We start from the raw sequence: 56337 nt of genomic DNA on the forward strand, positions 1-56337 counted from the left end.
CGGGTGCCCTCGGCATGTCCCGCATCCAGACCCTCACCAGGGTGATCCTGCCGCAAGCCATGCGCGTCATCATTCCGCCCACGGGCAACGAGTTCATCGGCATGCTCAAGATGACCTCGTTGGTCAGCGTCCTGGCTGTCCCTGAGCTCCTGTACTCCGCCCAGATCATCTACTCGAAGAACCTGCAGGTTGTCCCTCTGCTCTTGGTGGCCAGCATCTGGTACATCGTTGTCACCACGGTGTTCACGGTAGGCCAAGGCTACGTGGAACGGCACTTCGCGCGGGGAACGTCCCGTTCGGTCCCGCCGACCGCCGCCGAGCGGTTGCGGAAATTCTTCAGGGTTCACTCCACGCAAGGCACAGGAAAGGGCGGCAAGTCATGACCATCGACACAACGGAAAGCGGGAAGGCGCCGGAGGCGCTTCCGCTGGTGCGCGCGGAAGGCGTGCGCAAGAGTTTCGGCGACAACGAGGTCCTCAAGGGAATCGATCTCCACGTCCAAAGCGGCGAAGTGGTCTGCTTGATCGGTGCCTCCGGCTCAGGGAAGAGTACCTTCCTGCGGTGCGTGAACCACCTCGAGAAGATCGACGGCGGCCTGCTGTGGGTTGGAGACAGGGCCGTGGGCTACCGGATCAAGGGGGACAAGCTCCACGAGCAGTCCCACAACGAAATCTGCGCCGACCGCACCGATATCGGGATGGTCTTCCAGCACTTCAACCTTTTCCCGCACATGACTGTGCTGGAGAACCTGATGGAAGCCCCGCTCAGGGTGCTCAAGCAGCGCAAGGCGGATGTCCGCCGTCGGGCATTGGATTTGTTGGAGAAGGTAGGCCTTTCGGAGAAGGCGGATGCGTATCCGCGGCACCTGTCGGGCGGGCAGCAACAGCGGGTGGCGATCGCCCGGGCGCTGTGCATGCAGCCGAAGCTGATGCTGTTTGACGAGCCGACGTCGGCGCTGGACCCGGAACTGGTGGGCGAAGTCCTCAGGGTGATGAAGGACCTGGCCCGGACGGGAATGACCATGATTGTCGTGACGCATGAAATGGGCTTCGCCCGCGACGTGGCGGATCGAGTGGTGTTCATGCACGGTGGCCGGATCATTGAGGAAGGTCCCGCCGAAGAGGTCATTGGCAACCCCCGGCATGAACGGACCCGGGCGTTTTTGTCCGCGGTTCTGTAGTCGTTGATAGTGCGCTCTCGGAAGTGATTGACAGAATGCGTTAGTGGCGACTAACGTATTAAACATGCTCGACCCACTGGAAGTTGCCGCGGAGCCGAACAGGCGGCGCCTGTTGCACCTGCTTGCGGCGGGCGAGCGCACCGTGACGGAGCTGGCTGGCGAATTCACGGTGAGCAGATCCGCCGTCTCGCAGCATTTGTTGCTGCTGGAGCAGGTAGGCCTCGTTGCGGCCCGCAAAGAGGGACGCAACCGCTACTACCGCTTGGATAACGATGGCATGAGAGAACTCCGGATGCTTTTTGAGCAGTTCTGGACCGCGGAGCTGGACATGCTCCTCGCTGACGCACAAAACTTCACCACCGACCGCCTTCAAACAACAGAGGAATCACCATGATTTACGACAAGACCGTTCTTCTTCCCCTCAACGTCGACCAGGCGTTCGAACTCATTACGCAGCCCGCACGCCTCCGCCGCTGGCAGACCGTTGCCGCCCGCGTCGACCTGAAGGTGGGCGGCGAATACCGCTGGACCATCACCCCGGGTCACCACGCTGCCGGAACCTTCACCGAAATCGAGCCCGGCAAGCGCGTCGTCTTCACCTGGGCCTGGGAGCAGCCCGAGGCCCCGGCGGACAACGTCTCCACCGTAGCCATCACCCTTGAGCCGGCCGACGGCGGGACCACAGTACGTCTGGTGCACGAGGGACTGCCGACGGCCGAAGCCCTTGCAGGCCACTCCGAGGGCTGGAACCACTACCTCGACCGTCTCCTCGCCGAGGCCTCCACGGGCGACGCAGGTGCCGACGAATGGGCAGCTGCACCTGCCGACCTCAACGAGCTCACCTCCGCGGACGCCACGCTCGCCATCGTGCAGCGCGTACTGGCGCACGTGACCGAGGCCGACGCGCAGACCCAGACTCCGTGCGCCGATTTCAACGTGTCCCAGTTGCTTGACCACCTTGCCGGCTCAATTGCCAACATCGCCAAGGCCCTGGGCGCCGAAGTAGCCGACGACGCCGGAAAGTCGCCTGAGGTGCGCATCGCCGACCTCGCCCAGCCCACTCTGGAGGCTCTCTACCGCCGCGGCCTCGAAGGCACCATCGACATGGGCTTCGCCGAATTGCCGGCGACGATGGTCGCCTCGATCCTCAATCTCGAGTTCCTCGTCCACGCTTGGGACTTCTCCAAGGCCCTGGGCCTCGAAGTGTCGGTTGCGGATGAGCTCACCGACTACGTCGAGGTCCTCGCGCAGAACACCATCAGCGAGCAGGTCCGCGCGAGCGGCAGCTTCGCTCCGGCCCAGCAAGTCGCAGAGACGGCATCCAGCCTGGAGCGCCTAGTCGCTTTCACGGGCCGGACTGTTCACGCATAAGGGTTCCGACGCCGCTCTTCCGGGGTCCGTCCGCGCTGGCTGTTGTCAGTGTCGGACCCCCGTACTACTTTGAACGTGGTATCCGCTGGCGTAAGCCGGCTAATCAACGAAGGGATAGCAATGCCGCAGGTTGATAGCTACAAGCAGGGAACTCCGTGTTGGGTGGACCTGTCGTCGTCGGACATCGAGGCTTCCAAGGCCTTCTACGGTGATCTGTTCGGCTGGGAACTGGACGCGATGGATGCCGGTAACGGCATGACGTACTACATGGCCAAGCTGCAGGACCGCTACGTTGCGGGCATGATGCAGCAGATGCCGGACATGGCTGCGGCCGGTGCACCCTCCTACTGGGCCAACTACCTTGCCGTCGATTCGGTCGACGAGGCTGCTGGGCGCGCGACGGCGGCCGGCGGTAACATCCTCTTCCCGCCGGACAGCGTCCCCAACGGAAGCGGCCGGATGTTCTTCGCCGCCGATCCAACGGGTGCGCAGATTGGTTTCTGGGAAGCCGGAAGCCACCACGGGGCCGGGTTGGTCAACGAGCCGGGCACGGTGGTCTGGAGCGAGCTGCAGACAAACGATGTTCCCAAGGCCGTGGCCTTCTACGAATCCGTAACGGGATGCTCCAGCGAGACGGCCGCGGCCGGCGACCTGCAGGAATACACCCAGTTCGTGGTGGACGGGAAGTCCGTGGCCGGCGCCATGAAGCAGCCCATGGAGGGTATGCCGCCCTTCTGGATGACCTACTTCAATGTTGCCGACGTGAACGAATCCGTGGCGAAGGCCGTGGAACTCGGGGCCCAGGTCTTCGCGCCTGCCTTCGACGTCCCTGGTGTCGGACGCATGGCAGTCCTTGGCGATCCCGCCGGAGCGGCCTTCAGCGTGATGGCCGGCGAAAGCTCTTAGGCCTTAACCAAGAGTGCCCACCCAGCTTGCCGGATCGGCAAGCTGGGTGGGCACTCTTTTGCGTTAAGAACGCTTAGGCGTAGGCGTTCACGAGGCGCACGGCGCCGCCGTCGACACCCTTGGCGCCCTGGACGTAGTCCGGGCCGCTCTTGATGATCGAGTCCGAGTCCGCAGCCACGGTACCCATGACCCACGACGGCAGGCCGCGTTCGTTGAGGCGGGCCACGGCGGCGTCGGCGATTTCGGGGGACACGATGGCCACCATGCCGACGCCGAGGTTGAGCGTGCGCTCGAGGTCGGCCAGCGGAACATTGCCGAGCTCGGAGACCAGCTTGAAGATGGCCGGCAGTTCCCACGTGGCGCGGTCAACCGTGGCCACGAGGCCCTGCGGCAGGACGCGGGCCAGGTTGGCTGCGAGGCCGCCGCCGGTGACGTGGCTGAAGCCGTGCACGGCGCCGGGCGCAGTACCCAGGCCGCTGACCGGGAACGCGCGGGCGAGGTCCAGGCAGTCGGCGGCGTAGACGCGGGTGGGTTCCAGCAGTTCTTCGCCCAGGGTGCGGCCGAGTTCTGAGACCTGGCGGTCCAGGGCCCAGCCGGCGTGGTTGATCACGCGGCGAACCAAGGAATAGCCGTTGGAGTGGAGGCCCGAGGAGGCCATGCCGATTACGACGTCGCCGGCGCGGACGCGGTCCGGGCCAAGCAGGGCGTCGGCTTCGACAACACCGGTAGCTGCACCGGCGACGTCGTACTCGTGCTCACCCAGCAGGCCCGGGTGCTCAGCGGTTTCGCCACCCACCAGGGCAGTGCCCGCCACCGAACAAGCGGCCGCGATGCCGCGGACGATGTCGGCGATGCGCTCGGGGACAACCTTGCCGCACGCGATGTAGTCCGTCATGAAGAGGGGCTCTGCACCGACCACCACGATGTCGTCCACCACCATGCCGACCAAGTCGAAGCCGATGGTGTCGTGGATGTCCATGGCCTGGGCGATGGCTACCTTGGTGCCGACGCCGTCAGTGGACGTGGCCAGGAGCGGCCTCTTGTACGTGAGCAGCTTCGAGACGTCGTACAGGCCGGCGAAACCGCCGACGCCGCCGAGCACGGAGCTGTTATGGGTCGCCTTGACGGCGTCCTTCATGAGTTCGACGGCGCGGTCGCCCGCTTCGACGTCGACGCCGGCGGACGCGTAGGTGATGCCGGTTGTGTTCTCAGCGGCGGAGGATGCGGAGGTCATACAGACTCTTTCTTATCGGCGTCGGTCAGCAGGTTCTCAAACTCGGCGTCGGGTCCGGGATCGCAGCCGGTGGCGCCGGGCTTGTTGGCCGGGTCGTCCGAGTCCGCGGTTACGGCTTCGGCGGAGATGCCCGACGTCGGCAGCCCGCCGAGGTCCGTGCGTTCCAGGAGGTTCTTGCCCAGTTTGTCCGAACCCGGAAGTGCGATGGGGTACTGGCCGGTGAAGCAGGCCGTGCAGAGGCGTTCGCGCGGCTGCTGGGTGGCGCCGATCATGCCGTCTTCGGAAATGTAGGCCAGCGAATCCGCACCGATGGCCTGGGAGATTTCCTCGATGGTGGCGCCATTGGCGATCAGCTCAGCGCGGGACGCGAAGTCGATTCCGTAGAAGCAGGGCCACTGGACGGGCGGGGAGGAGATCTTGATGTGGACGGCTGCGGCGCCGGCCTCGCGGAGCATCCGGACGATGGCGCGCTGGGTGTTGCCACGCACGATCGAGTCGTCGACCACCACCACGCGCTTGCCGCGGATCACGGATTCGAGGGCGTTGAGCTTGAGCCGGATTCCGAGCTGGCGCAGGGTCTGCGAGGGCTGGATGAACGTGCGTCCCACGTAGGAGTTCTTGACGAAGCCGTGCGCGAACGGGATGCCGGATTCCTCGGCGTAGCCGACCGCGGCCGGAGTTCCGGATTCGGGGACCGGAATGACGATGTCCGCTACCTGGGTGTTTTCGCGGGCCAACTGGCGGCCCATTTCCACGCGGGACTCGTACACGGAGCGTCCGGCAATCGAAGCGTCGGGGCGCGCGAGGTAAACGTATTCGAAAACGCAACCGGCCGGCGTCGCTTCCGCGAAACGCTGGGAACGGACGCCGTTCTCGTCAATGGCGATGAATTCGCCGGGCTCGATCTCGCGGATGAAGCTCGCACCGACGGTTGCCAGGGCGGACTGCTCCGAGGCGACAACCCAGCCGCGCTCGAGGCGGCCCAGGCACAAGGGGCGGATGCCGAAGGTATCGCGGGCGGCGTAGAGCGTGCCTTCGTCCATGAACACGAAGCAGAAGCCGCCCCGGATCTTGGGAAGCAGCTCAAGTGCGGTCTGTTCGAGGGTCTTGCCCTCTTCGCCTTCGAGGAGGGCGGTGACCAGGGCAGTGTCCGAGGTGTTGCCCTGCTTCATTTCTCCGGTCAACTGGCCGCCGTTGAGCTCGAGGATCATTTCCCGGAGCTCAGCAGTGTTGGTCAGGTTGCCGTTGTGCGCGAGGGCAACGGTGCCGGTGGCGGTTGCGCCCAGGGTGGGCTGTGCGTTGGCCCAGTGGCTTGCTCCGGTGGTGGAGTAGCGGCAGTGGCCGACGGCAAGGTGCCCGGTGAGGGTGTTCAGGGTTGTCTCGTCGAAGACCTGGGACACGAGGCCCATGTCCTTGTAGACATTGATGCGCTTGCCGTCACTGGTAGCAATACCAGCCGATTCTTGTCCGCGGTGCTGCAACGCATACAGCCCGTAATAGGTGAGTTTTGCTACTTCTTCGCCCGGCGCCCAGACCCCGAAGACGCCACAAGCGTCCTGAGGTCCTTTTTCGTCGGGGAGAAGATCATGAGAAAGTTTTCCGTCGCCACGTGCCACTGGTCAATTGTCGCATGATGTTGGCGTGGTACTTTCCCTCACGCGACTTTGTGACCGGGATCCTATGCCTCGGCGTCGTCCTGTGTGGGGCCGTGTACGGATTCGACGACGGCACGCCGGGAGCGCCGCACGCTGACCTGGTCGAGGACGAGGGCCGCGATGGCACCCAGAAGCACGCCGCCAGCGGCAAAGGACACAAGGAAGAACCCGAAGACCGCCCCGGTGTCGAAACTCTCGTCGCCGGGGATCCCGTAGGCAACGAACGCGGCAACGACGATGCCGAGCACCGCGCCCAGTCCCATGAAGGGAACGAACTTCGGCGCACGGCGGACCGTGATCCCCCGGCGTTCCGGGGTGCCGTTGGGGGCCGCGGCGTTGTGTGCCGTGCTGTTGTGTGACGTGCCGCTTTGCGACGTGCCGCTTTGCGACGTGCCGTCGACGTTCGAGTCCTCAGAAACCATGCCTTCCAGCCTACCGTTTCGAGGAGGTTGGTTTGTGGTCTGAAGTCAGACCATTGACAGATTGATGTGAAGTGGGTCACTATCGATGCGAGCGGTGTCGGCCCGTTCCCCCCTTCCGTTTAGAAAGAGAATAATCATGAGTGATCGTTCTACGGCAGCGAAGGTGCAGGCTGTGCAAGACGCAGATGCTGCGGCCCTCGCCGAGCTTGGCTACAAGCAAGAGCTACATCGCGGCATGTCCGGCTTCTCCAACTTCGCAGTCTCGTTTTCCATCATTTCGATCTTGGCTGGCTGCATCACCTCCTTCAGCATTGCGCTCAAGTCCGGCGGTCCGGCAGCCATCAACGTTGGTTGGCCCATCGTTGGCCTCCTGGTCCTGTGCGTGGCTCTTTCCATGGCCGAGGTTTGTTCGCGATACCCGACGGCCGGTGGCCTCTATTTCTGGGCCGGCAGGCTCGCCAAACGCAATAAGCGGGCCTGGGCGTGGTATGTCGGCTGGTTCAACTTCCTTGGTGAGGTGGCTGTCACCGCGGCAATCGACTTTGGCTGCGCCACAACAATGATGGCTTTCGCGGCGCTGACTTTCGGCGTCGAGCCCACCGCAGGCGCTACGTTCGCGCTGTTCGTCGTCTTGATGATCATCCACGCCCTACTCAACAGTTTCGGCGTCAAGATTGTGAGCTTCCTGTCCAATGTCTCCGCCTGGTGGCACATTGTGGGCGTCGCGATTATCGTGGCGGCGCTGTGGATCATGCCCACGAGCCACCAGTCCTTCGACTGGACAATGACGGCGTGGCACAACGAAACCGGCTTCACTTTCGGGCCGTATGTCTTCCTCATGGGCCTGCTCATGTCGCAGTACACCTACACCGGCTACGATGCTTCGGCCCACGTTGCCGAAGAGACCAAGAACGCAGCCATCGCGGCCCCGAAGGGGATTGTCATGAGCGTGGTCATCTCCATCATTGGTGGCTGGATTCTGCTCTACTCGCTCGTCGCGGCGATCCCGGACGGCTCAGAGGACGGCCTGACCACCCTTGGTGCCACGCCAACCGGTTTGCCTCCGGCACAAATTTTCCTGGATGCACTCGGCAATCCTGGCGTAGCGAAATTCCTGCTCGCCATCGTGGTGGGCGCACAGTTCTTCTGCGGTATGGCGTCAGTGACCGCCAACTCACGCATGACTTACGCTTTCTCCCGCGACAATGCACTTCCGGGCTCCCGCATCTGGGCAAGAGTCAACGCCCGGAGCGGCACCCCCACAAATTCCATCTGGCTCTGCGTTGGCTGCGCGATTGTGCTCGCCTCACCCGCCCTGTTCAACACAACCGCGTATTTTGCCGTGACGAGCGTCGCCGTCATTGGTCTCTACATCGCGTATATCACCCCGGTGTTGCTCCGCAGGCTCAACAAGAACTTCGTACCGGGCCCGTGGCACCTCGGGAAATGGAGTCCCATCATCAACTGGATAGCGATTGTGTGGGTCGCCGTCATTGTGATCCTCTTCGTCCTTCCGCCCGTCGCAGACATCACCATCGACACCTTCAACTACGCGCCTATCGCCGTCGTGGTCGTCTTCCTTCTCGCCACCGTGCTTTGGTACACCACGGGGCGGCGGACGTTCATGACGAGTGCCGAACAGGAGCATCTGACGATCGACGCGGATAAGCTGCTCAACTAGCACAACCATGGGCCGCCGGCGGTTCTTCGCCGGCGGCCTCCCAGCCAGGAAGGTCGCCATGTTCCTCGTTGAACCGATTGAATCCCCCCTACTGGAGACGGTCTTGCTCCCCGCGCGTGGACATATGGCCTTCGAGTCGTGTGTCGAGCACTTGGGATCGGCAATTCAGTTGGGGATCTTCAAGACCGGTGAGCGACTCCCGCCCGAGCGCGACTTGGCCGAGCGTATGCAGGTCTCCCGGGCGACGTTGCGGGAAGCGATCAGCGCGCTGCGCGCAGCCGGTTTCGTCACGACCGTCCGGGGGAGGGGCGGCGGAACCATCGTGGAACCGGTCGGCAACGCGCGGCCGCCTGAGCGTCTCGGCAACAAGGATCGGCAGGAGGAAATCAGCGACATCCTCATCTTCCGTTCGGTGATTGAACCAGGGGCCTGCCAGCGGGCGGCCTCGATGCGGCTCAGCGAGGATCAGCGCCGGCTTCTGACTGATTCGTTGGCCGAGGTCGAAAACGCGGGTTCACCGGTGGAATACAGGCAAGCGGACGCCCGCCTTCACCTGGCGTTCTCCGCTGTCGCGGGATCGTCCGAACTCAACAAAGCCAGTACCACCATCCAGACAAAGATCCACGAATTCCTGGCGGAAATCCCCTTTCTGCAGCGGAATATCGAACATTCAAACCAGGAACATCGATTGATAGTGCAGGCCATCCTCGACGGCGAGCCTGCAGCGGCCCGAAGCGTCATGGAATTGCACTGCGAGTCCACTGCCGCACTACTCAAGGGACTACTGAAATGAGCAGCATCATGAACGACATTTCGAACACCGTGGATACCACCGTTCACCCTCGCAATGACCGTATGCTCACCGTTGAGCAACTCAAGGCACGGATTGGTGAGGGCGCCATAGACACGGTGATTCTCGGCTTCACCGACATGCAGGGCAGGCTTCAGGGCAAGCTCCTTCACGCGCAATTCTTCCTTGATTCCGTCCTGGAGCACGGCACGGAAGGCTGCAACTACCTCCTCGCCGTGGACACCGAAATGAATACTGTGGACGGCTATGACATTTCCTCGTGGGAAAAGGGCTATGGAGACATGCTCTTCGACATGGATTTGGACACCATCCGTGTCCTTCCCTACCGCGAGGGAAGTGCGCTGATCCAGTGCGATCTGTCCATGACCGACGGCACTCCGGTCTCTGTTTCACCCCGGGCCATGCTCAAGCGCCAGACGGCCAAGGCGGCCGAGCGCGGCTGGAAGGCACTTGCGGGCACCGAGCTTGAGTTTGTCGTCTACAACGACTCCTACGAGCAGGCCTGGGACCTGGACTACAAGCACCTCACTCCTGCCAACCAATACAACGTGGACTACTCGCTCCTGGGATCCGGTCGCGTGGAACCCCTGCTTCGCCGGATCCGGAACGAGATGTACGCAGCCGGCATGACGGTGGAATCCGCGAAAGGTGAATGCAACTTCGGCCAACACGAGATCGCCTTCAAGTACGACGAAGTGGTTACCACGGCGGACAACCACTCCGTCTACAAGACCGCGGCCAAGGACATCGCCCATGACATGGGCCAATCCATTACCTTCATGGCCAAGCCCAACGAGCGCGAGGGCAACTCCTGCCACATCCACCTGTCCCTTCGCGGACTCGACGATGAGCTGGTTTTCTGGGATAAGGCCACCGGCGCCCGCACCAAAACCTACGATCACTTCATCGCCGGAGTGCTTGCCACGATGCGTGAATTCACGCTCTTCTACGCTCCCAACATCAACTCCTACAAGCGGTTCGTCAAAGGCTCGTTCGCCCCGACGGCGGTGGCCTGGGGCCTCGACAACCGCACCTGCTCGGTGCGCCTTGTGGGCCATGGCCAGAGTGCGCGGCTCGAAAACCGGCTGCCCGGTGGCGACGTCAACCCGTACTTGGCGCTGTCGGCCATGCTTGCCGGCGGGCTTTACGGAATCGAAAATGAGCTCGAACTCGAACCGGCAACCCTTGGCAACGCCTACACCTCGGGCGCTCCCACCGTGCCGACGACGATGCGGGAAGCGCGGGATCTGTTCGCCAGCTCCGTGATCGCCAAGGAAGTCTTCGGTGAGGAAGTGGTGCGGCACTACGTCAACTACGCCGACGTCGAACTGGCAGCTTTTGAGTCCGCCATCACGGACTGGGAGCTCCGCCGCGGGTTTGAAAGGCTGTAGGGGCGATGACTCGGAATCAGACGCCGGCACCAGATCCAGTCCGACGGCCCCGGATCGCCCTGACCACCTACCTGCAAGACGCGAAATGGGGGGATTGGGACGCGCGGGCAGCCGTGCTGCCGGCAACATATTTGGAGGCCGTGGTGGCAGCGGGCGGCACACCCCTGCTCCTGCCGCCCATCGGCACGGATACCTCCGTACTTGACCTCGTCGACGGCCTGATTGTGGTGGGAGGCAGCGACGTCGACCCCGGAAATTACGACGCCGAGCCTCACCCGAGCACCCGCAGCCAGCCCGCGCGGGACGAGCACGATATCGCTTTGACGCTGGCCGCGTTGGAGAAAGGGGTTCCGCTCTTCGCAATCTGCCGCGGCGCGCAAATCCTGAACGTTGCCTTGGGCGGAAACCTCATCCAGCATGTGCCGGACGTGCTTCCCGAGGCCAACTACCAACCCGCTTCGGGGGTTTTCGGCGAGGTCAAGTTCGGTACCCGGCCAGGGAGCATCATCGCGGAACAACTAGGCGAGCGGGCCTCGGCACCGGTCTATCACCACCAGATTCTGGACCGGGTTGCCGGGGGGCTTTGCGTTACGGCGTACGCGGCGGACGGTACGGTCGAGGCCGTCGAGTCGACCCAAGGAAGTTGGGTGTTGGGCGTTCAGTTTCATCCTGAACAAAATCGTTCCGACTTGCGCCTCTTTGAAGGATTCGTTGAGGCCGCCAGAAAGTACCGGGACGGCGAACTTTACGCTGAGCGCTTCGACCCATCGACGGAATTCAAACCGACAGAAAAGAGCTGGGCGTGAGTGCCACAACTTTTGACATCATCAATCCGGCCACCGAGGAATTCCTTCAAACTGTAGAACTGGCATCCCTCGCCGAGACCGACGCGCTGATTGCCCGCGCGGCTGGCGCCTTTGAGGCCTGGCGGAACGTGTCGCCGTCGGACCGTGCACTGCTCTTGCGCCGGTTCGCGGCCGCCGTCGACGCCGATCTGGAGAACCTCGCACAACTGGAAGTCCGCAATGCGGGACACACGGTCGGCAACGCCCGCTGGGAAGCGGGCAATGCGCGCGACGTCATTAGTTACTACTCGGCGGCACCGGAGCGGCATTTCGGGAAGCAGATACCCGTTGCGGGAGGCCTCGATGTGACGTTCCACGAGCCATTGGGCGTTGTCGGCATTATTGTGCCGTGGAACTTTCCCATGCCGATCGCGGCGTGGGGCTTCGCTCCGGCGCTCGCGGCCGGCAACACGGTGGTACTCAAGCCTGCGGAACTCACGCCCCTGACGGCCATGAGGCTCGGTGAGCTGGCGCGCGAGGCCGGCCTGCCCGACGGCGTGCTGACCATCATCCCGGGGAAGGGCTCGGTGGTGGGGGCGCGCTTCGTGACCCACCCCGCAGTGCGGAAGGTCGTCTTTACCGGGTCTACCGGGGTTGGCAAGCAGATCATGGCCGGTTGTGCTGATCAAGTGAAGCGGGTGACGCTCGAGCTGGGTGGCAAGAGCGCGAACATCGTGTTCGCCGACGCCGACCTTCAGGCCGCTGCCGCCGCAGCTCCCGGTGGTGCGTTCGACAATGCCGGCCAGGACTGCTGTGCCAGATCCCGGATCCTGGTGGAAAAATCGGCCTACGACGCCTTCCTTGAACTCTTGGAACCCGCCGTTCGGGCTGTCAAAGTCGGCGACCCGGCGGACGAAAGTACCGTCATGGGGCCCTTGATTTCCGCCCGGCAAAGGGAAACCGTCGCGGGCTTTGTGCCCTCGGGCGCGCCCATCGCTTTCCAAGGGGAGGTGCCGGAAGGGCCCGGTTTCTGGTTCCCGCCCACAGTCCTGGCCCCCGACTCCTTTGACGACCCGGCGGTGCGCGAGGAGATCTTCGGACCCGTCGTCGTCGTCGTTCCCTTCAACGACGAGGCGGACGCCGTACGGATCGCCAATGACACCCAATACGGCCTCTCCGGATCCATCTGGACCCAAGACATCGGCCGGGCCTTGCGCGTGGCCCGCGGAGTGGATGCCGGAAACCTCTCGGTGAACTCGCACTCTTCAGTCCGGTATTCGACGCCGTTCGGCGGCTTCAAGCAATCGGGCCTGGGCCGCGAACTTGGTCCTGACGCGCTCGATTCCTTCAGCGAAGTAAAGAACGTTTTCATCGCGCACTGAACCCACCAACTTTGGAAGCCCCATCATTCAAGGAGAGATCACCATGACCGAATTCATTTCAAACCGCCTCAAGGACCGTACGGCCGTCATCACCGGCGGCGGCAGCGGGATCGGCCTGGCAACGGCAAAGCGTTTCGCCTCGGAAGGTGCCAACGTGGTCATCGCCGATATAGATCCGGCAGCCGGAGAAGCAGCCGCGGCTGCCGTCGATGGCATCTTCGTGAAGGTCAATGTCACTGACGAGCAGGAAGTCATCGACCTCTTCGCCGCAGCAAAGAGCCACTACGGCAGCGTGGATATCGCCTTCAACAATGCCGGTATTTCGCCGCCGGACGACGCTTCGATCTTGGACACCGGAATTGAAGCCTGGCGCCGGGTCCAGGAGGTCAACCTGACGAGCGTCTATTACTGCTGCAAGTATGCGCTGCCGTACATGTTGGAACAGGGCAAGGGCTCGATCATCAACACCGCGTCCTTCGTGGCCGTGATGGGCGCGGCAACCTCGCAGATCTCCTACAGCGCTTCCAAGGGCGGCGTGCTGGCAATGACCCGCGAGCTGGGCGTCGAATTCGCCCGCAAGGGTGTGCGGATCAACGCACTGTGCCCAGGGCCCGTCAACACCCCGTTGCTGAAGGAACTCTTCGCCTCGGATCCGGAGCGGGCCGCGCGCCGCTTGGTCCACGTGCCCTTGGGGCGCTTCGCAGAGCCTGAGGAACTGGCCGCAGCGGTCGCCTTCCTGGCGAGCGACGACGCCTCGTTCATTACCGCTTCGACCTTCATGGTTGACGGCGGAATCTCGGGAGCCTACGTCACCCCGATCGACTAGGGGGAGCTCATCGATTGCTCCGTAACTGCCTTTATGGGGGTTGAAAACGGCAGTTACGGAGCAATCGATGGGTTGAGCTAGCTGCCCCGGTACGTGGAGAACGCGAAGGGGCTGAGCAGGAGCGGCACGTGGTAGTGCTCTCCGGCGTCGGACACCGTGAAGCTCAAGTCCACTTCAGGGAAAAAGGTGTCCACGCCCTGCGCCTTGTAATACGGACCGGTCGCGAAGTTCAAGCGGTAACTGCCGCCGTCGACCTTCTCAGGGCCGAGGTCCTTGATCCTGCCGTCCGCGTCGGTGGTGCCGCTGGCCACGTGCTTCCAGCTCTCGCCGTCGCGCACGGAGAGAACGACGGCGACGCCGGCCGCCGGCCGCCCGGAACCGGTGTCCAGGATGTGGGTGGTTATCTGGGAAACGCTCATTTGTTGGGCACTCCTTCGCTGCTGACACTGGCTTCGCTGATGACGCCGGCAAGGCGCAGCACCGCGATTTCGCGCAACTGGCCCGCCACGATGACGTCTTCTTCTTCAGCGGTGTGGTTCAGTCGCTCTTGGAGGGAGGCCAGGATTTCGTTGGCTGTCCGGCCCGCAGCGCGGATGAGGAACACGCGGCCGAACTTGGCCTCGTACTCTCGGTTGCCTTCGGCCAAAGCGGTGACGACGCCGTCATCGCCGGGGTCGACGCCGGCCTGTTCGGAGCGGGACATCGCGGCTTCGGTGGTCTGGGCCTTGGGCCGTTCGCCGATCCGCGGGTGGTGGGCCATCGCAGCGGCCACTTCGTCGGACGTGAACGGCTCGGCGGTTTCCCGGGCGAAGTCGAGCAAGGAGTCCAAGCCGCTGAAGGGGCGCGCATCGGCGACGTGCTCCACCCAACGCTGGATGTCGAGGCATGGGCGGAGGACGTCGATTGCGTCCGCACGGTCCACGCTGTTGAATACTTCAAGCTGCATGCTTGTTCATTCCTCGTGCGAGTGCTGGCATCCATGGTGTTGGCTATGCGGAACTCCGGCGATTCCTACCGGATGGACCTGCGTGCCTCTGCACGTCAGGCCTTCCACATCATGGAACTGTTATTTCAGCATACGTAATAGTGAATCCAATGACTGCCGCGGTGTCAAGAGAATACCGCACCCTGGTCCTCCGCCCGCCCTCTGCCCTGCCCGCCCTGGGACGCTCGCTCACGTATGTGGCTATTTTCCCCGACGCTCGCTCACTTTTGCCGCCCTTTCCCGAAACGCTCGCTCACTTTTGCCGTCTGGTGGACAATGTCAGCAACGAGCCAAAGGAGTTCCGCCATGCCAGAGGTCCTGACGTCCCGGTATCTCTTCGGACCGGGTCCCAGCAATTGCTATCCGGAAGTGACCGCCGCGTTGGCGTTCCCGGTGATCGGGCATCTGGATCCGGTGTTCATCGAGCGCCTGGACCGGACCTGCGCTGGGCTCCGGACGGTGTGGGGGACCCGGAATGCCCGCACCCTACCGTTAAGTGCCACTGGTTCCGGCGGCATGGAGGCTGCATTCGTTAACACGGTGTCCGACGGCGATGTGGCAGTAATCGCCGTCAACGGGCTTTTCGGGGAGCGGATGTGTGAGGTTGCCCGGCGATGCGGCGCCACAGTGGTGCGCGTCGACCATGAATGGGGTCAGCCCGTGGACGCGGAGCGGGTCCTCGCCGCGCATCCGCACCCCAAAGTGATTGCCGCCGTCCATGCCGAAACCTCGACAGGTGTCCTGTCCGACGTCGCGCCCCTTGGCGCAGGCAAAGGCGACGCGCTTCTGATCGTGGACGCGGTGACGTCCATCGGCGGGTTGGAACTCCTGGCTGACGACTGGGGGATCGACGTCGGGTACGCCGGGACGCAGAAGTGTTTGGGAGCGCCCCCCGGCTTGTCCCCCTTCACGGTGTCCGAGCGCGCGTTCGAGCGGCGCATCAGGGAACCGCGTTCGTGGTACCTGGATATCGGCCTTCTGGGCGGGTATGTTGGCGCGGCGAGCGGCAGCCGGACGTATCACCACACTGCGCCGGTGACCATGATCGCCGGGCTGGAGGCCGGACTGGACCGCATCCTGACCGAGGGGCTCGCGGCTGTTCAAGCGCGGCACCGTGCAGCCGGGGCCGAGTTGCGCGACGGCCTCGAAGCGATGGGGCTCGAGCTGTTTGCCGCCGAAGGCTCGCGATTGCCGAGCCTCACCACGGTCAAAGTGCCCGACGGCGTGGACTCGGCCGCCGTCCGCGCTTACCTTCTGGAGAACTTCAGTATGGAAATCGGCTCCGGTGCGGGTGCGTTTACGTCGACCGTTTGGCGGATCGGCATGATGGGTCCAAATGCCAACAGGGCATCGGTCAAGCTCGTCCTAGGCGCGCTGGAAGAAGCGGTCGCCAAAGCCTGACGCTCACTCACATATGGCGGCCAAATCCCAAACGTTCGCTCACCCATGCCCGGAAAATAGCGAATCCTCCTGCCGACCATGATCTGCAGGAGGATTCCACCATTTGGCCTTGTTTGTGAGCGCGCGTCGGCCCGGAAGGCCACATATGTGAGCGCGCGTCGGCCCGGAAGGCCACATATGTGAGCGCGCGTCGGCCCGGAAGGCCACATATGTGAGCGGGCGTTACAGGCCGAGCTCGGCCTTGAGGGCTGCTACGTGGCCCTGAGCCTTGACCTGGTACTGGGTCAGCCTGACCTTGCCTTCGCCGTCGAGCACTACGGTGGAGCGGACCAGGCCGTCTACTACTTCGCCGTTCACGAGCTTCTCGCCCCAGGCACCATAAGCCAGCGCCACGGCGTGGTCTTCGTCGGAGAGGAGCGGGAAGGTCAGGGAGAAGTCGCCGGCGAAGCGTGCGATCTTTTCTGGGGCGTCGGGGGAGATGCCCAGGACTTCGTATCCGGAGGACTGCAGGCTGGAGAGGCTGTCGCGGAAGTCGCAGGCCTCAGTGGTGCAGCCCGGGGTGGCGGCTTCAGGGTAGAAGTACACGATGACGTTGCGTCCGCGGTAATCGGACAGGGAGACCTTTTGGCCTTCGGAGTTAAGCAGCGCGAAATCGGGGGCCTGGGTTCCGGCGAGGAGTTTTTGGGTCATGTTGTGATCCTTGACTTGTCGGGCAAACCGCCGTGGCCGGCGATCAATCTATTGGTGTAACGGGCTGCCTAGATGCAGTATTCCGCAGGTCCGCGGACTGTGGAGCCGGGTCCGGGCACGAACTGGTAGCCGCCTCCACGCACTGTGGCGATGACATGGCGGGCTGAGCCCAGCTTGCGCCGGACGCGTCCAACATACACGTCGATGGACCGAAATGCCGCGCCGGGACAGTCAAGTGACTCCAGAAAGCGTTGCAATTCTTCACGTGGGATGGGGCGGGACAGGTTTTCCACGAGGTAACGGAGGAGGCTGTGTTCCATCGCCGTGAAGCTGACGGGGACCCCATCCAGGAGGACGGTGTTCGCGGCCAGGTCCACTGCCACGGTGCTGCGTCGGCCGGCCAAGGAGACCGGCGGGTTGGCAGCGGCGGGGCGGCTTCCGGCGTCGGGCGCTTCCGCCACAGCGGCGACGGACGCACCCGAGGAAGCCTCGGACGTTGCAGCTCCGGCGGCGGGCCAAAGGAGGACTTCCGCCCCCGGAGCAAGTTTGCGGGCCCGGGCCAGGACCGCTTCAGCGGCCCGGGCCCAAACCTCGGGATCGATCTCGCGGCCTTCGCCGGGCTGTACCCACACGGCGAGTCCGCGCGGGTGCATCCCGGGCCGAACCAGCCCGGGCCGAAGCGCGGAAGGCCGGGCGGCGGGCTGGTGCCGCGAGGCGTTGAGCCGTGCGGGCAGTTGCCCGTACGGGGCATGGACGTTGACGGCCACGGCTTGGCCTTACACGCCGCCGCGGCGAATCAGCTTGCCGCTGGGCGTCCGGCCGTCGATCTCGCTACCGCGCAGGTACGTTTTGCGTACGACGCCGGAGAGCGCCTTGCCGTCGTACGGCGTGATCGGGTTCTTGTGCTTGAGCTTCTTGACGTCGACGACGAACGCGTCGTCAGGCGCGAAGATGGAGAAATCGGCGTCGTAGCCGAGCGCCAGCTGGCCTTTGTTGTGCAGGCGGGCCAGGGCTGCGGGCTTCTCGGACATCCAGGAAACCACTTGCTCCAGGGAGATGCCGCGGTGCCGTGCTTCGGTCCAGATCAGTGAGAGCCCCAGCTGCAGCGAGGAGACGCCGCCCCAGGCCACGGCGAAGTCGCCGTTTTCCAGGTCCTTGAGGTCAAGCGTCGAGGGGGAGTGGTCCGAGACGATGCAGTCGATGGTGCCGTCCTGCAGGCCTTGCCACAGCAGCTCACGGTTGGAGGCCTCGCGGATGGGCGGGCAGCATTTGTATGCGGTGGCGCCGTCGGGGATTTCCTCGGCCATGAGCGTGAGGTAGTGCGGGCAGGTCTCGACGGTCAGGTGCACGCCGTCGCGCTTTGCCGAAGCGATCATGGGCAGCGCGTCCGACGACGAGAGGTGCAGGATGTGTGCACGCGCACCGGTCCAGCGGGCGCGTTCGATCACCTCGGCGATGGCTTTGTTCTCGGCGCCGCGGGGGCGGGAGGCAAGGAACGTTGAGTAGTGTGCGCCGCCGGGGTGGGGTGCGTGGTCGATCGCGTGGGAGTCCTCGGCATGGACGATCATGAGGGAGTCGAAGGACTTGAGCTCGGCCATGTCCTCTTCCATCTCGTCCGCGTCCAGGTGCGGGAACTCGTCCACACCGGAGTGGAGCAGGAAGCACTTGAACCCGAAGACGCCCTCGTCGTGCAGCGGGCGGAGGTCCTTCTTGTTTCCCGGGATGGCGCCGCCCCAGAATCCGACGTCCACGAACGCCTGGTCCTCGGCCACTTCGCGCTTGAGCTTGAGGCCTTCCACGTTGGTGGTGGGCGGGATGGAGTTCAGCGGCATGTCGATGATGGTGGTGACGCCGCCGGCTGCCGCAGCGCGGGTGGCGGAGGCGAAGCCTTCCCATTCGGTGCGGCCGGGCTCGTTGACGTGCACGTGGGTGTCGACCAGGCCCGGAATGAGGGTTTCATCGTCGCCAAGTTCGATGACTTCGGCGCCCTGCAGACCGTTGCCCAAAGGCTCGATGGCGACGATCACGCCGTTGCGGACACCGACTTCGCGGGCGGTGATGCCAGCGGTGGTGAGGATGCGCTGGCCTCGGATGACCAGGTCAAACGGGCCGTGTGCTGTGGTGGTTTCTTCAGACATGGAGTTGCTCCTTGGTCTCGGTTCGCGCTGCGTCATGGGTGGGTGCCGATTTTTCAGCGAGGCGCACGCCGATGTGCTTACCCAATTCTTCAAGCAGGGGCCCTGCTTCAGCTATGCATTTCTCTACATTGGATTCGAGCTCGGTCAATGCGTGGACCGACTCGAAACCGGACTCCAAAAGTTGTTCCGGGCTCAGCGTACTGCGGCCGCAGACGGCAATCACAGGGATCCCCGAACGCGCCGCCGCCCGTGCCACGCCCATGGGCGTTTTGCCGAGCAGGCTCTGTTCGTCGAGGCTGCCTTCGCCGGTGATCACCAGGTCCGCACCCGCCAGCCGCTGCTCGAGTTCAGTGAATTCGAGTACGACGTCGATGCCCGGCCTGCGTGCCGCGCCCAGCGCCGCGATGGCGATGTAGCCGACGCCGCCCGCCGCGCCTGCGCCCGGTGCCTGTGCCGCGTCCTGGGCTTCGGAGCCGATCTCGCTGGCGAGGACCTGGACGAAATGGGCGAGGGCGGCGTCGAGCGAGGTGACGTCGTCCGGCGTCGCGCCCTTCTGCGGTCCGAAGATCGCGGCGGCGCCGGTGCGGCCCAAAAGGGGGTTGTCGACGTCGGACGCCAGGACGAACTCGGTGACCTCCAAGCGGACGTCGAGGTTCGAGAAGTCGATCCGGTCCAGGTGGGCCAGTGCTGCGCCGCCGCCGGGGAGCTCATTGCCGTCGGCGTCGAGGAGGACCGCGCCGAGGCCTCGAAGCACGCCGGCGCCGCCGTCGGTATTGGCACTGCCGCCGACGCCGAGGATGATGTGCCGGCAGCCGAGGTCCAGGGCCGCGCGGATGAGTTCGCCCGTGCCCAGGCTTGTGGAGCTTTTGGCCGTTTCGGTATTCGGGGCGCTGCCGTCGCCGAAGCCGGGCAGCACCGCGAGTCCTGAAGCCGCCGCCATTTCAATGACGGCTTCCTCGCCGCGGACTGCGAATTCGGCCGTGATCGGCTCGCCCGTGGGGCCCGTGACCGTGGCGCTGCGGCGGGTGAAGCCGGAGCCGACGGCGGCGTCGAGAGTCCCTTCGCCGCCGTCGGCCACTGGAATGAGCGTGGTTTCAAAGGCCTCGGCTGGCAGACTCGCCGCTGCGCGGCCGGCTGCGAAACCTGCCCGCAGTCCGGCGCTCAAGCGGCTGGCGACCTCGGGGGCTGACAGCGATCCCTTGAACTTGTCCGGGGCTATGACCACACGCATTCCGTACCTCCTTCAGTACTTACTAGTCCAGCAGGGCGATGATCGCAGTGGGTGCGTCTTCGCCGCGCTCGGCGAGTTCTTCGAACTCGTTCACCCCGTTGATTTCAACGCCCATGGAGATGTTGGTGACCTTTTCCAGGATCACTTCAACCACGACGGGAACCTTGAACTCGTCCATGAGTGCCTTGGCCTTGTCGAACGCGGCGGGCAGGTCCGAGGGGTTCTCCACGCGGATGGCCTTGCAGCCGAGGCCTTCAGTAACCTTGACATGGTCCACGCCGTAGCCCGCTGCCGTTGCAGAGAGATCAGTGCTGTTGATGTTCTCGAACGCCAGGGACACGTTCTGTTCCATGTTGAAGCCGCGCTGCGACTGGCGGATCAGGCCCAGGTACGAGTTGTTCACCACCACGTGGATGTACGGCAGGTTGAACTGAGCGCCCACGGCCAGTTCTTCGATCATGAACTGGAAGTCGTAGTCACCGGACAAGGCAACAACGGTTTCGTCCGGCTTGCCGCGGACCACGCCCAAGGCTGCGGGGCATGTCCAGCCCAAGGGGCCGGCCTGGCCGGCGTTGATCCACTTGCGCGGGCCGAAAACGTGCAGCAGCTGTGCGCCGGCGATCTGCGACAGGCCGATGGTGGACACATAGGTGGTGTCCTTGCCGAAGGCCTTGTTCATCTCTTCGTACACGCGCTGCGGCTTGATCGGCACGTTTTCGAAGTGGGTCTTGCGCTGCAGGGAACCCTTGCGTGCGGTGCACTCGGCGACCCAGGCGGAGTAGTCCGGCAGGGACTTTGCTGCCTGGCGCTCGCGGGCCAGCTCGATCAGCCCGTCCAGCGCCGCACCGGCGTCGGACGCGATGCCGAAGTCCGGCGAGAACACGCGGCCGATCTGCGTGGGCTCGATGTCGATGTGCACGAACTTGCGGCCGGCGGTGTAGGTGTCCAGCCCGCCGGTGTGGCGGTTGGCCCAGCGGTTGCCGATGCCGATGACGAAGTCGGAGGCCAGCATGGTCTCGTTGCCGTAGCGGTGCGAGGTCTGCAGGCCCACCATGCCGGCCATCAGCACGTGGTCGTCGGGGATGGTGCCCCAGCCCATCAGGGTGGGGATGACCGGAACGTTCAGCAGTTCGGCCAGCTCAACCAACTGCGCGGAGGCGCCGGCGTTGATGATGCCGCCACCGGCGACGATCAGCGGCCGCTCGGCTGCGGTGAGCATGTCAAGTGCCTTTTCCAGCTGCTTGCGGCTGGCCTTCGGCTTTTCGACGGCGATGGGCTCGTAGGCGTCGATGTCGAACTCGATCTCTGCCATCTGCACGTCGAACGGCAGGTCCAGCAGGACCGGGCCCGGACGGCCGGAGCGCATGAGCTGGAACGCCTTCTGGAAGGCGCCCGGGACCTGGCCCGGTTCCAGGATGGTCATGGCCATCTTGGTGACCGGCTTGGCGATGGACTCGATGTCCACGGCCTGGAAGTCTTCCTTGTGCAGCTTGGCAACGGGGGCCTGGCCGGTGATGCAGAGCATGGGGATGGAATCTGCCCAGGCTGCGTACAAGCCGGTGATCATGTCCGTTCCTGCAGGGCCCGAGGTGCCGATGCAGATACCGATGTTTCCGTCCGCTGCACGGGAGTAGCCGTCAGCCATATGGCTGGCGCCTTCAACGTGGCGGGCCAGGGTGTGGCGGATGCCGCCGTGTGCCCGCATCGCGGAATAGAAGGGGTTGATTGCCGCGCCTGGCAGGCCGAACGCCTCGATGGCGCCTTCCTTTGCCAAGATGGCGACGGCTGCGTCTACAGTGCGCATCTTCGTCATGGTGTGCTCCTTGAAAGCTTTTGGTGCCCGCTACGGGGCTGAATTTGGATGTACTGAGCGAGCCGCCGTCGTGAAGAACGACGGCGGTTGCCCGGTTTTGCTTGTTTCCGGCCTGTCGCCGGGATGCTTTAGTTGCGGCCGCTGAGCTGGAGGACCTGCTTGAAGAGGCCGGAGTGGTCGAGTCCGCCGTCGCCCTGGTTGACAGTGGCGGCGACGAGCTGCGCGACGGCGGCGCCGAGCGGGATTGCGACGTTGGCTTCGCGGGCTGCGGAAGTGACGATGCCGAGGTCCTTGTGGTGGAGGGCCAAGCGGAAGCCGGGGTCGAAGTTGCGATCGAGCATCTTCTGGCCCTTCTGGTCGAGGACCTTGGAGCCGGCCAAGCCGCCGCCGAGGACCTTGAGGGCTGCGTCGGTGTCGACGCCGTAGGCCTCAAGGAAGGCGATAGCCTCGCCGAGGACCTCGATGTTGACGGCCACGATCAGCTGGTTGGCTGCCTTGACGGTCTGGCCGGAGCCGGAGGGACCGACGTGGACGATGGTCTTGCCGACGGCGTTGAGGACATCCTGTGCTGCTTCGAAGTCGGCTGCGTCTCCGCCGACCATGATGGACAGGACGGCGTCAATGGCACCCTGTTCGCCGCCGGAAACCGGGGCGTCGAGCGGGCGGATGCCGGCCGCGACGGCGTCTGCCGAGAGGCGGGCGGCAACGTCCGGGCGGATGCTGCTCGCGTCGATCCAGAGAGTGCCCTTCTTCGAGTTGGCGAAGACACCGTCGGGGCCGCTGACGACACCTTCGACGTCGGGGGAATCCGGCACCATGGTGATGACGACGTCGGCGTCCTTGACGGCATCCGCGATGCTCGTGGCACCCTTGCCGCCTTCGGAGACGAGCTTGTCGATCTTGTCCTGGCTGCGGTTGAAACCGGTGACGGCGTGGCCGGCCTTGACAAGGTTGATGGCCATGGGGAGGCCCATGATTCCGAGTCCGATAACTGCAACGTTGCTCATGATTTTCCTTACTGAAGTCTTTGTTTTAGCTCAGGTGTGCTGGACCCAACTAGCTCGCAGTTGTTGTCGTTTTGAGGGCTCTAAACGACAACAACTGCTACTCAGTTGGGCGGGTTCGCTAGTGGGAGGTGGCGCGCTGGCGGATGGCCCAGCTGAAGGCCGTTTCCTGCGGTTCCTTGTACTCGAGGCCGATGTAGCCCTCGTAGCCGAGTTCGCGGCTGCGGGCGATCCATTCGCCGAGGGGAAGCTCACCGGTTCCGGGAGCCCCGCGGCCAGGGTTGTCGGCGATCTGGATGTGGCCGAAGTCCTTGGCGTGGTTCTCGATGACGGCTGCGACGTCGTCCCCGTTGACTGCCAGGTGGTAGAAGTCGGCGAGGAGCTTGACGTTCGTTGCGCCGGATTCTTCCTTGACGCGGGCGATCACCTTGAGGGCGTCGGCGGCCTTGAGGAGGGGGTACTTGGGGGCGCCGCTGACGGGTTCGAGGAGGACGGTGCCGCCGATGCGTGCGACGCCGTCTGCTGCGCTGGCCAGGTTCTCGGCGCCAATGGCGTCCTGCTTGTCGGCCGATTCGCCGTCCACGCGGTTGCCGTAGAGGGCGTTGAAGGCCTTGCAGCCGAGCCGCTCGCCGATTCCTGCGACGACGTCGATGTTGTCCAGGAATTCGGAAGAGCGGGCGGGCCAGGAAACCAGGCCGCGGTCGCCGCCAGGCATGTTGCCAGCGTTGAAGTTCAGGCCGGTGAGCTGAACGCCAGCGTCCTTGATGGCGTTCTCGAACTCGGTTACCTGGGCGTCCGACGGGACGGAAGTCTCAAAGGGCCACCAGAATTCGACGGCGTCAAAGCCGGCAGCCTTCGCGGCCGCGGGGCGCTCGAGCAGGGGCAGCTCCGTCAGGAGGATGGAGCAGTTCACTGTGTACGTCATCGTAGGTGTCCTTCCGGGGGAGGGCTTGGATCCATCTTCCGCTTGGCTTGTTCTCTTGGGCTAGTTCGCCGTGGTGAGTTTCCGCTTTGTGGAATTTAGATTCTGCTTTATGAAAAGTTTAGGGAAGGAGGGGGTGGGAGTCAAGGGGGTCTTCGGTGGGGAGGGGGTTTGGGATACCAAGTGGGGCGGTTGGGTGCGCTGGGAGGGGTGGGCTGGCCACGACCCTTGGATTCACGGCGCTGGAGCACAGGGGAGAGGCTACGCGGGCGATGGTGCGGAGGACGTGAGGTTGAGTTTGCGTTGACCTGAGCATAAGGAAACCTTGTGTGTCCGTCTACGTGTTGCCACGTTTCCGTCTACGTGTTGCCATGTTTGACCACTTAGATTCGTCAACTGCACCACTTAATTCGTCGATTCCTGCACTGAGTCGCGATTTTCGCCCTTAGTCTTCGTGCACGGGTTCCGAACTCGGATCCGAACCACAGAAGACATTGGGGGATTCATGGAAAAGCGCGTATCGGTTGCCCGGAAAGTCCTGGCATCAACCTCAGCCCTCGCTATTGCGACCATCGGAATAACGGTCGCGTCTCCGGTCGCGACCGCATCGACCACGCAGGGCCAGAGCGAACTAGATCAGGTTCTAGCCTCCAGGCCCTTCGAAGGTGCGCAGAGCCAATCATCGCCTCAAGCTCCGCCTGGTGCTCAAACGCAAAGGGTCGAATTCGGGGACGGGGGTTCGATGAGCATTGTCGAGGCCAGCGGCCAGCGACTGACCGTACAACCGGTGGCGACATCAGAGCGCAAATCTGTCAAGCAGTCGAAAGGCAATGTAAAGGGGCTCTTCACGGTTCGTGGGGAAATGGATCCCTGGGATGAGCGTCATGCCGCCGTCCGAACGGCACTTCTCAAGAGAATAACCGACTTGTAATTGGCCGGGTTGCGGTAACCGCGGGCGGTGCGTTTGATGTTCTTTATGGCGGTGTTGTTGGCTTCAACCTTGCCCGTCGTGGCACCGGTAATGATCAGCACCTCGATCTCTTTCCACCACCGGCAGACGGTGCGGTAGAGCCTGTTCGTCTCCGGTCGTCCGGCTGCCTTGACCAGTTCCTCAAGTTCGTTCTTCGCCGTCGCGGCGTCCTCCAGGGAGCCGGTGCGCAGCAAGACCCGCAGCTGTTCCTTGACCTTCCAGACCGCCTGGAGCGTGCCGGTCGGATCGTCGGCAGCGAACACTTCTGCTAGCCGGTGGGCGGCCTTCTCCGTGAGGGTATTGCCAGCGCGCAGGAGAAGCATCCGGTGCGCCCAGGCCTTGTCGACGGCCCTTCCGCGGCGGCCCTTGACCTGTTGGGACAGGTTCTGCCGTGTCTCGGTCACGGCCTGGTTGGCCAGGGAGATCAGGTGGAAGTGATCGACCGCGACAGCGGTCCGGGGAAGCCACATCCGCAGCGCCTTTCGGAACGCGGCCGAGGGGTCGATCGCCACGACCTGCACGGCCAGACGCCATGCCAGAGGCCGGGCGAAGAGCCACTCCCCGACGCCCCTGTGGTCCCGGCCGTCCAGGACGCCCAGCACCTGGCCGCTGTCCAGATCCACGATCGTGGTCATCCACGGCTCGAACCGTGTCCAGGCCTTGGATTCGGGGTCCTGGAAGTAGCGCACGGACCGGAACCGGTGCTCATCGATACCCAGCATTCTTGGACTCAGCTGATCCACATCCGGAAGGGTGAGAAAGCAGGCTTCATTGAGCGCGACACGGACCATCCACCAAGACACCGCGAACGCGGCAGCAGTCTCCGAGACGGCCCGGCCCGAACGGATGACCGCACCCACGAGCTGGTCCCGGAGCCGGCCGGTAGAGCGGGCACGCCGCGGGACCTGGGCGGTGGACTCAAAGAACGAGAGCCTCTCGCACGCCGGTTCTTCGCAATACCAGCGGTACTTGGACCAGAGGACCTCCACCGGGCCGGCGACAGGAATGTCCCGGATCCGCTGGAAGCGTCGTTCCTTCCGCCGCGACGCAACCACCCCGCACGTGGGGCAGCCCGGCGGCTGGTCGGTTTCGACAATGACCCTCCGGCCGCCATCGGGGCTCACTCCGGTGGAAATGACACGGTAATCGGGCAGGTTGAAGATGTTGGTGGCAGCCTCAGCTGCGACCCCGGTAGGCTCGTTCAAGGCTCGTGGTCCTGTTCCAGGTTGAATGCTTAGACACACTCATCCCAGCAGGGCCACGGGCCCCCTTGTCTTCAACGACACGAACTCATTTCCCCACCAACCACGAAGAGCCTGTAAAGGCTTCGACCCTCAACGTGGATAAGCGTCACTCTTACGTTTTTGCTCAGCGCGGTGACGAATCTGGAGCCGGTTTCGTCGTAATCAATAGCGAAGCCGCTCCGCGCTCGTTCGCCTTTGATTTCACGTTTGATGGCCGCCCCGCGGACGTTGTCGTTGCAAGCGATGGCTCGGCGGTGGTCCTGGACGCCGTCGGGCAAGTCGTCAACTACATCGCCGCCCCTTGGGCACGCGACGCAAATGGAAAGCAAGTGCCGACCAAATATTCATCCTCGGGGAATAGGCTAATCCAGCACATCGAATTCGGAAAAAGACGGCATTTCCCGTGGTAGCCGATCCTCAATTCAGCTGGGTTGGGATCATCCCCGTTGTGGAATTCAACAAGGCAGAGACGGCCCTTTCAGGGACGGCTGGGGGAGTTCTCAGGGTGTGCTCAAAGCTATCCTTTGGGACTCCAGTTGGCCTAAGCGCTTGCGCAATTTCCGCGGTGCAGATCGCCGTACAGGCGGTAATCGCTCACTCAAGGGGTGAATGCATCAGGCTAGCACCCGCCCCGATTGGGGCGATGGCCTTCCGTTACACTGGCGGCTATTGCCGCTGATCTTTTGCCATCACAGTAAGGGATAAAAATGCTGTATTACATGGATGAGCTCATGACGGCAATGAATGCGACCCCGGGACGACGCCGATTCAACGTATTTGGCAGTGTGCTCATCATTTTGATAGGCGTGGTCGTCGTTAGTGTTGGCCTGCCAACTCTGGTCTTCTTGGCGATCTTTTGCGTAGACCTCGTCGTGTATCTGATTCTCGTCGTTCGATGGGCCCGAAAAGACGCTTTGGCGGCCTATCGCCAAACAGAGAGCGAACCTTAGCGTCTGCCTTTCGATGAATTCCTTTGAACCCGGAAGGCCTGACATTGATTTACTCATCAACGGTCCGAACCATCGCCACCATTCTTGTACTCGCGTGTATCGCCGGCAGTATCGTCGTGGGGCTGCTGCACGAACCGAGGACTCCACTGCTTGCGTGGATGTCCCTGACCGTTGGAGCGATCTCCCTATTAGCAGTGCTGGCAACAAAACGAAGTCCCAAGCGGGATGCGGTTCTGTTCATCATCAGTGGGATGGCTGGCGGGGTGTTCATTGGAGCCGCGAAGGTGGACTTCCCGGGAACGCTTCCGATATGGCTCTGGACGATAGGCGCCTTCTGTATCGGAACCGCGGCCCTCATCGTCGACGCGGAGTCTGCCCAAAGCAAATCCGTCAATCGTCTCTAGGCGCGGGCAATGGGAAGTCTCAGAGCGGCCTACAAATTCACGGGAGTGCGCATACTGGCGGTCACGGGATGGCCGATATCCATTCGGACACTCGTGGTGCTCGGAACAGCCAGCGGGGTTGCTTTCGTCTGTGCTGTTCTGGCCGGATCGCTATTTGTGATGCGGCTGCTGCATGAGGCGTTGTCCTTCGACGGCGCACACGCCTATGCGGGCGGCAACGCAACGATGGCAATCATCCTGTTGGCGCTCGCCGTCTGCCTCTATATCTCCGTCGGTGCGCTACTTCTCAAACAGCGAAGAAGTGAGATCGATGTTTCCGGCCGTCCAGTCCACCCTCCCGCAGCTCATCGATTCACCCAAAGGAAACGGCCTGAACTATTTTCGAGCGTTGACCGCGATGACGAACGCAAGTCGCTCCGGATTGGGGTCAAACGACTTCGACAAGGCGGCCGAGGGGCTCCGGACTCTGAAAGGCTGCGAAGAATTCCCGTCCTTGTATCGGATGGAAGCAGACAGGTCGTCACCTTGTAGCCTCTCGATTTCAGCCGCCATGATCGCGGTCCCGGGGGCCTACGACTTCGGGGAGAACAAATGACCTCGGTACTGCGTCTTGAGAACATCGCCAAGTCTTTTGCAGATGGGCGCGGGACGCGACAGTTGGTCCTTTCGGGAGTCAGCCTGAACGTCCAGCCAGGTGAAATCGTCTGGCTGCGAGGTGAGTCAGGAACTCACGGCGTTGGAAAATGTCCTCCTCGCCAGCAGCCAACCCATGACACTCGCAACGATTGCGGAACAGTTGGATCGCTTCGGTCTTGCGGCGGTCGCTGACCGGCAAGCGAAGAGGCTTTCCGGTGGGCAGCAGCAAAGAGTCGCGCTTTGCCGCGCACTGATCAACGAACCATCGCTGCTATTAGCGGACGAACCAAGTTCGGGTCTTGACGCGCCAAACACTGAAGCCATCCTGGACGCCATGCGAACGGGCGCCAACAGCGGGTGCGGTGTCCTCGTCGCTTCCCACGACCAAGTCTTCCAGCAGGTGGCCCACCGTCAGCTTCCTATGAAGGAGTTGCTCCTTGAACAGAAATAGAGTCTTTGCTGCGAGGTCAGTGCGGCTTTCTCTATCGAAATTGAGGCCACTCGCGGTACTGATGAGTCTTGGCATCGCGGTATTCATTTTCGCCGACAGCATCGTCGAGGCCAGCATAAGTTCATACTCAAACAAGATCACCACCAACTCCGCCCTGAATTACGTTGAGGTGACATCAGTCGGTCCAGACTCAGCCCGCGAGATCACCGACGACTCGTTGTCCCGGTTCGACCAAATCGATCATGTGGTGGAGTCCTCCGGCTGGGCCCAAATTGACCTCGCCATAGACGATCCTGCGAATTGGCCATCTCAGAACAACCCCGGTGCATTCATGGGGACGCCATTTATCAGTGGCATTGCCCCAAAAGTACTGCTCGGAGACGTGCCCGGAGACGGCCCTGGGGAAGGCCAGATCCTGCTTCCCGACAAGGGACAGGGCCAGAAATACGCTCAGTTGCTCGGCGAAGAAATGAGGTTCGTGTACACAAAGGAAATCGGCCCCGGCAACGGGGAACCCGTTTCTATTTCTCTCCGTGTGTCAGGTATCTATGACAACTCGTCGCCCGGTACGGATGGCGCGCAGGCCGCGTACGTGTCCAGCAAGGTACTTAAGTCAACACTCGCCAACGCCCGGCCAAATGCCAAAGGGTTAACGTATCCCCGCGCATTTATTCGCGTTGACTCAGCAGAACGAGGTGGTCAATGTGCAAAACCAAGTCCGAGCCCTCGGGTACTCAGTGAACAGCGTCGCGGGCCAAATCCGGTCCCTGTCAGGCCTCTTCGCTCTTCTTGCCCTCGTCAGCTGGGTGATCGGTGGCTTCCTGATCATCTTCTGCCTCGGGGTCGGAGTGTCGGTTGGTGGCAGTTGGATTAAGCAGAGGGCCCGCGAAGTGGGTCTCCTCAAGGCCATCGGCTGGTCGGGGGCCTCGATAGCGGGCGTTTACATGATCGAGTTGGCAGCAGTGGGTCTCATCATTGGCCTGGTTGGGGCGCTCCTTGGAACTCTTTGCTCCGTCATAGGAACGACGGTCTTCAGCGGACTGCAGCTCGACCTCTTACCGGTGGCTGCGTGGGCAATGCCGAACTGGCTGCTCGTGCTGGGAGCACTCTTCTGCGTGCCGTTGTTCTTATGCCTTGGAGCCGTTGGACACGTCGCAAGACTCGCCCGGCTCGACGCGGATTCCTCGATGAGGGACCTGTAGATCCCCTAGTGCCGGCTTGGCTAGAACTCAGCGGACGGAGTGAACTTCGAGTCCCTCTATACCTTCGAAATCTGCGGTGTTGAGCGTGTAGAGGGGGAGGTCATTGGCGATCGCGGTTGCCGCTATGAGGGCGTCGTAAGCTCGTGCTTTGGGTTTACGACCATTCCGGCGCAGCGATGCGGCAACCTGACCGAAGGCCCGAGCGCAGGCCGCATCGAAGGGGAGCGGATCGAAGTCTGCTTCCGCCTGCTGGAGGTGCGCCTGCCGCGCAGCCCGTTCCTTGTCTGTGGCGGCAACCAGAGGGCCGACGGAGAGTTCCGCGAGGGTTACGGCGCTGATGAGGCATTCATGAGGCAACACGGACTCGGCGAGGTCTCCGAGCCCGATGACAGTGGATGTGTCCAAGATTCCCCGCTCCGGGGTTCCCTGGGTCACAGCCCCGCGTCCAGGATCTCGTCCAGATCTGCTCGGAATGTTTCAACGTCCACGCGCGGCAGATGCCGGCGGCTGGCGATCAGCTGTTCTGTCCGGCGGCTGCGTCGGCGCACGGGCTGAAGCTCGGCCACCTCGTGGCCGTCGCGGGTAACGATCAACGTCTCGCCATGAGCGACCCGCTCAAGGACTTCGCCGCCATGGTTCCGTAGCTCGCGCACTGTCACAGTTCCCATGCACTAAGTGTATCACCGGTGATACAGGCGAGACTCAGCTCTCGTTCGCCGCAAAACGCGCAGGAGGTCCGGCTGCCGCTATAGAAGCCCCTCCCCAATCTCCCGCCCGATCCTCCGCAGCAGCTCCGCCGACAGCGCCGGATCCTTCGACGAGTCCTGGTCCGTGTAGTCCGCCAGCGCGTAGACACGCGAGAGCGACATCTCGGACCACCGTTCCCGAGGCAGCAACGAGCGGCCCGCGACGGCGATGATCGGCCGGGTGCCCGAGCGGCGTGCGACGGCGGCCGGCAGCTTTCCGGCCAAGGTCTGCTCGTCGATGCTGCCCTCGCCGGTTATGATTTTCGCCCGGATGAGGTTCTCCGGCCTATTAATGTCAGTGGTCCCTGGGAGGCTTGTCTTATGGAAGGCATTCAGGGAACGCAGCTGATCGGGATGGGCGCGCCAGTCGGCGACGCGGCTCCGGATGCTGTCCCGTGCTTCCAGGTGCGGGATTTGATCGAAGCCGTGAGATCGCTTCGGCCAGGCCCCGAGAGTACTGAACTGATAAACCAGTTGCGTGGTCTTGAGGATCTGAAGTCCGCGGCCGCCGCCGCGCAGGCGAGGATCGCGGTCGCGTTCGATGCCGCCCAGCGCAGCGCCGACGCTGCCGCCGGCGTTCCGGCCGACGAACAGGGACGCGGGGTCGCCGCGCAGGTGGCCCTTGCCCGGCGGGAGTCCCCGGCCCGCGGATCCCGGCTCCACGGACTCGCGAAGGCGCTTGTGAGCGAAATGCCGCGCACCCTCGCCGCCCTCGAGACCGGACAGCTGAGCGAATGGCGGGCGACCCTGCTCGTGAAGGAAACAGCCTGCCTGTCCGCAGAAGACCGGTGCGCCGTGGACGAGGAACTTGCCGCCGACACCGGAGTCTTCGACGGCGCCGGAGACAAGACCATCATCGCCGCGGCCAAGGCCGCGGCGTACCGGCGGGACCCCCGCTCCGTCACGCAGCGTGCGGCACGGGCCGCCGGGGAACGTCATGTGAGTCTGCGCCCGGCACCGGACACCATGACCTACCTGACCGCCCTGCTTCCCGTTGCCCAGGGCGTGGCCGTGAACGCGGCCCTGACCCGGCACGCCGACACCCTCCGCAACGCCGGGGACACCCGCAGCAGGGGGCAGCTCATGGCCGACACCCTCGTCGAACGCACCACCGGCACCCCCGCAGGGATTTCCGGGGTGGAAGTCCAGCTCGTCATGACCGACCGCACCCTGTTCCAAGGCGATGCCGACCCCGCACGCCTGCCCGGCTACGGCATCGTCCCCGCCGGCTGGGCAAGGACGCTGCTCGCCGCCGAGGGAACCGGCAGCCACAAGGAACCCGGCCAAGCTGCACGGGTCCAGTCCGGGCAGGACCAGGATCTCAACGTCTGGCTCCGGCGTCTCTTCACCGCCCCCGGGACCGGGGAGCTGGTCGCCGCCGATTCGAGGGCCCGGCTGTTCCCGGCAGGCATGCGGCGCTTCATCCAGGCCCGCGACGACACCTGCCGCACCCCGTACTGCGACGCACCGATCAGGCACATCGACCACATCATCCCCTGGCACGACGACGGACCCACCAGCCTGGCCAACGGTGCGGGCCTGTGCGAAGCGTGCAACCACACCAAAGAACTCCCCGGCTGGACCGCACAAACCGGAACCGCAAAACCAGGTACCGGGACACGGCATGTCCTCGACATCCGCACCCCCACCGGACACACCTACCGGTCCACAGCCCCACCCCCGCCAGGCACTCACCTGAACGGAGACCCGCCCATCATGGCGGCACACTATTTCGGGACCCTGTTTCGTCGGCGCCACAGACGCGAACTACGCCAACCAGCCTAGGCACTGCCAGTACCAGACCAGCCGTGTACTGGTAGTGCGTGCGATCAGAACACGGGACCTCCCGTCTCGCCCAGCGGGTACTCGCGCTGGAGCTGTGCAACTTTCGGGTCGTCCTCGTCCGCCCCGTAGTCCGAGTTCCGCGTGATGTCCTTTCCGTCGGGGAGCTTCATTGCGCGGAAGACCAAGGAGAGTACGGCAGCAACGATGAGGTTGATCGCGAACGCCACGACGGCGATGTAGACCTGTACGTTGGTGCCCGGGATGGCGGCGATGGAGCCGCCGAAGTTGGCCTTCGTCACGGGGTTGACCACGTTGTACGCCGCGACGGTGCCGTAGATGATCCCGGCCGCCCAGCCTGCGAAGAGCGCCCAGCGGTGGAACCAACGGGTGTACAGTCCTGCCACGATCGCGGGGAAGGTCTGCAGGATCCAGATGCCGCCGAGGAGCTGCATATTGATGGCGGCCGACTGGTCCATCGCGATCACGAAGATCAGCGCCCCGAACTTCACCACAAGGGAGGCGATCTTAGAGACCTTCGCTTCCTGCCGCGGGTCGGCGTCGGGCCGGATCAGGTCGCGGTAGATATTGCGGGTGAACAGGTTGGCGGCAGCGATCGACATGATGGCGGCGGGGACCAACGCGCCGATGGCGATAGCCGCCAAGGCGATCCCGGCAAACCATGCGGGGAAGTTGTCCAGGAACAACTGCGGAACCACCAGTTGCGGATTGACGGCACCGTTCAGGTCAATGGGCTTGGTGCCCGCAGAGATGGCCGCGTAGCCAAGAAGGGCAAGGAATCCCAGCATCAATGAGTACAGCGGAAGCACCGCGGCGTTCTTGCGGATGGTGTTCCTGCTCTTCGTCGCCAGGACCCCGGTGACCGAGTGCGGGTACATGAACAACGCCATGGCCGAGCCAAGGGCCAGCGTCCAGTACGCCGAATAGCTCGCGGCACCCGGGATGAAGACGCCGGCCGGCTTACCTGTCGCCGGGCTGATGGCGTCGAGTTTCGTCTGGGCCGCACCGAAGATGTTGTCCCAGCCCCCGAACTTGATCGGCAAGTAGATCACAGCGACGATGACCGCGAGGTAGATCAGGAGATCTTTCACGACGGCGATGAGCGCCGGCGCCCGAAGGCCCGAGGTATAGGTGTAGGCGGCCAGGACCACGAAGGCGATGATCAGCGGAAGGTCAGTCAGCAGCACATTCTGCGCGCTGCCGAGGCCCAACACCGTGAGAACGGCTTTGATGCCAACCAGTTGCAGCGCGATGTAGGGCATGGTGGCGACAATGCCAGTGAGGGCCACCGCAACCGTCAGTGCCCTGCTGCCATAGCGCCCGCCAACGAAGTCAGCCGGTGTGACGAACCCATGCCGGTGCGAGACCGACCACAAACGGCTCATCAACAGGAACACGATCGGGTAGAGCACGATCGTGTACGGCACCGCGAAGAAACCGCTCACGGCACCAGTGGCCCACATCGCCGCCGGCACCGCCACGAACGTGTAGGCCGTATAGAGGTCCCCGCCGAGCAGGAACCACGTCACCCAGGTACCGAAACCGCGTCCGCCGAGTCCCCACTCATCGAGACTATGCAGGCCGGTTTCCTTGCCCGCGCGCCAGCGTGCGGCGAAGAAGCCCAGGACAGCCACCAGGATAAAGAGGACGACGACGACCGTGAGCGCGACGCCGTTGACGGGCCGGTCCGCTGTGGTCGCCAGCGGGAGGGTGAGCCCTCTCATTGTTCCCGCTCCTCGGTGCGTGCGCCGCGCGCGGCCTCGCGGCGGCGACGGTCCTCCTTGCTAACCAGCCAGTAGGCGACGCCGACCATTCCCGCCGTGATCGGGACCCACAGCATTTGGTACCAGTAGAAGAACGGCATGCCAGCGAGCCGCGGCTGATCAATCGAATACACCGGGACTAGCAGCGGAACCAGAATGGCGATGGCCAGCAGGATTCCGGCCACAATATACGGACCGGGCCGTGCTGGCCCCCGGGTCGGCACATCGGGAGATGACATGGACGCCTCCTCATAGAGACGGCCCCCGGAGCGGGATGGGCTTCCCGGGACGTGCCGGTGGCCTGACGGACCATACATGCACCGGTCCACCAACAGAATAGAGTCTGGATTAATTCTTTGACAGGGGAAGTGGTCCCGTTTTTTGACGCGCGCTCAGCACTGGAACAGCGGAGGGCGGCCACCGATGCCGGTGACCGCCCTGCCAAATGGGATCTGGCTAGCCGTCAGGATCCTTCGCGGCCGGTTGGCTGCTGGAACCTGAGCCGGAACCGATCACGCTGTGCTGGGGTTCGGGCATCTTCGAGTCAGCACCGTTCACTGACTGCCAGATGGACTTGTTGAACAGCTGCTCATCAATCTTGTCTTCGGTGGCAGTGTCCTGGGTGGCTATCTGGGGGGCCATCGGAGCGTTTGCCCCGTTGACGGTGGTCATGTCGTAGCTGGGCTTGAGGGCGGTGTACGGCGTGTTGTCCGGCTTGGCCATGAACGACGCGTTCATGGGAGTGGCGAAGGCGTCGAACTGGGTCAGCGGACCGATGCCGGCGATGAGGCCGATGGTGCGGACCATCGAAGCCGTGCTGTAGAAGGTTGAATCGACTTTCCCGGTCTGGGTATAGGGGCTGATGGCCAGTGCCAAGGTGCGGTGCGCATCCACGTGGTCCGGGCCGTTCTGAGCGTCATCCTCCGTGACGAAGATGGCGGTGTCCTTCCAAGCGGAAGAGTGGGACACAGTGTCCACCAGCTTGCCGAGCGCGTAGTCGTTATCCGCGACGTAGGCCTTCGGCGTGGGGGCGCCCACGCGGGTGGCTTGCGTGTGGTCATTCGGCAGGCGGACGAACTGGACCGTGGGAACGGTTCCGGATGTCACTTGGGACTGGAAGTCCTTGGCCCATTCTTCAATACGTGGGGTACCGCAGCCAGGCTTCAGCGGTGCGAACGAACCGGCTGAATCAGGGCAGCTCAGGTCGTAACCGTGGTAGTTGTGGTCGGTCTGCGCATCCAGGACTGGGTCCGCGGCGTTGAACGTGCCGGCGTTGTTGGAAACGTAGAAGCCGTAGTTGCGGAAACTGACCCCTGCCTTGGCGAGCCGCTGCCAGACGTACGTGTTGTCAGGCTGTTGGGCCGCGATTTCAGGGGCATTTCCTTCGCTGGGATACGGTGCCTTGCGGCCCGAGTAGTTGGCAGGCCACATCTGCTCTGCGTACGGGTTCGAGTTGGCAGAGGCCACCCAGTTCCAACCGTTGGCGCTGACTTCAGCATCGGCGTAGAAGTTGTCAATGGTGGTGAACTTCTTGGAGAGGGCCCGCATATTCGGCGCAGACTCGTCGCCGAAGAGATTCAGCGAAGGATCTCCATTGCCCTTGCCGAGGCTTCCAAGCACCTGGTCGTAAGTGCGGTTTTCCTTGACCACGTAGATCACGTGTTTGATGGGACTCTCTTGACCTGGTTGGCGCGGGATGATGTTGCCACCGGCGGTGTCCGGGCGGTTGTTGTTTTTGACCTGCTCGCTGGCCTTCTGCAACTGGCCGCCCTCAGGCACGCTGAAACTGCTCAGCGTGCCAGCGATCATCGATCCGCTGTACTGGTTTTCGGCGGCCGGTGCGGTTGACTCCGGGTTCGGGTGCCCAGGTCCGTTGTTAGGTCCGGCGCCCAGCCCCTTCGCGTTGGTGACATGCAATGTCCCGCCGATGAAGGCGAGCGAACTCGGGTACCAGCCGACAGGCACTACACCGGCCACTGCGTTCTGGGCAAGGTCGACGACGGCGACGTCGTTGTTCCCGGAGTTGCTCACGAAGAGGCGGTGCCCGGCTTCGTCCAGGGCCAGTCCGGTGGGATTGGTTCCTACCGGTGCGCCCTTTTCAGGTGCGACGCTGACACTCGAGCTTGTGCCGGCGGCCGTATCGACAACCGAGACGGTGTCGTCGTCGCCGTTGGCGACGTAAAGCGTACGGCCGTCCTTCGACAGGACGGACTTGTTGGGGTGGAGACCCACCGTGACGGTGCGGGAAACCTTCGGCTCGGCCCCTGTGATGTCCACCGCGGAGAGGTCCGAGGCGCCCTGGTTGGTGACGAACGCCGTCGTGCCATCCGGGGAAACCGTGACCGAAAGCGGTCGGTGACCGGCCGGCGTCGTCGAGACATTGCCAGTGGAGAGCTCGACGACGGACACGGCGTCAGCGAGCTGATCTGCAACAACCAGCCGCTTGCCGTCGGGCGTGATCGCCAATCCGGCCGGGAAGAGGTTGAGTGCCTTGCCCGCGGGCGTCGTGGTGGGAAGCTGGATGGGCGCACCTTCTGCCAGTTTGCCGCCGGAGTAGCTGTAGGTGCGGATCTTGGAGTTTGCTGCTGCGCTGGCGTAGAGCTTGGTGCCGTCAGGGCTCCACGCCAAACCCATGTAGAGGGATTCCGGGGACTTGTAAGAGATGGTCTGGTCTACCTCGTGGTCTGCGAGATCGACGAGTTGCAGTGACTGCGTACCTTGACCGTTGTTGGTGACCGCGAGCCTCTTGCCGTCGGGAGAAATGGCTGAGTTGAGCGGGAGGTCTCCGAGTGAGGTCTGCTGTCCGGTTGGCGTGACGCGCATGCCGATTGACGTGACTGCCGTTCCGTCCTCGTGGGGGCCGGCGAACGTGGAAACCGCCGCGAACGCGGCGCCGCCGACGAGCACACAAGACAATGTTCCGATGATGACCGGGATTGTTTTGAATTTCATGGTCCAAAGCTAGGAGCCGTGAAACACGTTGGCCCGACTCACAGGGAACCATCAGCTAAATCGTCAGTGAACTGATGAAGCGGGGGCCGGACAGTGTCGCTTCGCCAGGGGGGACGATCCAGTTTCATCGTCCAACCCCGCCGGGGTCTAGGCTCGGCCTCATGACAGCTGACAAATCGATGCCGCCGGATCCGATGCAGGACCCGCAGCGGAGGGGTCCGACGTCGCACTCCGGGTCCGGTGCCGAGGGCAGCTTCCGGAGTGAGTTGAAGCGCGGGGAGGACGTCATCGACCCGATGACTTTCGCCGGTTCGCTGCCCCAGGATCGCGGCATCGCCCCGCGTATTCGGATCAGCCCCAGCAAGTGGTTCAATCTGCTCTGGTTGATCCCGATCGGCTTCGTGCTGCTCATCGTCGCGGTGGCCGTCGCGAAAGGGATCCGGGGGTTGCCCCCCGTCGAGTCGTTCCTGAAGACCTATCCGGGAGCCTCAAAGCTGCCGTACGACGCCCCTGCGGGGTTTCCCGCCTGGCTGGGGTGGCAACACTTCCTCAACATGTTCTTCATGATCTTCATCATCCGTTCGGGTGCACAGATACTTACGGATCACCCGCGACTGTATTGGACGCGGCATTCGACGCCGGGACGGGATTGGTTCCGGGTACAGAAGCCAGTACCCGAAGATCCTTTGTGGACGGCTAAGAAGGATTCGATCAGCCTCCCTCAGCAGGTCGGCCTGCCGGGGCTTCGGCACTCGATCGGGCTTGCGCGCTGGTGGCACCTTGGGATAGACACGCTATGGCTGGTCAACGGAGTCGTCTTCTTCGTGCTGTTGTTCGCGACAGGCCAGTGGATGCGCGTGGTCCCGCTGAGCTGGGACGTCATCCCCAACTCGATCTCGGTTGTCATCCAATACCTCTCCTTGGAATGGCCCACCGAGAGCGGATGGACCAACTACAACAGCCTGCAACTGATCGCCTACTTCATCACGATCTTCATCGCCGCACCCCTGGCCCTCATCACCGGGCTAGGCATGTCCCCGGCACTCTCCACGCGTTTTCGGCGCATCAGCTCGGTCTTCAACATCCAGATGGCACGTTCCTTGCACTTCCTGGTGCTGTGCTGGTTCCTGTTGTTCATCGTCCTTCACGTGGCCCTGGTTCTCACTACCGGGGCGCTGGAAAACCTCAACCACATGTATGCGGGGCGCAACGACCAGTCCTGGACCGGGTTCTGGATTTTCGCTGCTTCGATGGTGGTCATCATCGTCGGTTGGGTCGCTGCTACTCCGCTCACAATTCGGCATCCGCGGCTCATCCAGAGGGCCGGTTACGCCCTGATTGGCCCGGCACAACGGCTGTTCGAGCACATCGACTCACGCCCGGGGCAGTACACGGAGAAGGACATCTCGCCGCGCCTCTGGCTGAACGGCCAGTATCCCGAATCCGACGAGTACAAGAATCTCTTTGACAACGATTTCCGGGATTACCGCTTGCGCATCAACGGGCTCGTGGGCAATCCGGTCGAGTTGAGCCTCGCCGAGCTGCGAGCAATGGATTACCACGAGCAGATTACGCAACACTTCTGCATCCAGGGCTGGTCGGGAGTAGCCAAATGGGGAGGGGTGTCGATGCAGGCCATCCTCGATTTGGTCAAGCCGGCACCCGAAGCAAAGTGGGTGGTGTTCTATTCCTTGGGTGAGGGACCGGATGAGGGCGACTACTACGATGCGCATCCGATCGAGCAGATGGGCTATCAGCTCACCATGCTCGCCTACGACATGAACGGTGCGCCGCTTTCGTACGGACACGGGGCGCCACTTCGGCTGCGCAACGAGGTGCAGCTCGGCTTCAAGATGGTCAAATGGATCAAGGGCATCGAATTCGTCGAGAACTTTTCCGACGTGGGCGGCGGCTTCGGCGGCTACAACGAAGACCATGAGTTCTTCGGATACCGGCAGTCGATCTAGAAGGCCTGTGAGGGTGGGCGCGGCAATCAGCCCGCCAGCTCTCTGCGCCGGAATCGCAACTCCCGCAGGGCACCTCCGAGCGGTGACCCGGTGAACGGTAGGTCCTCCAGCTTGATCTTTCCAGAAGCTGACAGGGCCAATGCATTGGCGGCGGCGGCAGCGCGTTGTGGCAAGCCGAGGTTCGACGCGAAATCGGCCCAGTGCTTCGCCTTGAGGTTTTTGGTTTTCCCGGACACCGGCAGCGCGAGCGAGTCGTCTCCGTACAGCAAGGTGCACGGAATGTCGTAGATCGGGGCCATGGCGAATCCTCCGTGCCGCCCCCCAAGGATCGAGAGATTCTTGGCATGGAGGTCACCGTTCCCGGTCAGCCAGGCAAAGACGAACTGCAGGTATAGATTGCGGCTTGCCACGAGTGGGGCTTTGCACCGCCCGGCAAGCGCAGCAGCGACGTCCTCGGACGTGACGGAATACTTGGAAGCCGGTGGCAGACGCATGACCTGCGCTCCGTCTTCCATGGGCAGGCGCACCCAGGAGCGGTGGTCCTTGTCCTGGACGCGGTCGAAGCGTTCCACCAGCAACCCAGGCAACCCGTGCATGTCCGTGATGATATGGCTCTTGGCTACAGGGATCTTGAGGCCTTTGGCGGCGGAGAGGTGCACCGCTTCGTTGGCCAGCAAGTGTGCGTGGTTGGGCGGGTCGAGTTTGAGTAGATATCGTTGCCCCCTGAGAGACAGCGGTGTGGTGAGCATAGAGGCACTTGCCTTGTCCTGTACGCCGGGGATGGCATGGCGGTCCACTGCGTTGGCGAGGGCGGCAAAGTCCAGTTCCTCGGGCCTGGATGTGTCGGCAAGGGGTGCGGGTTCGACGGGAATATCCCCGGTAGGGACCACTTGAACGTCTCCCGGGGCATCGGCTCCGACTGCGAGCAGGAGTGTGAGTTCGTCGTCGAGGCTGGTTTTGGTGGCGTCCCTGAGCACGCTCAGCCGGTGCCCCTCCGGCAGCAGGCCCGCGAAGAACGGCGGAAGAGCGCCAGCAGGAGTCTCGACGGGAAGGTCTGTCAGGGGCAATGAACTGGCAACCGCGGGCAGACCGGAGGTCAGGTACTCCGCCACGTAGGAAAAACTGACCACGCCGTGACCAGTGCGGGCGAGGTGGCCCGCCAAGACGCCGCCTTTGTGAACGTCCGCTGCACGAACGAACTTCAACTCCCCGAAATCGTCGACCATCAGGCCGCTGCCATGTGCAGGCCGACGGCGTTGGCTACAGCCACGACGGCGCCCAGTGAAGGATTTCCGGTGGCCGTCTCAATCGCGCGCACGGTCCTTTCGGAAGTCCCGGCAAGGTCGGCAAGGTCCGCCTGCGTGATTCCGGCCTCTTTGCGTGCCTTCCGTATGGTGGCCGCGATCGCCGCTAGGTCTTCCACAAGTCTCCGATGATCCGGCATGATGTTGCCGATTTGGCGGTTTTCTAGATCCATTCTGAACCATTTTTCCAAAATCGGCAAGATGCTGCCGAAAGTGTTGATTTTGGTTGCTATGAGGCCGCAAAAACATCATTTCGGCAAGATCCTGCCGATTCCAACTCTCGCGGCTCGAGCGTGCCAGCTACGTCCCCGCCAGCCATTCCGGCTCGAAGTCCGGATGGTCAGAGTAGGGCAGCGCGAGGGCATTCAAAGATTTCGTGGTCCATTCGATCGATTCCGGGATCCACTGCGGGGTATCCCCAAGCGTGCCGCGAACCATCGTGGCCAAGGCCGTCTGCCGTGCGGATTCTACGATCCTGAGCAGCCTTCTCTTTGATTCGCATTCCAGGAGGAGGCGCCGCTCGTACCATTTGCCCGCCTCGGAGACGGAGCGATCGCCGAGGAGTCTCCGCGCCGCAGCCTCGTCCTCGTCCAGGCGGTCCGAGAGGAAATCGACGATATCCACAAATTGAGCGTACGCGTCCCTTGCGGCCGCGGAAATGCCTGCATTCGCTAGGCGGGGTCTGCTTGCTTTTCGCGTTGGAGCTCGACGGCGCGAGCGGCAGCGGGGGACGACGCGACGGCAGCGGCCCGGGCTGAAACCGGGACGGCAGCGGCGGCTCGGGCGGCAACAGGGATGTTGACGTGGGGAATCGCGGCAATGTGCGGGAGGGCGTTGAAGTGGCTCCGGGACATGCTGCCGAACTCGTACGCGGTCTCGGCATGCTCGGACAAGTCCACTCCGGCGAGCTCCGCCTCGTGGCTGACCCGGAATCCGACGGTCTTGTGGATCACAAGGGCAATGATTGCTGTCATGATTCCAGACACTGCAAGGGTGACAAGAATGGCGACGATCTGCGCCACGAGCTGCTGGAGCCCGCCGCCGTAGAACAATCCCCCACCCTTGCCGTTGACGGGCAGCGCGATGAATCCGAGTGCGAGCGTGCCGACAAGCCCGCCACCAAGGTGGACACCCACGACGTCGAGGGAGTCATCGAAGCCGAACTTGTGTTTCAGGTCGACAAACACGGCGCAGGCGGCGCCGGCCACCAGCCCCAGGCCGAGGGCGGCGGCGGGAGCCACGTTGGCACAGGCGGGGGTAATAGCGACGAGGCCGGCGACGACGCCGGATGCGGCGCCCAGGGACGTGGGGTGGCCGTGCCGGATCTTTTCGGTGACCAACCAGCTGAGCATTGCCCCGGCCGGGGCTACGAGGGTATTGACCCAGATCAAGCCGGCTTGCGCCGACGTCGTGGCCGCGCCGGCATTGAAACCGAACCAACCGAACCACAGGAGGCCGGCGCCAAGCATGATGAAAGGGAGGTTGTGCGGGCGGTGGTTCGGGTCTTTTCCAAAGCCGTGGCGCTTGCCAAGGATCAATGCCAGGACAAACGCGGCAGCGCCGGAGCTGATTTCCACCACTGTGCCGCCGGCGAAATCAATCACCTGACCGAAGACCGAACTGATGGCCCCACCGGGGCTTAGGAGGCCGCCGCCCCAGACCATGAAAGCCAAGGGGCAGTACACCAGGGTGATCCAGATGGGGACGAAGATGACCCAGGATGAGAATTTGGCGCGATCGGCGATGGCGCCGCTGATCAGGGCCACGGTGACGATGGCGAAGGTGGCGCTGAAGCCGAGCTTGATGAGATCGGTGGAACCGACCAGGTCCGTCGAGCCGAAGCTGGTGAACGGATTGCCGAAAATCCCCAGGACACTCTTGCCGCTGATCATCGAGTAGCCCCACAGGATCCACACGGCGCCTACGATGCCCGCGGAGATGAAGCTCATCATGATCATGTTGAGGGAGGCCTTGGCCCGCGTCATGCCACCGTAGAAGAGGCCGAGTGCCGGAGTCATGAGCAGTGCAAGTGCCGCCGACACCATGACCCAAACGTTTTCCGCAGTGATATTCACGTGCGTTTCCCTTCTAATCGGAATGCCGTAGGAGGACCGCCGCAGCTTGGTCCCGTTCTTCCCCTGCCCAATGTTTCCGGTTCCGTGTTTCAGGCAGTGCGAGGAAAAATTGCGGGGACGTTACATAACCGGGCTTGACGTGAAGAACGCATGACGGGCGTGTTTCGGGAATGTTAACGCCACCCCGGCGCAGACGAGTGGCCGCCCGGGACAGGCGCCAAATATCCCAGTGATTCCGCGGATTCCTGGGCCAATCGAGGTGAAATTCTTCCATTCCGCCCGAAATCCGGACATTTCTTCCACGTGAACGGCGGCTCACCTCCCCTGGATGCCATGTTTCAGCCGAATGCTGGCGCGTCACGGGCGCCGGGCGCACACTTAGCCTGTGAAGCCGTTTCTCCTGCTCGCATCTCGCGCCGAAGACGCCGCCGCCGAGGAAGAGTACCAGGCGTATCTTCGTTTTGGAGGGCTCGTTCCCGAGGAGCTACAACGCATCCGAATGGAGGCGGCGCCCCTGCCACCGCTTGAGCTCTCCGACTATTCCGGCGTGATTGTGGGTGGCAGCCCCTTCACTTCGAGCGACCCGCCGGAACACAAGAGCCCGGTCCAGAAACGGGTCGAGAAGGAACTCGCGCAACTGCTGGACACGATTGTTGCAACCGACTTTCCCTTTCTGGGGGCCTGCTATGGGGTCGGAACCCTCGGGCTTCACCAAGGGGCTGTGATCGACCGTACCTACGGCGAAGGACTCGGCGGGGTAACCATCAAACTCACAGCGGAGGGCCTCCAAGACCCGCTCCTCGAAGGCATGTCCGAGCGCTTTGTCGCCTTTACCGGCCATAAGGAAGCCTGCACGGTACTGCCAGGACACGCGGTGCTGCTTGCCAGCTCGGCAGCCTGCCCGGTACAGATGTTCCGCATCAAAACGAACCTTTACGCCACCCAATTCCATCCGGAGCTCGACTCCGAGGGGCTCGTCACGCGGATCGACACCTATCGCCACGCCGGATACTTCCCGCCCGAGGCTGCTGAACAGCTGATGGCAGACGCCCGGAAGATCACGGCGACCGAACCCATGAAGATCCTCGGCAACTTTGTCCGCCGATACGCGATTCCTCAATAACGTCGGAGGAATGAAGCACAATGGGCCCATGACTTTTGCAAATGTGGGAAGCCTCGGCACGAAACCCGGCCAGCGCGACGCTGTCGTCTCTATCCTGCTCAGACCGAAACCGGAGCTCCGGGGCGCGGGCTGCCTGCTCTACGAGGTGGGCGTCAACGAAGAATCGCCGGACACGGTCTTTGTCTGCGAACTATGGGAATCGGCGGAAGCGCACCAAGGATCGCTGCAGCTGGACAGCGTCCGGGCCGCCATCGCCGAGGCAATGCCAATGCTGTCCGGAGAGTTGGGCGGGACCCGGTTCACAGTATTGGGCTCACCGATCCGCGACGCCTGATATTCACTCAGGCGACACGTGGCTGATGGACAGTATTTTCATAGCTCATACATAGCTGCAGTAGCTACGGTTGGTTCATTATGGAAGAGCGAGAGCCCCGTCGTCCCGGCCAAGGGTCCAGACGAAAGAGAAGTCGGTGGAACAGCTGGAGTCCCCGCCGACGTCGATCGGCCTTGCTCACAGCATTTGCGGCCATTCTTGCCCTGACCCTGACCGCCACGGTCTACTCTGCCGCGCACGCCCGCTCATCTGTCTCACATAAGGTATCGGCGATGGCGAGGGCCACGCCGTCGGCAGCTGTTCCAGCCGCAACCCCGTCGACGGCGGCCACGACGACGTCGACTGCCGCACCGTCGTCGACGACGGCCGAGGCGCCGACTGCCGCTCCAGCAGTCGCAGCTCCCGCAGTCGCAGCTCCCGCAGCCGCTGCGCCCGCAGTCGAAGCTCCCGCAGCCGCTGCGCCGGCTACCGGCGTGACCCCCGCCTTGGACGCCGAGATCAACGGCATCATCGACGCGAACAGCCAGTACCAGGTCGGCGTCACCCTGATCGACTTGTCCAATGGCTCAAGCCATCAGTACGGGGTCCAGGCGCCATTCGAGGCAGCAAGCACCGCCAAGGTCCTGGCTGCCGCCGCGTACTATCACCTCGTCGAAACGGGCGCCGTGTCCCTTGACGACCCCTTGGGCGACTACACGGCCGGATTCCAGATCAAGGAGATGATCCAGGACAGCGACAACGAATCCTGGTCCTTGATCATGGACGCTGTCGGCTATTCGGAACTGCAGGCCTATGCCGGGTCAATCGGCGTCAGCTATGACCCCATGGAAAACACGCTGACTCCAAGCGAAATGGCCAGCATCATGGCCGGCCTTTACGGCGGGAAGCTGCTGAACCAGCAGCACACAGCGCAGTTGTTGTCCTACATGCAGAACACCAACTATGAATCCCTCATCCCCGCCGCAGTGCCGGCCGGAATCACTGTTTTCCACAAGTACGGACTGCTCGACGACGAACTCCACGACGCCAGCATCCTCACCAACGGGACCGACTCCTACGCGTTCGTGGTCTACACCAAGGGTCAGGACGAGAGTGATATCCCCGCCCGCACCGACATCTTCCACCAGCTCACCCAGGCTGTGGCGAACGGCCTGTTCTAAAAGGACATTGGCCTATCTTGAGCATCACGACGCCGGCCGCGCAGTCAGACTGACTGCGCGGCCGGCGTCCTTGTTCCCTTTTGGGCGCTGAGCGCCTGTCGCGATGCTATCTATTTACCTCCCTTCTGCATGGGGTCGGGCCAATTTCCTATCAATCGGTTCTGGTCCTGCATGGTCTTCTCCTGACTAAAGTGTGTCCTGCGCGGTGTGGCGCAGTTGGTCGTGCCTGCCAGATGGGCAGGGGCGGCCTGATCAGTCGGGAGAGGAACCAGGATCGAATGCGGGATCGTCTGAGGGGGATTGCCCGCGATCGGGGATGGGTCCATGGCGGGGTGGCGGTGCCAGGGCGCGTTGTTCCGGCAGATCTGCCGCGCCAAGGGCGGAACCGCCCTCTGGACTCGACGTCGATCCTGCCCCAGGTGGCGAGACCGACGCAGGAACCGGCGTGTCAGGCGGCGGCCCGCCGGGGACCGGGGACACATCCGTTGTCGCGAACACTGCGGGGGGCATGAAGACAGCGCCGTCCGGCATGAATGCGGTGTTCCTTGTGAATCCGGGGTCGCTTGTGGCCGCTCCCTTGCCGGGCTGGACCGCAGATGTGAGAGGGCTGGTGCGGACAAGAGTGGTGGCCTCGGTGACAGCCGGAACGCTTGGTCCTTGAGGCGGCAGTGTCCCGGGCGACGGTGCCGGCGGCAATGCCGGCACGGAAGGCGGCTCGGGCAAGGCCGGGAGTTCCTTGATTGTGTTCTCGACCGCGGGCGGCACCGCGTCGACTGCTCCAACGACTGGCGTCAACACCTGCTCCCTTAGCTGGTTGACTACGGTCTCAGGAACTGTGGCCAGCTGGCTCGGGCTTGGAACCACGGACGCTACGTGGTCGACGAGCGATCCAACGGGACCGGTGAGGGGAACCGGGGGCACGGAAACCGACGGTGACGGGACAGCCGGAATCGTCGGCAGAAGGTCTGTGGCCCGCGAAGGACCGGCCAGCCACAGCAACCACGCCAATGCGCCGAATACGGCGAGAAGAACAGGGCGAACCCAAAAAATGCCACGGCACCCCAGATACCCAGCCAAACACTCCACCTCCCCAGTGCGGTGTTTGGATATTAAGGTACGCCGGTCCGGGGCGGCAGTCCATATGGCGGAGTGACATCATGTGACTTGGTGGCAGTCTTCATTAATCGGAGGAACACGTGGAAACCGTCAATCAGCTCCTTGACTCGATCAAGGACGTGGGCCGCGATGCGGTGCGCGGAGGATACTCAAGGGCCGTCTACTCGACGCCCGAGCTCGACCTCAGGCACTGGTTCATCGAACAAGCCCAACAGCGCGGCCTTGGCGTCGAGACCGACCGCAACGGCATTATCTGGGCCTGGTGGGGAAAGCCCCAGGACGGTGCGCTTGTCACCGGCAGCCACCTCGACTCCGTCCCGGGCGGGGGTGCCTTTGACGGGCCGCTCGGAGTCGCGTCCGCACTCGCCGCCGTCGACGTCCTTGCCTCTCGAGGCGTCAAGCCGGGGCGTTCCCTGGCCATCACCGTCTTCCCGGAAGAAGAAGGATCCCGCTTTGGCGTAGCCTGCCTGGGCTCGCGGCTATTGACGGGTGCCATCGACGTCGACAAGGCGCTGAACCTGCGCGACGTTGACGGCAACACTTTCGCCGACGTCGCCCGGAGCAACGGTCTTGATCCCCGGCACGTCGGTCCCGATCCAGAAGCCATGGCGCGAATTGGCGACTTCGTTGAACTGCATGTGGAACAGGGAAAGGGGCTGGGCCAGGGCGGGCCGGCCATCGCCGTCGGAAGCTCCATCCTGGGCCACGGCCGCTGGAAGCTGAGCGTCAGCGGCCAAGGCAACCACGCCGGAACCACTCTCATGGCCGACCGTGCCGATCCCATGGTCGCGGCGGCGCAGATCGTCGTTGCCGTCCGCGACACCGCGGCGAGGCAGCCGGATGCGCGGGCCACCGTGGGGCGCTTGACCCCGGTTCCCGGCGGCACCAACGTGATTGCCTCCCGCGTCGATCTATGGCTCGACGCCCGGCATCCCGACGACGCCGTGACGGCACAACTGATCGAATCGATCTACCGCGCGGCGCAGGAAATCGCGGCGGGCGAGGGATGCACCGTCACCCTCACCGAGGAGTCCTACAGCGACACCGTGCATTTCGATCCCGGGCTGAGCCGACGCATCGGCGAGCTCCTGCCGGACGCGCCGGTGCTGGCAACCGGCGCTGGGCACGACGCCGGAGTCTTGGCTGGACATGTCCCCTCGGCGATGCTTTTTGTCCGCAACCCGAGCGGAATCTCGCATTCCCCGGAAGAGTACGTGGCCGACGAGGATGCCTTAGCCGGCGCGATCGCCCTCGCTGACGTTCTGGAGGGACTCCTGTGAGCGGCCTCTGGTGCGAGGCGGCGCTTGTAAACGCCGACGGCGGTTCTGTCCCGGGCGGCGCGGTTGTCGCCACCGGCGTTCGGCTGGAAGTGCACGAGGGGCGCATCTCCCGGATCGCTACCGGCGTCGAGCCCGAAACGGATGACCGGATATTGAATGGGGTCGTCTTCCCCGCGGCGGCCAACGCCCATTCGCACGCTTTTCACCGGATCCTGCGCGGACGGACGCATGACGGGCGCGGTGACTTCTGGGTCTGGCGGGAGCAGATGTACCGGAGCGCGGCGGAACTTACCCCGGAGAAATACGAGAAGCTCGCCACGGCGGTCTTCACAGAAATGGTGGTCGCGGGTTTTAGCAGCGTGGCCGAGTTCCACTACGTCCACCACCAGCCGGAAGGAACGCCGTACCCGGAGCCGCATGCGATGGAACTGGCGGTGGCCAGGGCTGCCATGGCGGCTGGGATCCGCCTGACATTGCTGGACACCCTGTACCTCGCGGGAGGGATCGGGAGTCCGCTCAGCCCGGAACAGGCTCGGTTTGGCGACGCCGATGCCCAAGCCTGGTTGGACCGGCTCGCGTCACTGCGGGCCGAGGTGGCACGGAGCTTTCCGCCTGAAATGGTCGGCGTGGGGGCCGCACTGCATTCCGTCCGCGGAGTGCCCGAGGAGGCGCTCAAGACCGTCGCCCGGCGGTTGCCCACCGATATCCCGCTCCACATCCACCTCAGTGAACAACCAGCCGAGAACGAGGCGTGCCTGCAGGCCTATGGCGTCACCCCTGCCGGATTGCTTGCCCGGCACGGCCTGCTATCCGGGCGGCTTTCCGCCGTGCACGCGACCCACCTAACGTTGGAGGACATCCAGCTCCTCGGGGATGCGGGGGCAACGGTTGTGATGTGCCCCAGTACTGAGGCCGATCTCGCCGACGGGATCGGACCGGCACGCGCCCTGTCCGACGCCGGGGCGACCATCGCGCTGGGCACGGACCAACACGCCGTGATCGATCCCTGGGTTGAGATGCGCACCTTGGAACACGGAGAACGCCTCGGCTCCGGCCAACGGGGCAGGTTTTCACCCCAGGAACTGCTGCACGCGGCCACCATCGGCGCAACCGCATCCATGGCTACGCCCATTGTGTCTGCACTTGAGGTAGGTGCGGTGTGCGACCTCATGGCCGTGGCTCCGGACTCGGTGCGGACAGCCGGTTCCATGCCGCAGCAGTTCGCGTTCAGCGCGACGGCGGGCGACGTCACCGCCGTCGTGATCGCTGGCGAACTGGCGGCCTCAAACGGCGTCCATGTTCGGCTGGGTTCTCCGGGCGTGCTGCTCACCGAAGCGCTGAAGGAATTCTCCTAGGGCGCTTTCCTAGGGTGATATAACCGGGACTCCTTGGTTTAACTCGCTCACCCAAGACGCTCGCTCACTTATGTGGTTGTTTTCCGGATCCCTCGCTCACATCTAGTGAGCGAGGGATCCGGGAATTGGCCCTATATGTGAGCGGGCGTCGGCCGAAACGGCGGCACAAATGAGCGGGCGTCCGCCGGAACGGCCATTTATGTGAGCGGGCGTCGGGGGAGGGCTACTTCAACCCCGAACGGACGAAGGCATCCACGACGTATCGCTGCAGGAAGATGTAGATCAGGAAGATCGGCAGACATGCGAGCGAGGACGCTGCCATGATGGCGCCCCAGTTGTTGCCTTCGGCGCCCAGGAAGCCGCGGATACCGACTTGGATGAGGGCATCGGACTTCTGCATGATCAGTGAAGGCCACAAGTACTCGTTCCAGGCGCTGATGAACAGCATGATCCCAAGGGCCGCCAGCGCTGGCCGCAGGTTCGGAACCACAACTTCCCACAGGGTCCTCCATGACGACCGTCCATCCATCTGGCTCGCATCCAGGAGGTCCTTCGGGAAGGCCTCGAGGTGCTGGCGCAGCATCATCACCGCGAAGGCCGAACACAGTTGCGGGATGACGACGCCGGTGATGGTGTTGAGGAGGCCCATCTGCGAAACCAGCAGGTAATTGGGAATCATCGTGACCTGGAAAGGCACCAGCCAGGACCCCACGAACAACAGGTACAGGGCTTTCTTTCCGACAAAATCCCAACGCGCGAACCCGTACGAAGCCAGGATGGCCACGAGCAGTTGAGACACCGCCAACGTCAGTGCCATGCCGAAGGTATTCGCCAACATCCCCGCGATGGGAATGGTCTTCAGGACGTACTGGAAATTCTCCAGGCTCAGCGGTCCCGGCAACGGGTCGGTGGACAGGGCGTCCGACGGCGGTCGGAAGGCCGTGACGAACATCCAGTAAATGGGGAAGATCGAGACGATTGCCAAGGCGATCAGGAGAACGTGGCTGGGTACTAACCGCAAAGACCCAAGCCGCAACGAAGCAGACCGCCCGGCGGCAGGCGCCGTCGTCGGCCCCGAATTCGTCGGCCCCGAAGGCAGAGCATCCAAGGAACCAGGCTGGGCCGGCGGAGCGATGGTGATGAAGGCCATGGTGGTTCTTTCTAGTTGTCGTAGAAGCTGAGTCGCTCCGAGAGTTCCACGAAGACCAGGGCAATCAGCCCGAATCCGAGGAAGAAGAGCGTGCCCGCCGCGGAGGAGAGGCCGGCGTCGAAGTTCCTGAAGCCGAACTGGTACAGCAGGTAGTAGATGTTGGTGGACGAATTTCCCGGTCCGCCCTGCGTCACAAGATCGATGATGGGATATGTCCACTGCGCGGACAGCAGGATGGTCATGAGCGAGAGGAACACCAGGCTTGGCGAAAGCAGCGGGATAATGATCCGCCACGTGATCTGCCTGCCGCTCGCGCCGTCGATCGATGCGGCGGCAGCGTAATCCGGGCTGATGCCCGCCAGTCCGGCCGAAACCACCAGCACGCCGAAGCCGAGCATCTGCCAGCCGACAATCACGATCACCGCGATCATCGAACTGTCGGGATCGCGGAACACGTTGCCCATCGGCGCGCCCAGGGCGGCGGCGATCGCGGGAATCGTTCCGCCTTCAGGCGCGAACAGCCACCGCCAGATCGCGCTGCTGGCAACGGGAGTGATGAGGAACGGCACGAAGATAAGGGCCTGGTACGCGGTGCGGGCCCTGCCCTGGACCTTGCGCGAAAGCAGCGCGAACACGAGCGGCAGCGCAACGGAAATGCCCAGAAACGCCAGGATGTACAAGCCCGTGTTGATCAGGGCTTGGTGCAGCTCAGGCAGGCTCAGGACCTTCGCGTACTTCTGCACGTCCACGTACTGCTTGGGCTTCGTGGGGATCAGGTTCCAGTCGTTGAAGGACAGGTTTACGGTCTGTCCCAGAGGCCAGTAGGTCCAGACGAGAAGCAGGACCACGGCGGGCAGGATGTAGAGGTAGGGGCTCAGGGCGCGGCGCTTGGGGCGCCGGTTGGCCGGGAGCCCCGCCGGGCCGGCAGGGGCAATGCCCGTTGCCGGCCCGGCGGTCTCGATGAACATTCGTTCGGCTTCCTTCCGGTGCTGTGGCTGGTTAGCGAACGCTTTCGGCGAGCTCGCCGTCGGCCGCTTCGGCAGCGATGGAGGGCTCGACGTCGGACTCCTCGCCGGGAGCGGTCATCGCGGCGGTCGCCTCTTCGAGCGTCATCCTCTCGAAGGCGGCCATCTGCTCGGCCGTGACGGAGTACACCGTGGAGAACTCGCCGATCGGCACAACGGAGCTGAGCATCTTGTCCTTGTAAAGGTGGATCAGGTTGAACGCCTGCGCGCCGTTCTGTCCGCGCATGGACTTCGGCGCGACGTTGAGGTCCTGCGTGTAGCACGTGGCCGAAGCAACCGTCACGGGAGCGCCGCCGAAAGTGCTGAACGTGGAGTAGTGCAGGTGGCCGGCCAGGATGCCGCGGACGTCGGTGCCTTCGATGACCTTCTCGAAGCGGCTCTGTTCACGGAGTTCGAACATGGCCATCATCTCCAGTGGGCTGGGAACCGGGGGGTGGTGCAGGGCGATGAGGGTGCCGTGCGGGGCCGGGGTGGCCAGGACATCGGACAACCAAGCGAGCTGCTCGTCGGAGATTTCCCCGTGGTGCTTGCCCGGAACGGTCGAGTCCAAGGCGATGATGCGCAGGCCGTTGACATCGTGGACCATGTCCACGGGTTCCTCGCCGGCGTCGGAGTCAAGGAGGCCTGAGCGGAACGCGGTGCGCGCGTCGTGGTTGCCCATGACCCAGATGATCTTGGCGCCGAGCTCCTCGGCCACGGGCTCCACGATGTTACGGAGGCGGACGTAGGCGTCCGGGCGGCCGGTGTCGGCGAGGTCGCCGGTGAACACCAGCGCTTCGGGCTTGACCTGGGCCTTGACGAAGTCGCGGAACAGCTGGCGGAGGTTTTCGTCGCTGTCCACGCTGCCGTGCAGGAGGTCGTTGTCGGCCACGAAATGGGTGTCGCTGATGTGCAGGATGAAGTGCTCGGGGGCGGGGTGCTGGAGTTCGGTGTTCACGGTTTTGTCTCCTTGTAGGTGAGTGGTTCTTAGCGGGTGGAGCTGATGGTCAGGACGTCCCTGAGCCGTTCGAGGTCGACGTCGCCGAAATCGTGGGCCTGGAGCAGGCCGGTGGCGCCGCCGTACATTTCGTCTACGAGATCCAGCGTGGTTTCCAAGACGGTGGCGGGGCTCGCGGAGATGATTTCCCGGAGTTCCTCGCCGATGCCCGCAAGGCCCGGGTGGCTGGAGGCGGCAGCCATCATGGCGTCGCTCCATTCACCGCGCAGGTTTTCCTCGCTGGCTGTGTAGTCGAGGATCACCTGCTCGCGGTCCACCCCCGCGGCCAGGAGGGCGAGGGCAATCACGACGCCAGTGCGGTCCTTGCCCGCGGTGCAGTGCACCAGGACAGGATCTGTTCCGGAGTCGGCAATGAGGCGAATAGCGTCGGCAAGGCGCTGGGCGTGGCTCTCGATCATGAGCCGGTAGATGTGCGCCAGGGTGGTGATCTCAGCGGTACCGGGGACGTTGCCCTCTTCGAAAATCGGGTTGTGCCTCGTGTCGACCGCGAGTCCTTCAAGGTTGCTGGGTGACTTGGCCAGCTCGGTGCGGTCACGCAGGTCGATGACCAGACGGATGCCGAGCTCGGAGAATTGCCGGCGTCCGGCGTCGGTCAGTCCGTGCAATGCGTCCGAGCGGTACAGCTTTCCTTGGCGGATGGTCCGCACGACGGCGGCATCGCCCGGCGTGGCAGCGGGAGCATCGGCGGCGGGATAGCCCGCCGTGCTCCGGAAATTGTAGGTGCCCTCCACGGGGTAGGGGCGGTTGCGGGTTCCGAAGACTGCGTCCTCGGCAGTGGTTGTCACAGCTGATGTCCTTCCGGATGGGCCGGAGAAGATGGGTCCGGGAAAATGGGGCAGAGAAGTTAGGGGATCAGGTCCTGGGCGCGCTTCTGGGCGTCGGCCATGGTGGTTTTTGCGTCTTTGCCGTAGTAGACGACGTTCTCGACGGCTTTGCCGAGGATGTCGTCGATCTGCACGTAGCTGTTTCCCGGGTAGGAAACCCACGGCTGGAGACGGTCAAGCTGGGCGAGGTTCGGGGCCAGGAGCGGGTTCTTCTGGGCCCAGTCGTAAAGGGAACCACCCGGAGCGGTCAGCGAGGTGCGCAGGGGCAGGTAGCCGATCTTGGTGGAGATCTGCTCGTAGGCGTGGTCGCTGGTCATGAACTTGATCAGTTCCCATCCGGCGCGCTGCTTCGCGGGATCCTGCGAGAGGACGAACAGGGCCGAGCCAGAGTTGGTGGGCACGGCAGGCTTGCTGCCGAAGGAGGGCATGCCGGCGGCCTTGAGCTCCCATCCGCCCTTCGTGGCTGCCGACATGAATGAGCCTTGGAGTGCTGAAGTAGTGAGGATGAAAGCGGTGTCGCCCTTCGGGAGGCCTTCGTATTGCGCGTTGCTGTCTGCGTTGCGCAGCACGCCGTCCTTCGTCAGCTGTGCGAGCTTCGTGACGGTGTCAACGGCCGCGTCCGAGCCGAATCCGATCGTCTTGCGGTCATCGGAGAGGATCTGGGCCCCGTTCGACTTGAAGACGCCCTGCATGCACCAGTTGCCCCCGATGCTTGCGCACGAAATGTCCAGGGATGGCTTTCCGGTCTTCGCGGAAACGGCCTTTGCGGCTGCCTCCACCTTGTCCCAGGTGGAGAGGTCCGGGTTGGTGATTCCGGCGTCGGCGAGCTTGGTGGCGTTGTAGAAGAGGACAGGGGTGGAGAAGACGTAAGGAATGCCGTAGGTCTTGCCGTTCCAATCGGCGAGGTGCTTCGCGTTGGGGTGGAACGGGTGGGCGCCGCCGAGGGCGTCGTCGACGGCTTTCTGGCCGACCAGGTCGCTGATGGGCTGCGCGCCGAGCTGGGTGGCGGCGAAGTCGAGGGAATCGAACGTCAACTGCGCGACGTCGGGTGCGTGTCCGGCGAGGAGTTGCGTCTGGACGCTGCTGACCGTGTTGGATCCGACAGCGCCGCCGCCCTGCGGTGCCTGTGCGGTGACGTGGATATTAGGGTGGGCCTTTTCGAAGTCAGCTACCAGGCCTTTGACGGTATCCGTCCAGACGCCGGCTTGGGCCAGGTTGTAGCTTTCGAAGGTGATGTTGATTTGCTGGTCTGCCGTGAGTTCAGGGATGACCTGGTTGCTCACGGTGCTGGCCTGCGTGGTGCCGGAACAGCCAGCGAGGGCCAATGCGGCGGTGCCAGCGGCGATGGTCAGTGCAATTGAACGGAGAGGGCGCACAATATTTCCTTGATTGCTGGGTTGGGTGTAGGTCCTGCGGGTTCCGGTTTGGGGGCCGGGGTATGGGGGGAAGAGTGGATATTAGACCGAGGCCGCAGGCTGCGCCGAGGTGGCAGCGGACGCGTGCTTCGCGTCTGATTGCCATTCGAGGCGCCGGCCGCTTGTCCGGTCAAAGAGATGGAGATTCCTGGCATCGGCGCTGAGAACGACGGCGTTGCCCGGCTCCCAGTGCAGGCCCCGCGGGGCGCGGACGGCCACGCGGTTCTCGCCGACCCGGCAGTAGATGACCTGTTCGCTGCCGAGGTTTTCGCTCAGGTCAACGATGCCCCGGAGGGCTGCCCCGGAGCTCGGCGCGGCTGCGGAAGAGCCAGGTGCGTGGATGCTCAAGTGCTCAGGGCGGATGCCCAGCACCACGTCCCGCTGGGGTGTTTCCCCATCCCACAGCACTGCTTCCAGCGACGGTGCCATGACGGTGATGGAGCCGTTGCTGGTGGAAAGTTCGGCATCGATCAGGTTGGTGGCCGGGGATCCCAGGAAGCCTGCCGCGAACACGGATGCCGGCTTGTCGTAGAGCTCTTCGGGCGTGCCGAGTTGCTCGAGCTGACCTCCGTTGAGCAGCGCGATCTTGGTTGCCATGGTCATGGCTTCCACCTGGTCATGCGTGACGTAGATGAAGGTGGCACCGAGGCGCTTGTGCAGTCCGGCCAGCTCCTGCCGGGTTGCGGTGCGGAGCTTGGCGTCCAGGTTGGACAGGGGCTCGTCCATGAGGAAGGCCTTGGGCTCGCGCACCAAAGCCCGTGCCACGGCGACGCGTTGGCGCTGGCCGCCTGACAGTTCCTTGGGCTTGCGGTCCAGGAGGTGGCCGATCTCCACCATTTCGGCCACGGCCTCCACGCGCTTCTTGACTTCCTGCTTGTCGGTGCGCCGCACGTGGAGCGGGAAGGCAAGATTTTTCGCGACGCTGAGGTGCGGGTACAGGGCGTAGCTCTGGAACACCATGGCCAAGTCGCGCTTCTTGGACGGGGCGGTGGTGATGTCGGTTCCGTCCAGCTCGAGCGAGCCCGACGTCGGTTCCAACAGGCCCGCGATCATGCGGAGCAGGGTGGTCTTGCCGCAGCCGCTGGGGCCGAGCAGGACCAGGAAGTCACCGTCTTCAACGGTGAGCGATACGTTCTTTACGGCCGACACGTTCTTGAATGAACGCGACAACTGGTTGAGCACAAGTCGGCCCACGAGCACCTCCGGGGAAACGATGTTTCCTAAATCGAATTATTTAGGAAACGTCTTACCCTTGAAGGGTGGGGCTCGATTATTAACAGTCGGTGCGGAGTCGATGAACTCCCCGTGGGCGGACAGGAAACAGTTGAAACTGCCCGCGTTTCGCGCCAAAAGCTATTCGGGGTTTTCCACCATGTGGAGGACTTCTTCAAACACGGCGGAGCGGGCGCGTTCAACATCGGGAGAGTCCGCAGTCACTGCGGCATGCAGGGCGGACAGCACCAGCATCTGGACGATATTCCCAATGGGCAGCTGGTCGTTCCACGAATGAAATTCCGCCCCGGCCACCAGCGTGTGGGTCGAGAGCTCGGCGAGCTCGGATTTCGCGTAGCTGGTCACCCCGATAACCGTGGCCATACGGTCGGCCGCGATCCGCGCCGAGCCAATCGTGAAGGAGTTCATTCCGCTGTCACTCACGGCGATGCAGACATCCCTGGCGGAGAGGAGTTTGGCGGAGATGTGTTGCGAAACAATGTCGGATGGCGCCTCGCATTGCACCCCGGCGGCCAGGAACCGCAGGGCCAGGGATTGGGCGGGAGCGAGGGACCCTCCATTGGCCAGCACCAGAAGTCGCCCGCCTTCGCGGATCGCCTTCACCGCGGCGTCGAACGCGTCGAAGTCCAAAGACCCTAAAGCTCCGCGGATGTCCTGGGATGCCCGGGAAAAGATCCCGGAGACCAGATGTTCCGATGATCCGGGTTCGCCGGTTGCCCCCGACTCTTCCTGCTGGATGCTGTCCCGTGCCGCGGCGCCCAGATCGCGCAGCAGGACTTGGCGCAAGTGCTGGAACCCGTCGAAGCCCATGCTCTTGCATGCCCGTACGATCGTCGCCGGGGACGTCCCCGTTTGGGTGACCAGATCCGCCACCGACATCCTGGCCACGGTTTCGGGGGAATCGAGGCACAATTGCGCCACGCGCTGTTCGCTGCGGGCCAGCGAGGGGAAAATCGACTTGATGTGCGCGCGGGAACCGCCCAAGGGCGGTTCGGATTTGTACGGGGTCATTCGCCTTTCATACCAGATT

55 protein-coding genes and 1 pseudogene (1 of these 56 running past the window's edge) are annotated in these 56337 nt (G+C 63.5%); 25 read left to right on the forward strand and 31 right to left on the reverse strand.

Annotation, left to right across the window (positions count from 1 at the left end; translation table 11 throughout):
- The 5 genes from ACSVHC_RS13480 to ACSVHC_RS13500 form a co-directional block, all read left to right on the forward strand.
- Positions 1-383 carry the 3' portion of an amino acid ABC transporter permease gene (locus tag ACSVHC_RS13480; protein ID WP_437771553.1) on the forward strand. Its footprint begins 559 nt before the window's first position, so only the last 383 of its 942 coding nucleotides appear in the window; its start codon lies beyond the left edge, outside the window; its stop codon occupies positions 381-383.
- Positions 380-1180, forward strand: coding sequence for an amino acid ABC transporter ATP-binding protein (locus ACSVHC_RS13485; protein WP_437771552.1), 801 nt, complete (start codon positions 380-382; stop codon positions 1178-1180). The genes ACSVHC_RS13480 and ACSVHC_RS13485 overlap by 4 nt, the downstream gene beginning before the upstream one ends.
- Positions 1181-1244: 64 nt before the next feature.
- Entirely contained in the window at positions 1245-1574 is a 330-nt protein-coding gene (locus tag ACSVHC_RS13490) for an ArsR/SmtB family transcription factor (protein ID WP_439181010.1), read from the forward strand.
- The gene (locus ACSVHC_RS13495) at positions 1571-2551 is read left to right on the forward strand and encodes a TIGR03086 family metal-binding protein (protein ID WP_437771550.1); all 981 of its coding nucleotides are present in this window, start codon (positions 1571-1573) and stop codon (positions 2549-2551) included. Before ACSVHC_RS13490 ends, ACSVHC_RS13495 begins: the two co-directional genes overlap by 4 nt.
- A 120-nt stretch (positions 2552-2671) precedes the next feature.
- Complete coding sequence (locus tag ACSVHC_RS13500; RefSeq protein WP_439181011.1) at positions 2672-3457, forward strand: VOC family protein; 786 nt, start codon at positions 2672-2674, stop codon at positions 3455-3457.
- Between the two features lie 73 nt (positions 3458-3530).
- On the opposite strand, the gene purM is transcribed toward ACSVHC_RS13500, so the two are convergent.
- From purM to ACSVHC_RS13515, 3 genes are all read right to left on the reverse strand, one after another.
- Positions 3531-4691: a phosphoribosylformylglycinamidine cyclo-ligase gene (purM, locus tag ACSVHC_RS13505; protein ID WP_236813108.1), complete on the reverse strand. Its 1161-nt coding sequence runs from the start codon at positions 4689-4691 to the stop codon at positions 3531-3533.
- Complete coding sequence (gene purF, locus ACSVHC_RS13510; protein WP_241710136.1) at positions 4688-6307, reverse strand: amidophosphoribosyltransferase; 1620 nt, start codon at positions 6305-6307, stop codon at positions 4688-4690. The genes purM and purF overlap by 4 nt, the downstream gene beginning before the upstream one ends.
- A gap of 62 nt (positions 6308-6369) precedes the next feature.
- Entirely contained in the window at positions 6370-6768 is a 399-nt protein-coding gene (locus tag ACSVHC_RS13515; protein WP_439181012.1) for a hypothetical protein, read from the reverse strand.
- Between the two features lie 136 nt (positions 6769-6904).
- Here ACSVHC_RS13515 and ACSVHC_RS13520 point away from each other — a divergent pair, with 136 nt between their 5' ends.
- From ACSVHC_RS13520 to ACSVHC_RS13545, 6 genes are read left to right on the forward strand one after another with little or no spacing between them, the layout of a single operon-like run.
- The gene (locus tag ACSVHC_RS13520) at positions 6905-8449 is read left to right on the forward strand and encodes an amino acid permease (protein WP_437771548.1); all 1545 of its coding nucleotides are present in this window, start codon (positions 6905-6907) and stop codon (positions 8447-8449) included.
- A gap of 58 nt (positions 8450-8507) precedes the next feature.
- Positions 8508-9242, forward strand: a complete 735-nt coding sequence (locus ACSVHC_RS13525; protein WP_236813102.1) for a FadR/GntR family transcriptional regulator — start codon at positions 8508-8510, stop codon at positions 9240-9242.
- A complete protein-coding gene (locus ACSVHC_RS13530) occupies positions 9239-10651 on the forward strand; it encodes a glutamine synthetase family protein (protein ID WP_437771547.1) in 1413 nt (470 codons plus the stop codon). The genes ACSVHC_RS13525 and ACSVHC_RS13530 overlap by 4 nt, the downstream gene beginning before the upstream one ends.
- Before the next feature lie 5 nt (positions 10652-10656).
- Positions 10657-11457 carry a gamma-glutamyl-gamma-aminobutyrate hydrolase family protein gene (locus ACSVHC_RS13535; RefSeq protein WP_437771546.1) on the forward strand — a complete coding sequence of 267 codons (801 nt, stop codon included), beginning with the start codon at positions 10657-10659 and terminating at the stop codon, positions 11455-11457.
- Complete coding sequence (locus ACSVHC_RS13540; protein ID WP_437771545.1) at positions 11454-12818, forward strand: aldehyde dehydrogenase family protein; 1365 nt, start codon at positions 11454-11456, stop codon at positions 12816-12818. Before ACSVHC_RS13535 ends, ACSVHC_RS13540 begins: the two co-directional genes overlap by 4 nt.
- A 43-nt stretch (positions 12819-12861) precedes the next feature.
- On the forward strand, positions 12862-13644 hold the full coding sequence (locus ACSVHC_RS13545) for a 3-oxoacyl-ACP reductase (protein ID WP_234754369.1): 783 nt from the start codon (positions 12862-12864) through the stop codon (positions 13642-13644).
- Positions 13645-13721: 77 nt separating this feature from the next.
- Here ACSVHC_RS13545 and uraH read toward each other — a convergent pair whose 3' ends face one another.
- Positions 13722-14063 (reverse strand): hydroxyisourate hydrolase, encoded by a 342-nt coding sequence (gene uraH, locus ACSVHC_RS13550; protein ID WP_437771544.1) that lies wholly within the window; start codon positions 14061-14063, stop codon positions 13722-13724.
- Positions 14060-14590 (reverse strand): 2-oxo-4-hydroxy-4-carboxy-5-ureidoimidazoline decarboxylase, encoded by a 531-nt coding sequence (gene uraD / locus ACSVHC_RS13555; RefSeq protein WP_437771543.1) that lies wholly within the window; start codon positions 14588-14590, stop codon positions 14060-14062. Before uraD ends, uraH begins: the two co-directional genes overlap by 4 nt.
- A gap of 345 nt (positions 14591-14935) precedes the next feature.
- Between uraD and ACSVHC_RS13560 the strand changes: the two genes are divergently transcribed.
- A complete protein-coding gene (locus tag ACSVHC_RS13560) occupies positions 14936-16030 on the forward strand; it encodes a pyridoxal-phosphate-dependent aminotransferase family protein (protein WP_439181013.1) in 1095 nt (364 codons plus the stop codon).
- Between the two features lie 222 nt (positions 16031-16252).
- Here ACSVHC_RS13560 and bcp read toward each other — a convergent pair whose 3' ends face one another.
- From bcp to ACSVHC_RS13600, 8 genes are all read right to left on the reverse strand, one after another.
- Entirely contained in the window at positions 16253-16720 is a 468-nt protein-coding gene (gene bcp / locus ACSVHC_RS13565) for a thioredoxin-dependent thiol peroxidase (RefSeq protein ID WP_265978736.1), read from the reverse strand.
- A 68-nt stretch (positions 16721-16788) separates the two neighbouring features.
- Positions 16789-17487 carry a winged helix-turn-helix domain-containing protein gene (locus ACSVHC_RS13570; protein ID WP_437771542.1) on the reverse strand — a complete coding sequence of 233 codons (699 nt, stop codon included), beginning with the start codon at positions 17485-17487 and terminating at the stop codon, positions 16789-16791.
- Positions 17488-17496: 9 nt separating this feature from the next.
- Positions 17497-18858 carry an allantoinase AllB gene (allB, locus tag ACSVHC_RS13575; protein ID WP_284752969.1) on the reverse strand — a complete coding sequence of 454 codons (1362 nt, stop codon included), beginning with the start codon at positions 18856-18858 and terminating at the stop codon, positions 17497-17499.
- Entirely contained in the window at positions 18851-20089 is a 1239-nt protein-coding gene (locus tag ACSVHC_RS13580; RefSeq protein WP_437771541.1) for a glycerate kinase, read from the reverse strand. The genes allB and ACSVHC_RS13580 overlap by 8 nt, the downstream gene beginning before the upstream one ends.
- Before the next feature lie 22 nt (positions 20090-20111).
- On the reverse strand, positions 20112-21902 hold the full coding sequence (gcl, locus tag ACSVHC_RS13585) for a glyoxylate carboligase (protein WP_437771540.1): 1791 nt from the start codon (positions 21900-21902) through the stop codon (positions 20112-20114).
- Positions 21903-22030: 128 nt separating this feature from the next.
- The gene (locus tag ACSVHC_RS13590) at positions 22031-22909 is read right to left on the reverse strand and encodes a 2-hydroxy-3-oxopropionate reductase (RefSeq protein WP_437771539.1); all 879 of its coding nucleotides are present in this window, start codon (positions 22907-22909) and stop codon (positions 22031-22033) included.
- Between the two features lie 118 nt (positions 22910-23027).
- Entirely contained in the window at positions 23028-23831 is an 804-nt protein-coding gene (locus ACSVHC_RS13595) for a hydroxypyruvate isomerase family protein (protein ID WP_437771538.1), read from the reverse strand.
- Between the two features lie 879 nt (positions 23832-24710).
- Positions 24711-26003, reverse strand: a complete 1293-nt coding sequence (locus ACSVHC_RS13600; protein WP_437770063.1) for an ISL3 family transposase — start codon at positions 26001-26003, stop codon at positions 24711-24713.
- A 134-nt stretch (positions 26004-26137) separates the two neighbouring features.
- Here ACSVHC_RS13600 and ACSVHC_RS13605 point away from each other — a divergent pair, with 134 nt between their 5' ends.
- The 6 genes and pseudogenes from ACSVHC_RS13605 to ACSVHC_RS13630 all read left to right on the forward strand — a co-directional run bounded on the left by ACSVHC_RS13605 (position 26138) and on the right by ACSVHC_RS13630 (position 29685).
- Complete coding sequence (locus ACSVHC_RS13605) at positions 26138-26452, forward strand: hypothetical protein (protein WP_439181014.1); 315 nt, start codon at positions 26138-26140, stop codon at positions 26450-26452.
- Positions 26453-26761: 309 nt separating this feature from the next.
- The gene (locus tag ACSVHC_RS13610; protein WP_437771536.1) at positions 26762-26992 is read left to right on the forward strand and encodes a hypothetical protein; all 231 of its coding nucleotides are present in this window, start codon (positions 26762-26764) and stop codon (positions 26990-26992) included.
- Between the two features lie 44 nt (positions 26993-27036).
- A complete protein-coding gene (locus tag ACSVHC_RS13615) occupies positions 27037-27396 on the forward strand; it encodes a hypothetical protein (RefSeq protein ID WP_439181015.1) in 360 nt (119 codons plus the stop codon).
- 9 nt (positions 27397-27405) lie between these two features.
- Positions 27406-27927, forward strand: coding sequence for a hypothetical protein (locus ACSVHC_RS13620; protein WP_437771534.1), 522 nt, complete (start codon positions 27406-27408; stop codon positions 27925-27927).
- Positions 27928-28111: 184 nt separating this feature from the next.
- A pseudogene (locus tag ACSVHC_RS13625) lies at positions 28112-28312 on the forward strand (ATP-binding cassette domain-containing protein); the annotation flags it as partial.
- 848 nt (positions 28313-29160) lie between these two features.
- Positions 29161-29685 carry an FtsX-like permease family protein gene (locus ACSVHC_RS13630; protein ID WP_439181016.1) on the forward strand — a complete coding sequence of 175 codons (525 nt, stop codon included), beginning with the start codon at positions 29161-29163 and terminating at the stop codon, positions 29683-29685.
- 27 nt (positions 29686-29712) lie between these two features.
- Here ACSVHC_RS13630 and ACSVHC_RS13635 read toward each other — a convergent pair whose 3' ends face one another.
- From ACSVHC_RS13635 to ACSVHC_RS13645, 3 genes are all read right to left on the reverse strand, one after another.
- Complete coding sequence (locus ACSVHC_RS13635) at positions 29713-30090, reverse strand: type II toxin-antitoxin system VapC family toxin (RefSeq protein ID WP_437771532.1); 378 nt, start codon at positions 30088-30090, stop codon at positions 29713-29715.
- A gap of 26 nt (positions 30091-30116) precedes the next feature.
- Positions 30117-30353 (reverse strand): type II toxin-antitoxin system Phd/YefM family antitoxin, encoded by a 237-nt coding sequence (locus tag ACSVHC_RS13640; protein ID WP_437771531.1) that lies wholly within the window; start codon positions 30351-30353, stop codon positions 30117-30119.
- Positions 30354-30431: 78 nt separating this feature from the next.
- Complete coding sequence (locus tag ACSVHC_RS13645) at positions 30432-30656, reverse strand: hypothetical protein (protein WP_437771530.1); 225 nt, start codon at positions 30654-30656, stop codon at positions 30432-30434.
- Positions 30657-30752: 96 nt separating this feature from the next.
- Between ACSVHC_RS13645 and ACSVHC_RS13650 the strand changes: the two genes are divergently transcribed.
- Entirely contained in the window at positions 30753-32216 is a 1464-nt protein-coding gene (locus ACSVHC_RS13650; RefSeq protein ID WP_437771529.1) for an HNH endonuclease, read from the forward strand.
- Between the two features lie 44 nt (positions 32217-32260).
- Here ACSVHC_RS13650 and mctP read toward each other — a convergent pair whose 3' ends face one another.
- The 3 genes from mctP to ACSVHC_RS13665 form a co-directional block, all read right to left on the reverse strand.
- The gene (gene mctP / locus ACSVHC_RS13655) at positions 32261-33958 is read right to left on the reverse strand and encodes a monocarboxylate uptake permease MctP (protein WP_437771528.1); all 1698 of its coding nucleotides are present in this window, start codon (positions 33956-33958) and stop codon (positions 32261-32263) included.
- A complete protein-coding gene (locus ACSVHC_RS13660) occupies positions 33955-34236 on the reverse strand; it encodes a DUF3311 domain-containing protein (RefSeq protein WP_437771527.1) in 282 nt (93 codons plus the stop codon). Before ACSVHC_RS13660 ends, mctP begins: the two co-directional genes overlap by 4 nt.
- Before the next feature lie 217 nt (positions 34237-34453).
- The gene (locus ACSVHC_RS13665; RefSeq protein ID WP_439181017.1) at positions 34454-36949 is read right to left on the reverse strand and encodes an alkaline phosphatase family protein; all 2496 of its coding nucleotides are present in this window, start codon (positions 36947-36949) and stop codon (positions 34454-34456) included.
- Positions 36950-37110: 161 nt separating this feature from the next.
- Here ACSVHC_RS13665 and ACSVHC_RS13670 point away from each other — a divergent pair, with 161 nt between their 5' ends.
- Positions 37111-38916 (forward strand): molybdopterin-dependent oxidoreductase, encoded by a 1806-nt coding sequence (locus ACSVHC_RS13670; protein WP_437771525.1) that lies wholly within the window; start codon positions 37111-37113, stop codon positions 38914-38916.
- Positions 38917-38942: 26 nt separating this feature from the next.
- On the opposite strand, the gene ACSVHC_RS13675 is transcribed toward ACSVHC_RS13670, so the two are convergent.
- The 4 genes from ACSVHC_RS13675 to ACSVHC_RS13690 all read right to left on the reverse strand — a co-directional run bounded on the left by ACSVHC_RS13675 (position 38943) and on the right by ACSVHC_RS13690 (position 42295).
- On the reverse strand, positions 38943-40142 hold the full coding sequence (locus ACSVHC_RS13675; protein WP_437771524.1) for a type II toxin-antitoxin system HipA family toxin: 1200 nt from the start codon (positions 40140-40142) through the stop codon (positions 38943-38945).
- Entirely contained in the window at positions 40142-40393 is a 252-nt protein-coding gene (locus tag ACSVHC_RS13680; RefSeq protein WP_437771523.1) for a helix-turn-helix transcriptional regulator, read from the reverse strand. Before ACSVHC_RS13680 ends, ACSVHC_RS13675 begins: the two co-directional genes overlap by 1 nt.
- Positions 40394-40520: 127 nt before the next feature.
- Positions 40521-40844, reverse strand: coding sequence for a DUF6221 family protein (locus ACSVHC_RS13685; RefSeq protein ID WP_437771522.1), 324 nt, complete (start codon positions 40842-40844; stop codon positions 40521-40523).
- A gap of 47 nt (positions 40845-40891) precedes the next feature.
- Positions 40892-42295: an ammonium transporter gene (locus tag ACSVHC_RS13690; RefSeq protein ID WP_439181018.1), complete on the reverse strand. Its 1404-nt coding sequence runs from the start codon at positions 42293-42295 to the stop codon at positions 40892-40894.
- A 385-nt stretch (positions 42296-42680) separates the two neighbouring features.
- Here ACSVHC_RS13690 and ACSVHC_RS13695 point away from each other — a divergent pair, with 385 nt between their 5' ends.
- From ACSVHC_RS13695 to ACSVHC_RS13705, 3 genes are all read left to right on the forward strand, one after another.
- On the forward strand, positions 42681-43418 hold the full coding sequence (locus ACSVHC_RS13695; protein WP_437771520.1) for a glutamine amidotransferase: 738 nt from the start codon (positions 42681-42683) through the stop codon (positions 43416-43418).
- 28 nt (positions 43419-43446) lie between these two features.
- Complete coding sequence (locus ACSVHC_RS13700) at positions 43447-43752, forward strand: putative quinol monooxygenase (protein ID WP_437771519.1); 306 nt, start codon at positions 43447-43449, stop codon at positions 43750-43752.
- Between the two features lie 173 nt (positions 43753-43925).
- Positions 43926-44912: a serine hydrolase gene (locus ACSVHC_RS13705; protein WP_439181019.1), complete on the forward strand. Its 987-nt coding sequence runs from the start codon at positions 43926-43928 to the stop codon at positions 44910-44912.
- Positions 44913-45164: 252 nt separating this feature from the next.
- Here ACSVHC_RS13705 and ACSVHC_RS13710 read toward each other — a convergent pair whose 3' ends face one another.
- Positions 45165-45833, reverse strand: coding sequence for a hypothetical protein (locus ACSVHC_RS13710; protein WP_437771517.1), 669 nt, complete (start codon positions 45831-45833; stop codon positions 45165-45167).
- A 275-nt stretch (positions 45834-46108) separates the two neighbouring features.
- Between ACSVHC_RS13710 and ACSVHC_RS13715 the strand changes: the two genes are divergently transcribed.
- Together ACSVHC_RS13715 and ACSVHC_RS13720 are read left to right on the forward strand one after the other, a co-directional pair.
- Positions 46109-47308: an allantoate amidohydrolase gene (locus tag ACSVHC_RS13715; protein WP_437771516.1), complete on the forward strand. Its 1200-nt coding sequence runs from the start codon at positions 46109-46111 to the stop codon at positions 47306-47308.
- Positions 47305-48663, forward strand: coding sequence for a formimidoylglutamate deiminase (locus tag ACSVHC_RS13720; protein WP_437771515.1), 1359 nt, complete (start codon positions 47305-47307; stop codon positions 48661-48663). The genes ACSVHC_RS13715 and ACSVHC_RS13720 overlap by 4 nt, the downstream gene beginning before the upstream one ends.
- Positions 48664-48886: 223 nt before the next feature.
- Here ACSVHC_RS13720 and ACSVHC_RS13725 read toward each other — a convergent pair whose 3' ends face one another.
- The 7 genes from ACSVHC_RS13725 to ACSVHC_RS13755 form a co-directional block, all read right to left on the reverse strand.
- Positions 48887-49813, reverse strand: coding sequence for a carbohydrate ABC transporter permease (locus tag ACSVHC_RS13725; RefSeq protein WP_437771514.1), 927 nt, complete (start codon positions 49811-49813; stop codon positions 48887-48889).
- An 11-nt stretch (positions 49814-49824) separates the two neighbouring features.
- Positions 49825-50781: a carbohydrate ABC transporter permease gene (locus tag ACSVHC_RS13730; protein WP_437771513.1), complete on the reverse strand. Its 957-nt coding sequence runs from the start codon at positions 50779-50781 to the stop codon at positions 49825-49827.
- A gap of 31 nt (positions 50782-50812) precedes the next feature.
- A complete protein-coding gene (locus ACSVHC_RS13735) occupies positions 50813-51775 on the reverse strand; it encodes a phosphodiesterase (RefSeq protein ID WP_437771512.1) in 963 nt (320 codons plus the stop codon).
- A gap of 29 nt (positions 51776-51804) precedes the next feature.
- Positions 51805-52620: a tyrosine-protein phosphatase gene (locus tag ACSVHC_RS13740; RefSeq protein ID WP_437771511.1), complete on the reverse strand. Its 816-nt coding sequence runs from the start codon at positions 52618-52620 to the stop codon at positions 51805-51807.
- Positions 52621-52679: 59 nt separating this feature from the next.
- Positions 52680-54035, reverse strand: coding sequence for an ABC transporter substrate-binding protein (locus ACSVHC_RS13745; protein WP_437771510.1), 1356 nt, complete (start codon positions 54033-54035; stop codon positions 52680-52682).
- 81 nt (positions 54036-54116) lie between these two features.
- A complete protein-coding gene (locus ACSVHC_RS13750; RefSeq protein ID WP_439181020.1) occupies positions 54117-55223 on the reverse strand; it encodes an ABC transporter ATP-binding protein in 1107 nt (368 codons plus the stop codon).
- Between the two features lie 204 nt (positions 55224-55427).
- The gene (locus ACSVHC_RS13755) at positions 55428-56318 is read right to left on the reverse strand and encodes a MurR/RpiR family transcriptional regulator (protein WP_437771508.1); all 891 of its coding nucleotides are present in this window, start codon (positions 56316-56318) and stop codon (positions 55428-55430) included.
- Between the last annotated feature and the right edge of the window lie 19 nt (positions 56319-56337).

Origin of the sequence: Arthrobacter sp. KNU-44, from assembly GCF_051843155.1 — a bacterium.
Lineage (GTDB): Bacteria > Actinomycetota > Actinomycetes > Actinomycetales > Micrococcaceae > Arthrobacter.

Excerpts from the sequence above, each read along its gene's own strand:
- ACSVHC_RS13515 (WP_439181012.1), bottom strand. The coding sequence starts at position 6,768 with ATGGTTTCTGAGGACTCGAACGTCGACGGCACGTCGCAAAGCGGCACG.
- ACSVHC_RS13520 (WP_437771548.1), top strand. The coding sequence starts at position 6,905 with ATGAGTGATCGTTCTACGGCAGCGAAGGTGCAGGCTGTGCAAGACGCA.
- ACSVHC_RS13595 (WP_437771538.1), bottom strand. The coding sequence starts at position 23,831 with ATGACGTACACAGTGAACTGCTCCATCCTCCTGACGGAGCTGCCCCTG.
- ACSVHC_RS13650 (WP_437771529.1), top strand. The coding sequence starts at position 30,753 with ATGGAAGGCATTCAGGGAACGCAGCTGATCGGGATGGGCGCGCCAGTC.
- ACSVHC_RS13665 (WP_439181017.1), bottom strand. The coding sequence starts at position 36,949 with ATGAAATTCAAAACAATCCCGGTCATCATCGGAACATTGTCTTGTGTG.
- ACSVHC_RS13660 (WP_437771527.1), bottom strand. The coding sequence starts at position 34,236 with ATGTCATCTCCCGATGTGCCGACCCGGGGGCCAGCACGGCCCGGTCCG.
- ACSVHC_RS13755 (WP_437771508.1), bottom strand. The coding sequence starts at position 56,318 with ATGACCCCGTACAAATCCGAACCGCCCTTGGGCGGTTCCCGCGCGCAC.
- ACSVHC_RS13530 (WP_437771547.1), top strand. The coding sequence starts at position 9,239 with ATGAGCAGCATCATGAACGACATTTCGAACACCGTGGATACCACCGTT.
- ACSVHC_RS13500 (WP_439181011.1), top strand. The coding sequence starts at position 2,672 with ATGCCGCAGGTTGATAGCTACAAGCAGGGAACTCCGTGTTGGGTGGAC.
- ACSVHC_RS13640 (WP_437771531.1), bottom strand. The coding sequence starts at position 30,353 with ATGGGAACTGTGACAGTGCGCGAGCTACGGAACCATGGCGGCGAAGTC.
- ACSVHC_RS13495 (WP_437771550.1), top strand. The coding sequence starts at position 1,571 with ATGATTTACGACAAGACCGTTCTTCTTCCCCTCAACGTCGACCAGGCG.
- ACSVHC_RS13485 (WP_437771552.1), top strand. The coding sequence starts at position 380 with ATGACCATCGACACAACGGAAAGCGGGAAGGCGCCGGAGGCGCTTCCG.
- purM (WP_236813108.1), bottom strand. The coding sequence starts at position 4,691 with ATGACCTCCGCATCCTCCGCCGCTGAGAACACAACCGGCATCACCTAC.
- ACSVHC_RS13580 (WP_437771541.1), bottom strand. The coding sequence starts at position 20,089 with ATGCGTGTGGTCATAGCCCCGGACAAGTTCAAGGGATCGCTGTCAGCC.
- ACSVHC_RS13670 (WP_437771525.1), top strand. The coding sequence starts at position 37,111 with ATGACAGCTGACAAATCGATGCCGCCGGATCCGATGCAGGACCCGCAG.
- ACSVHC_RS13730 (WP_437771513.1), bottom strand. The coding sequence starts at position 50,781 with ATGTTCATCGAGACCGCCGGGCCGGCAACGGGCATTGCCCCTGCCGGC.
- ACSVHC_RS13535 (WP_437771546.1), top strand. The coding sequence starts at position 10,657 with ATGACTCGGAATCAGACGCCGGCACCAGATCCAGTCCGACGGCCCCGG.
- ACSVHC_RS13560 (WP_439181013.1), top strand. The coding sequence starts at position 14,936 with ATGCCAGAGGTCCTGACGTCCCGGTATCTCTTCGGACCGGGTCCCAGC.
- gcl (WP_437771540.1), bottom strand. The coding sequence starts at position 21,902 with ATGACGAAGATGCGCACTGTAGACGCAGCCGTCGCCATCTTGGCAAAG.
- ACSVHC_RS13700 (WP_437771519.1), top strand. The coding sequence starts at position 43,447 with ATGACTTTTGCAAATGTGGGAAGCCTCGGCACGAAACCCGGCCAGCGC.
- mctP (WP_437771528.1), bottom strand. The coding sequence starts at position 33,958 with ATGAGAGGGCTCACCCTCCCGCTGGCGACCACAGCGGACCGGCCCGTC.
- allB (WP_284752969.1), bottom strand. The coding sequence starts at position 18,858 with ATGTCTGAAGAAACCACCACAGCACACGGCCCGTTTGACCTGGTCATC.
- ACSVHC_RS13525 (WP_236813102.1), top strand. The coding sequence starts at position 8,508 with ATGTTCCTCGTTGAACCGATTGAATCCCCCCTACTGGAGACGGTCTTG.
- ACSVHC_RS13725 (WP_437771514.1), bottom strand. The coding sequence starts at position 49,813 with ATGGCCTTCATCACCATCGCTCCGCCGGCCCAGCCTGGTTCCTTGGAT.
- ACSVHC_RS13490 (WP_439181010.1), top strand. The coding sequence starts at position 1,245 with ATGCTCGACCCACTGGAAGTTGCCGCGGAGCCGAACAGGCGGCGCCTG.
- ACSVHC_RS13680 (WP_437771523.1), bottom strand. The coding sequence starts at position 40,393 with ATGGATCTAGAAAACCGCCAAATCGGCAACATCATGCCGGATCATCGG.
- ACSVHC_RS13610 (WP_437771536.1), top strand. The coding sequence starts at position 26,762 with ATGGATGAGCTCATGACGGCAATGAATGCGACCCCGGGACGACGCCGA.
- bcp (WP_265978736.1), bottom strand. The coding sequence starts at position 16,720 with ATGACCCAAAAACTCCTCGCCGGAACCCAGGCCCCCGATTTCGCGCTG.
- uraH (WP_437771544.1), bottom strand. The coding sequence starts at position 14,063 with ATGAGCGTTTCCCAGATAACCACCCACATCCTGGACACCGGTTCCGGG.
- uraD (WP_437771543.1), bottom strand. The coding sequence starts at position 14,590 with ATGCAGCTTGAAGTATTCAACAGCGTGGACCGTGCGGACGCAATCGAC.
- ACSVHC_RS13590 (WP_437771539.1), bottom strand. The coding sequence starts at position 22,909 with ATGAGCAACGTTGCAGTTATCGGACTCGGAATCATGGGCCTCCCCATG.
- ACSVHC_RS13675 (WP_437771524.1), bottom strand. The coding sequence starts at position 40,142 with ATGGTCGACGATTTCGGGGAGTTGAAGTTCGTTCGTGCAGCGGACGTT.
- ACSVHC_RS13620 (WP_437771534.1), top strand. The coding sequence starts at position 27,406 with ATGGGAAGTCTCAGAGCGGCCTACAAATTCACGGGAGTGCGCATACTG.
- ACSVHC_RS13545 (WP_234754369.1), top strand. The coding sequence starts at position 12,862 with ATGACCGAATTCATTTCAAACCGCCTCAAGGACCGTACGGCCGTCATC.